42 protein-coding genes and 1 riboswitch (1 of these 43 cut by a window edge) are annotated in these 46611 nt (G+C 72.2%); of the genes, 23 read left to right on the top strand and 19 right to left on the bottom strand.

Going from position 1 to position 46611, the window contains the following annotated elements; all coding sequences use genetic code 11:
- The first annotated feature begins 392 nt into the window (after positions 1-392).
- From ACFY1P_RS13510 to ACFY1P_RS13475, 8 genes are all read left to right on the top strand, one after another.
- A complete protein-coding gene (locus tag ACFY1P_RS13510) occupies positions 393-1211 on the top strand; it encodes an ATP nucleotide 3'-pyrophosphokinase (protein ID WP_361532151.1) in 819 nt (272 codons plus the stop codon).
- Between the two features lie 168 nt (positions 1212-1379).
- Positions 1380-1709, top strand: a complete 330-nt coding sequence (locus ACFY1P_RS13505) for a putative quinol monooxygenase (protein ID WP_361532148.1) — start codon at positions 1380-1382, stop codon at positions 1707-1709.
- A 150-nt stretch (positions 1710-1859) separates the two neighbouring features.
- Complete coding sequence (locus ACFY1P_RS13500; protein ID WP_390750682.1) at positions 1860-2447, top strand: sugar O-acetyltransferase; 588 nt, start codon at positions 1860-1862, stop codon at positions 2445-2447.
- A 310-nt stretch (positions 2448-2757) separates the two neighbouring features.
- The gene (locus ACFY1P_RS13495) at positions 2758-3261 is read left to right on the top strand and encodes a hypothetical protein (RefSeq protein WP_361532142.1); all 504 of its coding nucleotides are present in this window, start codon (positions 2758-2760) and stop codon (positions 3259-3261) included.
- Positions 3262-3378: 117 nt separating this feature from the next.
- The gene (locus ACFY1P_RS13490) at positions 3379-4092 is read left to right on the top strand and encodes a L,D-transpeptidase family protein (protein ID WP_361532139.1); all 714 of its coding nucleotides are present in this window, start codon (positions 3379-3381) and stop codon (positions 4090-4092) included.
- Positions 4093-4245: 153 nt separating this feature from the next.
- Entirely contained in the window at positions 4246-4713 is a 468-nt protein-coding gene (locus ACFY1P_RS13485) for a hypothetical protein (RefSeq protein WP_361532136.1), read from the top strand.
- On the top strand, positions 4710-6671 hold the full coding sequence (locus tag ACFY1P_RS13480) for a GMC family oxidoreductase (RefSeq protein ID WP_390750681.1): 1962 nt from the start codon (positions 4710-4712) through the stop codon (positions 6669-6671). The genes ACFY1P_RS13485 and ACFY1P_RS13480 overlap by 4 nt, the downstream gene beginning before the upstream one ends.
- Positions 6668-7789, top strand: coding sequence for a ferritin-like protein (locus tag ACFY1P_RS13475; protein WP_361532130.1), 1122 nt, complete (start codon positions 6668-6670; stop codon positions 7787-7789). Before ACFY1P_RS13480 ends, ACFY1P_RS13475 begins: the two co-directional genes overlap by 4 nt.
- A gap of 95 nt (positions 7790-7884) precedes the next feature.
- On the opposite strand, the gene ACFY1P_RS13470 is transcribed toward ACFY1P_RS13475, so the two are convergent.
- Positions 7885-8310, bottom strand: a complete 426-nt coding sequence (locus tag ACFY1P_RS13470; protein WP_361532127.1) for a hypothetical protein — start codon at positions 8308-8310, stop codon at positions 7885-7887.
- Between the two features lie 419 nt (positions 8311-8729).
- Between ACFY1P_RS13470 and ACFY1P_RS13465 the strand changes: the two genes are divergently transcribed.
- Positions 8730-10358: a M4 family metallopeptidase gene (locus ACFY1P_RS13465; RefSeq protein WP_390750680.1), complete on the top strand. Its 1629-nt coding sequence runs from the start codon at positions 8730-8732 to the stop codon at positions 10356-10358.
- A gap of 72 nt (positions 10359-10430) precedes the next feature.
- Here the strand turns inward: ACFY1P_RS13465 and ACFY1P_RS13460 are convergent, their stop codons facing one another.
- The 4 genes from ACFY1P_RS13460 to ACFY1P_RS13445 all read right to left on the bottom strand — a co-directional run bounded on the left by ACFY1P_RS13460 (position 10431) and on the right by ACFY1P_RS13445 (position 14055).
- A complete protein-coding gene (locus ACFY1P_RS13460; RefSeq protein WP_390750679.1) occupies positions 10431-11084 on the bottom strand; it encodes a transglycosylase SLT domain-containing protein in 654 nt (217 codons plus the stop codon).
- A 107-nt stretch (positions 11085-11191) separates the two neighbouring features.
- Positions 11192-12766, bottom strand: a complete 1575-nt coding sequence (locus ACFY1P_RS13455) for an LCP family protein (RefSeq protein WP_361532118.1) — start codon at positions 12764-12766, stop codon at positions 11192-11194.
- Positions 12759-13274: a DUF6542 domain-containing protein gene (locus ACFY1P_RS13450; RefSeq protein WP_390750678.1), complete on the bottom strand. Its 516-nt coding sequence runs from the start codon at positions 13272-13274 to the stop codon at positions 12759-12761. The genes ACFY1P_RS13455 and ACFY1P_RS13450 overlap by 8 nt, the downstream gene beginning before the upstream one ends.
- Before the next feature lie 199 nt (positions 13275-13473).
- Positions 13474-14055: a TerD family protein gene (locus ACFY1P_RS13445; RefSeq protein WP_361527550.1), complete on the bottom strand. Its 582-nt coding sequence runs from the start codon at positions 14053-14055 to the stop codon at positions 13474-13476.
- Positions 14056-14351: 296 nt separating this feature from the next.
- On the opposite strand from ACFY1P_RS13445, the gene ACFY1P_RS13440 reads away from it, so the two are divergent.
- Positions 14352-14771, top strand: a complete 420-nt coding sequence (locus ACFY1P_RS13440) for a hypothetical protein (RefSeq protein ID WP_361527548.1) — start codon at positions 14352-14354, stop codon at positions 14769-14771.
- A gap of 134 nt (positions 14772-14905) precedes the next feature.
- Positions 14906-16657: a glycosyl hydrolase family 18 protein gene (locus tag ACFY1P_RS13435; protein ID WP_361527546.1), complete on the top strand. Its 1752-nt coding sequence runs from the start codon at positions 14906-14908 to the stop codon at positions 16655-16657.
- A 14-nt stretch (positions 16658-16671) separates the two neighbouring features.
- Here the strand turns inward: ACFY1P_RS13435 and ACFY1P_RS13430 are convergent, their stop codons facing one another.
- A complete protein-coding gene (locus ACFY1P_RS13430; protein WP_361527544.1) occupies positions 16672-17139 on the bottom strand; it encodes a hemerythrin domain-containing protein in 468 nt (155 codons plus the stop codon).
- A 117-nt stretch (positions 17140-17256) separates the two neighbouring features.
- Positions 17257-17766 (bottom strand): hypothetical protein, encoded by a 510-nt coding sequence (locus ACFY1P_RS13425; RefSeq protein WP_390750677.1) that lies wholly within the window; start codon positions 17764-17766, stop codon positions 17257-17259.
- Positions 17767-17867: 101 nt separating this feature from the next.
- Between ACFY1P_RS13425 and ACFY1P_RS13420 the strand changes: the two genes are divergently transcribed.
- Genes ACFY1P_RS13420 through ACFY1P_RS13410 form a run of 3 tightly spaced genes read left to right on the top strand, consistent with a single transcriptional unit; the run spans position 17868 to position 22214 of the window.
- Complete coding sequence (locus ACFY1P_RS13420) at positions 17868-18611, top strand: HAD family hydrolase (protein ID WP_390750676.1); 744 nt, start codon at positions 17868-17870, stop codon at positions 18609-18611.
- Positions 18608-20989, top strand: coding sequence for a glycosyl hydrolase family 65 protein (locus ACFY1P_RS13415; RefSeq protein ID WP_361527538.1), 2382 nt, complete (start codon positions 18608-18610; stop codon positions 20987-20989). The genes ACFY1P_RS13420 and ACFY1P_RS13415 overlap by 4 nt, the downstream gene beginning before the upstream one ends.
- A 49-nt stretch (positions 20990-21038) precedes the next feature.
- The gene (locus ACFY1P_RS13410; protein WP_390750675.1) at positions 21039-22214 is read left to right on the top strand and encodes a MalY/PatB family protein; all 1176 of its coding nucleotides are present in this window, start codon (positions 21039-21041) and stop codon (positions 22212-22214) included.
- Between the two features lie 54 nt (positions 22215-22268).
- Here the strand turns inward: ACFY1P_RS13410 and ACFY1P_RS13405 are convergent, their stop codons facing one another.
- Together ACFY1P_RS13405 and ACFY1P_RS13400 are read right to left on the bottom strand one after the other, a co-directional pair.
- Positions 22269-22484 (bottom strand): cold-shock protein, encoded by a 216-nt coding sequence (locus tag ACFY1P_RS13405; RefSeq protein WP_361527534.1) that lies wholly within the window; start codon positions 22482-22484, stop codon positions 22269-22271.
- A 314-nt stretch (positions 22485-22798) separates the two neighbouring features.
- The gene (locus ACFY1P_RS13400; RefSeq protein WP_361527532.1) at positions 22799-23335 is read right to left on the bottom strand and encodes a hypothetical protein; all 537 of its coding nucleotides are present in this window, start codon (positions 23333-23335) and stop codon (positions 22799-22801) included.
- A 268-nt stretch (positions 23336-23603) separates the two neighbouring features.
- On the opposite strand from ACFY1P_RS13400, the gene ACFY1P_RS13395 reads away from it, so the two are divergent.
- The 3 genes from ACFY1P_RS13395 (at position 23604) to ACFY1P_RS13385 (ending at position 26307) form a co-directional block, all read left to right on the top strand.
- Positions 23604-24488 carry a LysR family transcriptional regulator gene (locus ACFY1P_RS13395; RefSeq protein ID WP_361527530.1) on the top strand — a complete coding sequence of 295 codons (885 nt, stop codon included), beginning with the start codon at positions 23604-23606 and terminating at the stop codon, positions 24486-24488.
- 104 nt (positions 24489-24592) lie between these two features.
- Positions 24593-25678 (top strand): S-(hydroxymethyl)mycothiol dehydrogenase, encoded by a 1086-nt coding sequence (locus ACFY1P_RS13390; protein ID WP_390750674.1) that lies wholly within the window; start codon positions 24593-24595, stop codon positions 25676-25678.
- Entirely contained in the window at positions 25678-26307 is a 630-nt protein-coding gene (locus ACFY1P_RS13385) for an MBL fold metallo-hydrolase (protein ID WP_390750673.1), read from the top strand. The genes ACFY1P_RS13390 and ACFY1P_RS13385 overlap by 1 nt, the downstream gene beginning before the upstream one ends.
- Before the next feature lie 69 nt (positions 26308-26376).
- Here the strand turns inward: ACFY1P_RS13385 and ACFY1P_RS13380 are convergent, their stop codons facing one another.
- The 4 genes from ACFY1P_RS13380 to ACFY1P_RS13365 form a co-directional block, all read right to left on the bottom strand.
- Positions 26377-27015: a class I SAM-dependent methyltransferase gene (locus ACFY1P_RS13380; RefSeq protein ID WP_361527524.1), complete on the bottom strand. Its 639-nt coding sequence runs from the start codon at positions 27013-27015 to the stop codon at positions 26377-26379.
- A 465-nt stretch (positions 27016-27480) separates the two neighbouring features.
- A complete protein-coding gene (locus tag ACFY1P_RS13375; RefSeq protein WP_390750688.1) occupies positions 27481-28479 on the bottom strand; it encodes a cytochrome c oxidase assembly protein in 999 nt (332 codons plus the stop codon).
- A gap of 88 nt (positions 28480-28567) precedes the next feature.
- Positions 28568-29656 (bottom strand): hypothetical protein, encoded by a 1089-nt coding sequence (locus tag ACFY1P_RS13370; RefSeq protein WP_361527521.1) that lies wholly within the window; start codon positions 29654-29656, stop codon positions 28568-28570.
- 151 nt (positions 29657-29807) lie between these two features.
- Complete coding sequence (locus tag ACFY1P_RS13365; RefSeq protein WP_390750672.1) at positions 29808-32771, bottom strand: BTAD domain-containing putative transcriptional regulator; 2964 nt, start codon at positions 32769-32771, stop codon at positions 29808-29810.
- 177 nt (positions 32772-32948) lie between these two features.
- Here ACFY1P_RS13365 and ACFY1P_RS13360 point away from each other — a divergent pair, with 177 nt between their 5' ends.
- The gene (locus tag ACFY1P_RS13360) at positions 32949-33125 is read left to right on the top strand and encodes a hypothetical protein (protein ID WP_361527517.1); all 177 of its coding nucleotides are present in this window, start codon (positions 32949-32951) and stop codon (positions 33123-33125) included.
- 479 nt (positions 33126-33604) lie between these two features.
- Positions 33605-34642 carry a S1 family peptidase gene (locus ACFY1P_RS13355; protein ID WP_361527515.1) on the top strand — a complete coding sequence of 346 codons (1038 nt, stop codon included), beginning with the start codon at positions 33605-33607 and terminating at the stop codon, positions 34640-34642.
- A gap of 92 nt (positions 34643-34734) precedes the next feature.
- On the opposite strand, the gene ACFY1P_RS13350 is transcribed toward ACFY1P_RS13355, so the two are convergent.
- Positions 34735-35208, bottom strand: coding sequence for a C40 family peptidase (locus tag ACFY1P_RS13350; RefSeq protein WP_361527513.1), 474 nt, complete (start codon positions 35206-35208; stop codon positions 34735-34737).
- A gap of 3 nt (positions 35209-35211) precedes the next feature.
- Positions 35212-35389, bottom strand: a riboswitch (cyclic di-AMP (ydaO/yuaA leader).
- A gap of 330 nt (positions 35390-35719) precedes the next feature.
- On the opposite strand from ACFY1P_RS13350, the gene ACFY1P_RS13345 reads away from it, so the two are divergent.
- On the top strand, positions 35720-36802 hold the full coding sequence (locus tag ACFY1P_RS13345; RefSeq protein ID WP_361527511.1) for a glutamate--cysteine ligase: 1083 nt from the start codon (positions 35720-35722) through the stop codon (positions 36800-36802).
- 37 nt (positions 36803-36839) lie between these two features.
- Here the strand turns inward: ACFY1P_RS13345 and ACFY1P_RS13340 are convergent, their stop codons facing one another.
- Entirely contained in the window at positions 36840-38072 is a 1233-nt protein-coding gene (locus ACFY1P_RS13340) for a hypothetical protein (RefSeq protein ID WP_361527509.1), read from the bottom strand.
- Between the two features lie 646 nt (positions 38073-38718).
- Here ACFY1P_RS13340 and ACFY1P_RS13335 point away from each other — a divergent pair.
- Together ACFY1P_RS13335 and ACFY1P_RS13330 are read left to right on the top strand one after the other, a co-directional pair.
- A complete protein-coding gene (locus ACFY1P_RS13335) occupies positions 38719-39543 on the top strand; it encodes a helix-turn-helix domain-containing protein (RefSeq protein ID WP_361527507.1) in 825 nt (274 codons plus the stop codon).
- Positions 39544-39615: 72 nt separating this feature from the next.
- Positions 39616-40671, top strand: a complete 1056-nt coding sequence (locus tag ACFY1P_RS13330) for a PhlD (protein WP_361527505.1) — start codon at positions 39616-39618, stop codon at positions 40669-40671.
- Between the two features lie 162 nt (positions 40672-40833).
- Here ACFY1P_RS13330 and ACFY1P_RS13325 read toward each other — a convergent pair whose 3' ends face one another.
- The gene (locus ACFY1P_RS13325) at positions 40834-42387 is read right to left on the bottom strand and encodes an MFS transporter (protein WP_361523248.1); all 1554 of its coding nucleotides are present in this window, start codon (positions 42385-42387) and stop codon (positions 40834-40836) included.
- A 201-nt stretch (positions 42388-42588) separates the two neighbouring features.
- On the opposite strand from ACFY1P_RS13325, the gene ACFY1P_RS13320 reads away from it, so the two are divergent.
- Positions 42589-44148 carry an FAD/NAD(P)-binding protein gene (locus ACFY1P_RS13320; RefSeq protein WP_390750671.1) on the top strand — a complete coding sequence of 520 codons (1560 nt, stop codon included), beginning with the start codon at positions 42589-42591 and terminating at the stop codon, positions 44146-44148.
- 13 nt (positions 44149-44161) lie between these two features.
- Here ACFY1P_RS13320 and ACFY1P_RS13315 read toward each other — a convergent pair whose 3' ends face one another.
- The 3 genes from ACFY1P_RS13315 to ACFY1P_RS13305 all read right to left on the bottom strand — a co-directional run.
- Positions 44162-44812 carry a response regulator transcription factor gene (locus ACFY1P_RS13315; RefSeq protein ID WP_361523244.1) on the bottom strand — a complete coding sequence of 217 codons (651 nt, stop codon included), beginning with the start codon at positions 44810-44812 and terminating at the stop codon, positions 44162-44164.
- A 133-nt stretch (positions 44813-44945) separates the two neighbouring features.
- Complete coding sequence (locus tag ACFY1P_RS13310) at positions 44946-46166, bottom strand: sensor histidine kinase (RefSeq protein ID WP_361523241.1); 1221 nt, start codon at positions 46164-46166, stop codon at positions 44946-44948.
- A gap of 63 nt (positions 46167-46229) precedes the next feature.
- Positions 46230-46611, bottom strand: the 3' portion of a protein-coding gene (locus ACFY1P_RS13305) for a polysaccharide deacetylase family protein (RefSeq protein WP_361523238.1). The gene runs 344 nt beyond the window's last position; 382 of the gene's 726 nt are visible here — the last part of the coding sequence; the start codon falls outside the window, past its right edge; its stop codon occupies positions 46230-46232.

Here is a 46611-nt window from a genome sequence, read left to right as displayed (position 1 = left end):
CCACCCGATACACCCCCACCGGCGGCTCCACCGCCACCCCCGCCAACTCACTGAAACCCCCATAGTCATAACCACCCCCACCACCCCCACCCCCATCCCCACCACCCCCCGACACCACACCCGACGGCCCCGGCACCCACACACCACCCACCACAACCACCACCCACTCCCCCCACCGAACAGACCGCCACAACCAGCCCAAGGAACCTAACCGCCCAACAGGTGATTTATCGGACCATCACACTCATCACGCGCCCAAAAACCACCCGTACAGCCCCACTTCCCGGTTACTCGGAAGCGGCTTCGCGCGTTGTACCTCTCGTCGCACACCGTTCGACCCGTGCTTCAGCGAGCGCGGGCGACGCCCGTCGAGAGAAGGACGAAACACGCGTATGACCATCCACCGCACGCTCCATCGCTTCGCGGCCGCGGCCGCGCTGGCCACCGCTCTCGGTGCCGCCTCCGTCTCGGGCGCCTTCGCCCAGGGCGCGGCCGACCGCCCGGGGCCCGCCGGTCAGGTGGTCAAGGCCGGGCGGCAGCTCGACGACGGCGACTGGCACGGTGACGGGCTGTCACTCGACGCCGCGGAGAACAGGAAGGTCGACGACTTCCTCGCCCACGCCCAGCGGGCCGAGCAGTCGATCAGCCCCGAGATGAGGGCGGTCGCGCAGGTCAGCCACGCCACCCTGATCGGCTTCGACCAGCGGCTGAAGTCCGCGGACTCGCTCAAGCGCAAGGTCGCGACATCCCTGAAGGCCACCCCGGGCCAGACGGTCGACGGGGCGCTCGCCAAGATCAACGACTCGATCCGCTACACGCTGGAGTGGCCGGACGGCCGCTACGTCAAGGGGGTGGCCGCGGCCTCCTCGATGCTGTCGAGCTGGGGCAACGACAGCGTCAAATGGTCCAACACCTGGGGCGCCGGGAAGGGCTACAAGGCCATCAACTCGGCCTGGCGCGATCTCGGGTCCGGGCATGTCTTCGAGGTCCAGTTCCACACCCCGTCGAGCAAATGGGCGCAGGAGGTGACGCACAAGCTCTACGAGGAGCAGCGGCTTCCCGGCACCCCGGCCGAGCGCGCCAAGGAACTCCAGGAGCAGCAGGACGCGATCTTCGCGTCGGTGCCGGTGCCCGAGGGGGCGGAGCGTCTCGCGGCCCCGGCCACGCGCCGGCCCGTCGGAGGTCCGCAGACGCTGCCTGCCGCGGCTTAGGGTCTCCCGCTCGGCTCAATTTTCCGGCAGGGCCGGAATCGGGCCCGTGTCCGCTTCGGCAATCGCCGCGGTCTGCCGCACCGTGGACAGCACACGGGCGCTCTCGCCCGCCCATCACCTTCGGCGCCGTATGCACGGCCCTGCCGCCCGAGACCGCAGGAGACATCGATGATCTTCATCGTCGTGAAGATGAACGTACGCCCCGAGTACACCGAGAAGTGGCTGGACATCGTCGGCGATTTCACCCAGGCGACGCGCGACGAGCCGGGCAACCTCTTCTTCGAGTGGTCCACCAGCGTCGACAACCCGAACCAGTTCGTCCTGGTCGAGGGCTTCGCGTCCCGCGAGGCCGGTGACGCGCACGTCAATTCGGCGCACTTCAAGGCCGCCATGGACAAGATGGCCGACGCCATCGCCACCACTCCGCAGATCATCAGCACCGAGGCGCCCGGCAGCGGCTGGTCCGCGATGGCGGAGCTCACCCCCCGCCACCTGTAGCGGACGCGCGGCGTCCGCCGCGACGGGGGCCGGTCGGCGGCGATGTGCTCATCGCCGCCGGCCGGCTCTTCGCCGTGCCGCGGAGGAATCTCCTTGACGTCCTCCCGTGCGTTCCGCAAGCGTGTGCCGATCCGAGGAGAGGACACCCGTGTGGGCGTGAACAAGGAGCGGATGCTGGCCGGGGACTGGTATGTCCCCGACGACGAGGAACTGCGCGAGGATTCCGAGCGCCGGGCCGAGCTGTGCGCGGCGTACAACGCGGCCGTACGGTCCCCGGCGGAGCGCCGGGAAATTCTTGGAGAACTGCTCGGGTCGGTCGGGGAAAGGGTGCGCATCCGCGCTCCCTTCCACTGTGATTTCGGCTCGTACATCAGCATCGGGGCCGATACGTTCGTCAATTTCGGTGCGGTGTTCCTGGACGCGGCGCCCATCACGATCGGCACGGATGTCCAGATCGGCCCGAACGTCCAGCTGGTGACGCCGACTCATGCGCTGGATCCCGAGCTCCGGCGGGCCGGGTGGGAGCGGGGGCTGCCCATCGTGGTGGGGGACAACGTCTGGCTGGGGGCTGGGGTCATCGTCTGCCCAGGGGTGACCATCGGCGAGAACACCGTGGTCGGGGCCGGGGCGGTGGTGACCAGGGATCTTCCGGCCGGTGTGCTGGCCGTCGGGAATCCGGCCCGTGTCGTACGGGCGCTGGACGAGCGTGACGCCATGGTGCCGCCCGGGTCCGGGTGAGCGGGCGCCCGTCCGCGGACCGGTGATTCCGGCCATGTAGCCCGCGTCCGGTGGTCCGGACGGGCCGTCCGCGGGTCTTCCGGCTCGCCCGCGCCGACCGGCTCCGTACAGCGCGGGGAGTCGGTCGGCGCCCTCGCGGAATTGCCGCCACCGCCCCTGGCGGAGAATCGATGACCGTTTTTCCCGGCGCCCCGCCGCGCATTGACAATCATGTCGCGCACCGTGGAATGTGAAGCAGCCGTGAAGGCGGCGGAGATATGTGCGGGAATCAAGGATCTCCGTCGCCTTTCCCGATTCCGCGGAGGAACCCGTGAAAAGACGCTCGTGGTTCGCTGCACTGAGTCTCACCCTCGTGCCCCTGGCCGTGCTCACGGCCGTGCCCGCGGCACAGGCCGTCGGCTCCGGTTCGGGCACCGCCGCCGTGCACGACTCCGGCAACCAGGCATCCCGGCCGCACCCTGAGCTCAACGGCCGGCGCCTCAAGGGCTTCGACAGCCCGGCCATCTATCTCATCCTCGACGGCAAGCGCCGCTGGATCCCCAATCCGAATACGTACAACAACCTGTTCCGCGGCTGGGACGGCGTCCAGTCCGTCGTCGACATCAACAGCATCGACGACGGTGGGCAGTTGTCGGACGGTGCCATCCTCGGCAAGTCGCCCAACGCGCCCGAGGTCTATCTGATCAGCAACGGCGTCAAGCGCTGGATCACCAGTCCGGCCGCGATGGACAAGTACGACTTCGCCTGGAACAAGATCGTCAACCTGTCCCCCGTCGCCATCGGCGCCATCCCCAACGGCGCGCCCATCTCCTGACCCCGCGCGCGGGGGCCCACCCGCACCCCGGGCGGGCCCTCGCGGCCCGCGGGGACTTTTCCGCCCCGTGGGGCAGGGGACCGCAACCCCTCAACTGCCTTCGTTGTCATACTTGTCATGAGTGCAGAAGCGAAGAGGAAAGCAGCCCCGGCCCTCGCGCGCCGACTGGGTGTCGTGCTCGGCGCGGTCGGCCTCGCGGCTCCCCTGACCGTCGCGATCGGCGGCTCGGCACACGCGGCGACGCCGGCCTGTACGACGCGGACGGGCCCGTACCAGAAGGACGTCGAGAAGTTCCTGGGCAGACCGGTCGACGGCCGCCAGTCGGCGGCGGACTGCCGGGCGGTCCAGAGCTATCAGACCCAGCACGGCATCAGCCCCGACATCGGCTACGCGGGCCCGGTGACCTGGGCCGCGATGCAGGCGGAGATCACCCGGCGGGACCCGAACGCGGCGGGGAAGTGCCCCGTGAACAAGGGGCGCGTCGCGTGCGTCGACCTCAGCCGCCAGATCAGCTGGATACAGGACGGCAGGTCCGTCAAGTTCGGCCCCGTGCCGGTGCGGACGGGGCGGAAGGGCTATGTGACGCGGACGGGCGCGAAGAAGATCTACTGGCGCTCGGTCGACCACTGGTCCACGCTCTACAACGTCCGCATGCCCTATGCCCAGTTCTTCGACGGCGGGCAGGCGTTCCACGCGATAGCCGGCAGCGTCTGGTCGCCGCCCGGCTCGCACGGCTGCGTCAACATGCGCACGGGCGACGCGAAGACGTACTGGTCCATGCTCCACAACGGCGACAACGTCTTCGTCTACGGCCGCAAGCCCGGCACCTGAACCCGGCGTTCCGCTCCGGTGGGCCCGACGGCACACGCCGTCGGGCCCACCGTCTGCGAACACCCTTACGGGTGAAGTGAGTTGCTTCTCCTTCTCCGCTTACCGGACCCTCCGCTAGAAAGGTGACAAGTCCTCTCAGACGGGTGGTCGCGGATGACAGCGGAACTCCCAGGATTCGTCGGCCTCTCCGTCCGGCTGACAGGCTTCGACGCCTTCGATCTGTATGCGACCGGAATGGTCCGGCTGTACCACGACACGACGATCGACCAGCTCGGGCGCGAGGCGATCGGCCGCTTCCTCGCGGACTTGGAGGCGGTGGGAGGCGACCCGGACCGGCTCGTGGACGAGACCTCGCGTGACATCGCCCGTGCCGTCACGCACCTGTGGTATCTCGGCGTCTGGCCGCAGCTCGCCCGGTCCGTCCACGCCGCGCTGGGCCGGGAGCAGGCGAACGTCGCCTTCACCGTCTCGCCCGAGGCGTACACGGAGGGCCTGGTGTGGCGGACCTTCCATGGGCACCCCGCGGGCGCCAAGGCACCCGGCTTCGGCACCTGGGCCGATCCGCCGCCGGGCGCCGCGTTGCCCACACCCGCCGACGCGGGCCGGGGCGGCGCCCGGTGACCGCGACAGCACCGCACCCCGGGCGGCATCACGACGTGATCGTGGTCGGCGCCGGGCTGGCCGGCACGCTCGTCGCCAAGGAGCTGGGCGACCGGGGCTGGCGCGTGCTCGTCCTGGAGGCCGGCACCGACACCATGAGCACCTGGCCCGGCCACCTCGACGCGCTCGACACCTTCTACTCCGCCCCGGCCAAGGTCCCCAACTCGCCCTATCGCGCCAACCCCGCCGCCCCCTCCCCCGACGTCCTCGACACCGAGGGTCTGCCCGGCGGCGGCTATCGCACCCATGGTTATCTCCTCCAGGACGGCCCACTGCCGTACGGCAGCGACTATCTCCGGTCCCCGGGCGGCACCACGCTGCACTGGCTCGGCCTGACGCCACGGATGCACCCGGAGGACTTCGGCGTCCGCAGCGCCTTCGGATACGGCAGGGACTGGCCGATCGGATACGCCGACCTGGAACCCCACTACCGCGCGGCCGAGCGGGAGTTGGGCGTCGCGGGCGACGCCGCCGAGCAGGCCGAGGCCATCGGTCTGCCCTTTCCCGAGGGCTATGTCTATCCGATGCGCGAGATCCCCCGCAGCTACCTCGACCGCCTCCTCGCCGCCGAGCTCGACGGGCGCACGGTCAAGGAGTCCGACGACGCCCCGGACACCGTCCTGCGGGTGATCACCACCCCGCACGCCCGCAACAGCACTCCGGACCCGCGGTACGACGGGGGCCGGGGTTACCGCCCCGTCGGCGCGGCCGGGCTGCCCGACTACGGCGAGCGGTGCGTGGGCAACGCCTCGTGCGTGCCGATCTGTCCCGTGCAGGCCAAATACACCCCGCTCAAGACCCGGGCCCGCTGGGACCGCCGGGTCACTCTCGTCACCCAGGCCGTGGTCAGCCGCGTCCTGACCCGGGGCGACGGCCGGGTGTTCGGCGTCGAGTATCTGGCGTACGACGACCCCGCCTCTCCCGCCCACACCACGCTCACCGCCGAGGCCGACGTCGTCGTCCTGGCCGCGCACGCCGTCGAGAACGCCAAGCTGCTCCTGCTCTCCGGGCTCGCCGGCCGCAGCGGGCAGGTGGGCCGCAATCTCATGGATCACCCGGTGCTGCTCACCTGGGGGCTGCTGCCCACGCCGACAGGCCCCTTCCGCGGGCCGGGCTCGACCTCCGGGCTGGAGAGTTTCCGCACGGGCCGCCGCCGGCGTGACCGCGCGCCCTTCCGCATCGAGATCAGCAACTGGGGGTGGAGCTGGCCGACCGGTGCGCCCGCCGGTGATGTGGCCCGGCTGCTCGGCATCACCGGCGACTCGGGGCAGCCGCGTGGCAAGGGGCTGTTCGGGAGCGCGCTGCGCGCCGCCCTGGGCGAGGAGGTCGGCCGCCAGTTCTCCCTCCAGTTCGCGCTGGAGCAGGAAGCCGAGGAGCGCAACAGGGTCACCCTCGCCCCCGGCCCGCGCGACCGGCTCGGCCTCCCCCGGCCGCGTCTCACCTACGACCTGTCGGACCGGGTGAAGCGCGGGATGGCCGCGGCGAAGACCGTATCGGACCGGATCTTCGCCCTGCTCGGCGCCGACGACCGCACCGCGTACGGCCCGGGTCCCTTCGCTTCCGGCTTCTTCCGCTTCGCCGGGCGCGACTGGGACTTCCACGGCGCCGGGCACGGAGCGGGCACGCACCTCATGGGCGACTCGCGCGGCACTTCCGTGGTCGACGCGTGGCAGCGCTGCTGGGACCACCCCAATCTCTATGCCGTGGGCGCCGGCAGCATGCCGTCGGTGGGCACCTCCAATCCGTCGCTCACGCTGGCCGCCCTCGCCCTGCGCAGCAGTGAGCGGATCCACCGCGAACTGACGGAGCTGCACCGGCCGGTGAGCGTGCGGAGCGTTCCGGCAGCCAGGGCGGGGACGGTCCCTGATCCGCGGCAGCGTCCCGCCGCCCGTCGCCGGGGCCCGGAGGTGCCGTCATGACGACCACCGAGGAGGAGCTCGCCGTCGTCGAGGAGCCGCCGTTCCGGGTGCCTCGCGACCGCTCCGATCTGCACGTCTTCCTCCAGGCCGCGCTGACGCTCGAGCACCTCACCATCCCGCCCTATCTCACGGCGATGTACACCCTGCGCCCCGGCACCAATCGCCCCGCCTTCTACGCCGTGCGGGCCGTCGTGGCCGAGGAGATGCTCCACATGACGCTCGTCGCCAATGTGCTCAACGCCGTCGGCGGCAGGCCGCTGGTGGCCCACTCCCGCTTCGTCACCGGCTATCCCGCCCGCCTGCCGTACAGCAAGGACCACGTCCCCGTCGCGCTGCGGCACTTCGGCATCGAGGCGCTGGAGACGTTCCTGCGCATCGAGCGCCCGGAGTACGTGGCCGGGCCGCCCGGCCACCCTTCGGTGGCGGACGACGAGGGGTGGACCTCGATCGGGCAGTTCTACAACACGATCGGGGCGGGCCTGAGGCGGCTGGCGGAGGAGCTGGGCGAGGCGGAGCTCTTCCGGGGCGACCCCGCGCGGCAGGCCGGGCCCGAGCACTTCTACAACTCCGGCGGCGAGGTCTTTCCCGTCACGGACCTGGCCTCCGCGCTGGAGGCCCTGCGGGTCATCACCGAGCAGGGCGAGGGCGTGGACGGGACGGTCTTCGACAGCGACGACCGGATCTTCGGCGAGGCCAGGGAGCCCGCGCACTACTTCCGGTTCGACGAGATCCTCCGGCAGCGGACGTACGGGCCGTACGACACACCCGCCTCCGGGCCGACGGGTCCGGCCCTCGATGTGGACTGGGCGGGGGCGTATCCCATCGATCCGCGGGCCAGGGTGGCGGATTTCCCGGCGGGGAGCGAGGTGCGCCGGGCCGCCGACCGGTTCAACGAGGGATACGCGGGGCTGTTGTGCCTTCTCGAGGACGCCTTCACCGGACGTCCGGAGGCTCTCGGCGGTGCCGTGCCGGGGATGCTGGCGCTGCGGGAGCAGGCCGTGCGGCTCTGCCGCAATCCGCATCCCGACCCGGCGCGGCGCGAGCGGGGCCTGCACGCGAGCGCGACGTACGAGATCACGGACGAGCACTTCGCACGGGCGCGTGCCCGGGGACGGTGAGCCCCGCTGGGCACGCCCGAGCGTGACGCATGTGAGTTCGCGTGAGCGAAGAAAAATAAATCCGCTCCGAAGGATTCCGGAGCGGAGGCGGTGGGTCAGGGGGTGACGGAGGGCAGTTCCTCGTCCAGGAAGCCGTCGTCGAGGAGCGCCCGGCCGGGGGCGTCGGCGTCCTGGGCCCGGCCGTCGGACGGCGCGGGGTGGAGGAGCCTGCCGACGCTGTGGGGTTCGGCGTAGAGGGCGATCAGCCGGCGGACCGTCGCGGGGTCGGCGGAGATGGTCACGGGCGCCTGGTAGCGGTCGCCGTCCTCGGCGTCGTCGTCCGTCTCGGACAGAGTGGCCCACATGTCCTCGGCCGCACTGATGAGCTGGTCGAGCTCGTCGCGCACGCCGTCCCAGGCGCCTTCGCGCACGGCCTGGTCGATACGGGAGACGGTGCCGAGGAGGCTGGCGTAGTCCTCGGCCAGCTGGTCCTCCTGGGGCGACGGCTGAAGCGACACGGCGACTGGCTCGGTGGTGTACACGGCACCTCCACGCAAGGGGAAACGGTCTGGGCTGGGGCCGATCGTCACGAACCCCCACCCGGGAATGGTCGCGCGCCGGGAGGCGGCGGCCGCTGTCCGGCGTCACCGGGTGACGAGATATCACCCGCACGGGCGAGCGAGCTCGCGGTGGAGCACCGGCCGCGCGGCGGAGCGAACACCCGCCCACGCGCGCCACTTTCCGGATATCGGACGCGGAGATTCGCCCATCGGTCAACTCACGGCCAACTTTCCGTCGTGAACCTGCCAAGTTCGCGGATTCGGTGGCACGCTCGCCTCGGTTCGGACAGGCGCACATCGGTGAGCGCCGTTCGCACCCCATGCACCCACGCACCACCCGGCGGCACGCCCGTGCCGCCGCGCAGCGGGCCGCCACCAGCGGCCAGGCACAAGGAGTCCGCGTGAGATCGACCCCCCACTCTTCGCGCCGCGTCAGAAGCAGCGCCACCGTCATCGCCCTCGCCGCCCTCGTGGCCGCGGGCGTCCAGGCAGGAACCGCGGGAGCCGCACCGGCCGCGGACCACGTGGACGCCGCCGGCGCCCACCTCTCCACGACCCAGCGCACCGCCCTCCTGGCCGCCGCCCAGGACGGCAGCGCGGCCACCGCCCGCTCCCTGGGCCTCGGCGCGCAGGAGAAGCTCGTCGTCAAGGACGTCGTGAAGGACGCCGACGGCACCGTGCACACCCGCTACGACCGTACGTACGCCGGACTGCCCGTCCTCGGCGGCGACTTGGTCGTCCACGCCAAGGGCAAGCACCAGAGCGTCACCAAGGCGTCGCGCGCCCGCAGCGTCGCCGTGCCGAGCACCACCCCCAAGGTGCCGGCGGCCACGGCGCAGAAGAGCGCGCTGAGCGCGGCCTCGGACGCCAAGACCGCCAAGCCGACTCCGGTCAACGCCCGGAAGGTGATCTGGGCCGTGACCGGGAAGCCGGTCCTGGCCTGGGAGACGGTCGTCAGCGGCGTCCAGAAGGACGGCACGCCCAGCCAGCTGCACGTCATCACCGACGCCAATACCGGCAAGAAGCTGTACTCCTTCGACGGCATCGAGACCGGCACCGGCACCGGCGAGTACAACGGCAAGGTCACCATCGGGACCACCAGGAGCGGCAGCTCCTACCAGCTGCTCGACAACACGCGCGGCGGCCACCGCACGACCGACCTCAAGCAGGGCACCTCCGGCAGCGGCACGCTCTTCACCAACTCCTCCGACACCTGGGGCAACGGCTCCCAGAGCAACCGGCAGACGGCCGGCGTCGACGCCCACTACGGCGCGCAGGAGACCTGGGACTTCTACAAGCAGACGTTCGGCCGCAGCGGCATCCGCAACGACGGCGTCGCCTCGTCCTCGCGCGTGCACTACGGCAACAACTACGTGAACGCCTTCTGGGACGACTCCTGCTTCTGCATGACGTACGGGGACGGCCAGGGCAACAGCAACCCGCTGACCGCGCTCGACGTGGCGGGCCACGAGATGTCGCACGGCGTCACCTCCGCCACGGCCGGCCTGGAGTACGCGGGCGAGTCCGGTGGTCTCAACGAGGCCACCAGCGACATCATGGGCACCGGCGTCGAGTTCTTCGCCAACAACCCGAAGGTGCCCGCCAACTACCTCATCGGCGAGCAGATCAACATCAACGGCGACGGCAAACCGCTGCGCTACATGGACCAGCCGAGCAAGGACGGCGCCTCGCTCGACTACTGGAGCGCGGACGCGGGCAACGTGGACGTGCACTACTCGTCCGGCATCGCCAACCACTTCTTCTACCTGCTGTCCGAGGGCAGCGGCGCGAAGACGGTCAACGGCTTCTCCTACGACAGCCCGACCTACGACAACTCCACCCTCACGGGCATAGGCCGCGACAAGGCCCTGGCCATCTGGTACAAGGCGCTGACCACGTACTTCACGTCGACGACCGACTACGCGGCGGCCCGCCAGGCCACGCTCCAGGCCGCCGGTGACCTGTACGGCACGAACAGCGGCGAGTACCAGGCGGTCGGTGCCGCCTGGACCGCCGTCAACGTCAACTGACGCACCGGGAACGCCCGGACGGGCAGGAGCCGCCGGATGACTCCGGCGGCTCACCGGCCGTCACTACCGGGACTACCGGGCCAGGGCCTCCCCGGCCTTGGCCCAGTTCTGGTGCAGGCGGTCCAGATAGGACTGTGCTTCCTTGCCGGGCTTGGCACCGCGCACGAAGGCCAGCATGTTGCCCGCGCCTGTGTTGTAGCCGAGGGCGAGCAACTCGTCCTCGCTGTACGTGCCACTGCGTGCGGAGGGCAGCTGCGCGGCGAGGTCGTGGAGGTGCCAGGCGGCGGCCTCGACGGCCAGGCCGGGATCGTCGGGCAGATCCTGCCAGTCGCGGTCGGCGAAGTCCCGGCCGGTCTTCGTCTCGTCGAAGGCGGCCTTGTGCATGTTCGCGATGCCCAGCGCGGAGTCCGGCTTGATGCGCTGCCACGCCCGCTCCAGGGCGGGGTCGTGCGGTTTGTAGGACTCGTTGTAGAGGATCGCCATCAGCAGCCGCGGTTCGATGCCCGCCTTCTTCGCGTAGGTGTCGACCTGCGGGGCCCAGTGGGCGACGTCCTGGTTCCCGGCCGCCGCCGAGGCGCTGGGCCCCGGGGTGCGCGTGGCGGTGGCCGACGGGTCCTTCGCCGGGGTCGCGGCCTGCGGTCCGTGCCCGCCGCACGCCACCGCCGTACCGGCCGCCACCGCGGCCACGGCGGCGAGGCCGATCCGTCGCTTCCAGGGGTGCCGCACGCTTGCTTCCTTCCGTCGGGTGACCGTGTCCGTCCCGGTCCCCTCGATTGTCCCGCGTCGCTCGCGCGTGCGGGAGGCTCCCCCACGGAGCGGCGGCCGGCGGGCCGTCAGTCCACGCAGGGGACGCCGCCCATCTTCACCGCGTCGCCCTGGAACGCGTCCGACGGCACCGGTGACGGCTCGGCCGCGCCCGGCTTCGCGTCACCGGCGGAGGGGCGGGGCGAGGGGGCGGGCGGGGCCGACGACTTCGTGAAGCCGATGCCGAGGGTCACGAGGACGTGTCCGGCCGGGACGCCTGCACCCGGGAGCGCGTTCACCCCGTACGAGGCGGCGATCTTCCGGGCCGCGTCTTCCGCGCCCTTGCCGTAGACGACGGAGGTCGTGTGCGAGGACGGCGCGTTGGCGACCTGGCCCGTGCGGTAGCCCAGGGGGCTCAGGGACCTGGACTCGGCCGCGGCGGCGCCCACGACGCCGGAGGCGTTGTGCACGTCGACGGTGGTCGAGGCCGCGTCGGCGGGGGCGGCGCTGCCGGCGGGGGCCGAGGGCCGCTCGGGCGCGGGCGCCGGACGCCCGATCATCGCCTGAACGAGGGATCTCACCTTCACCGGGTCCACCAGGTTGACGTCCTCCCCCTTACGGGTGGCGAATCCGGCGATCGGCAGGGTGTGGAACTCGGCGTTGCCACCGGTGAGGTTGGGGGCCTGCCGGGCGAAGTCCAGGATGTTCCAGCGGTCGTCGATGACGACGTCCTTCTTGACGACGTCGAACAGCCCCTGGAGCTTGCCGAGGTCGCTCCACACGCCCTGGGACTTGAGCTTGTGCGTGACGGACGAGATGAACGCCTGCTGCCGGTGCGTGCGGTCGAGGTCGCCGCCGGTCAGGCCGTGCCGCTGGCGGACGAAGGCCAGGGCCTGCCGGGCGTTCAGATCCTGTAGGCCGGCGGGGAAGTCGGCACCGGAATACCGGTCGCGCACCGGCTTCTTCAGGCACACCTGGACCGGCTCCACCACCTTGGCGATGTCGTAGAAGCCCAGCAGGTTGACCTCGGCGAAGTGGTCGATCGGCACGCCGAGGAACTGCTGCACGGTGGCCAGGGTGGCCTCCCGCCCGGCCTCCCGGCTGCGGTGTTCGAGGTCGGCGCCCTTGACCCCCTGGGCCCTGAGCTTGTCCTCGGCCTCGGCCTTGGCGATGCCGTACGCCTCCTTGATCTTGTGCTCCCCGCGGCCGCCCGCGATCTCGACGTAGTCGTCGCGCGGGATGGAGAACGCGGTGACCTTGCCGCCGTCCGGCGGGATGTGCATCAGGATCAGCGTGTTGGTGTTGTAACCGCCGATGTCACTGGAGCCCGCGTGCAGTTCCTGCTGGACGAATTCCCTGGGCAGGTCGTTGCCGTCCATGTCCTTGCGGCTGTCCAGGCCGATCAGCAGGAGGTTCACCGAGTCGTCGAGCCTCGGCGGCGCGCCCTTGCGCAGGGCGTCCAGCGCGCTGGAGGTGATGAGGCCGTTGTTCACCCAGTGGTAGGCGAACCAGCCGACGCCGCTGGTCAGCATGACGGCGGCCGAGGTGAGGCAGACCGCGATCCGGGCGGCGGCCGCGGCCCGTGCGGGACGGCCGGCGCGGCTCCGGCCGCGGGGGTCGCGGCGGGCCTGCGCCCGGGCGGCGGAACGGTGTCGGTCAGGCATGGACGGCCCTCCTGTATCGCCTGGACCGTACGGTACGGAAGACGACTACCGCGAGTGCCGAGGTCTCGGCGGCCGCCATGGCCGGGAAGGTGTCGATGGCCCAGTGCAGTGCCGTGGTCATGGAGGTGGCCGCGTTGCCGCCGCCGGCGGACGTGTCCGCGAGGAGCTGGGCGGTCAGGCCCGCCACGGCGATGGCCCACGGCGGCAGGGCGAAGGCCCACCAGGTCTGCGCGCCGGAGCAGGCGAGCGCCGCGAGGGCGGCGGCCAGCGCGGCGGCGAGCGCGAAGACCCAGCCCAGTCCGGTGCCGCGGGCCTCGTCCGCGACGGCGCCCGCCACCAGCAGGGCGCCCGCGCCGAGCAGCAGCGGGCGGCGGGGGCGGGCGGCGCGCGCGACGCCGCGGCCGGATCTCGGGCGGGGCACCCGGACCGACGCGCGGGGCGCTGTGCGCGACCGCGCGCCCTGCCGTCCCGCCGCCTCCCCCAGGGTCTCGGTTCGCCTGGCGGCCATGCGCGCTCCCCATCCGTTCAGGCGGTCACCCGGGGCGACAGCCGCTTTGCTTGCACAGTTGCGCAATATAGCAAGTGTTGGTCAGAGGTCACCCGAGCGTGGCCAGGAGACCCGGGGCCAGGATGGGTGTACCGGAAATGCGGGAGCGGCGCGACGCCGTACGGACGCGTGCCCGTACGGACGCCGGCCGGTCCGTACGTCAGCCGACGTTGACACCGAAGTCGGTCGCGATGCCCCGCAGGCCGGAGGCGTAACCCTGCCCGACGGCACGGAACTTCCACTCGGAAGCGTGGCGGTAGAGCTCGCCGAAAATCATCGCGGTCTCGGTCGAGGCGTCCTCGGTCAGGTCGTAGCGCGCCAGTTCGCGGTCGTCCGCGCGGTTGACCACCCGGATATAGGCACCCCGCACCTGGCCGAATGCCTGCCCGCGGACGTCGGCCTCGTAGATGGAGACCGGGAAGACGATTTTGACGACCTCGGCGGGGACGCGCGAGAGGTCCACATGAATGGTCTCGTCGTCGCTGCTGCCGGTGCCGCCGGTCAATTCGTCACCCGTGTGCTGGACGGAACCGTCGGGGCTGGCGAGATTGTTGAAGAAAACGAAATGCCGGTCGGAAATGACCTTGCCGGACTCACCGCACAGCAGCGCGCTGGCGTCGAGGTCGTAGTCGGCGCCGGTGGTGGTGCGCGCCTGCCAGCCCAGCCCGACCGCGACAGCCGTCAGCCCCGGGGCCTCCTTGCTCAAGGAGACGTTGCCACCCTTGGCCAAGGTCACACCCATGAATTACCTCCACACACTCGGTCGTTCCACCGGCGGCACGGCGTGAGCGGCCGCGCGGTCGGTCATTTCACTTATTGCGCAACTACGAAACTGTAGTCTGCCACACGCCACCGCACCGGGCGGCGGCTCCTGCCGACCCGTAGCGTCTGCGTGACGGCCGGTCCGCGACCGTTACCCGACGGTGACGGAAAGGCCACAACGCCTTCCCGCAACGGACCGTCTTACCGGCCGAGTTCACGGCGGCGCCCCGGAAAGCGGGTCCGGCGTGGAAGGCGAATTACCCGGAGAGGTGGGCCATGGCACTCGACAGGAAACAGCGAATTCCGTATGCCGCCGCGGCCGGATTCCTCGGGGCCGCGCTGCTCCTGCTCACCGCGGCCCCGGCCTTCGCCAAGGGCGCGATGGACATCACCGTACCCACGCATCACGTGCGCGCCGGGCGGCCGGTGCACGTCAGCGGGAAGGGTGACGACGACGCGGGCCGCTTCCTGCGCGCGTGCGTCCAGGAGCGCGGCGGCGACCACGGCGCGTGGCACACCGTGGGGTGCGGCAGGGTGATGACCTCGGGCGCCGGGGCCAGGGTGGAGGCGGACGTCCGCCCCGCGCACGGCGGCGTCCTCCAGCTGCGCGGCGTGCTGTACGGCCTGAGCGACCGGGACGACCCCCACCCGGAGGAGCTGCGGAGCTCGCCCGTCACGTCCGTCTCCGTGCGCTGACCGGCGGGCGTCGCCCCTACGGGCGACGCCGGTCCCGCCCGAACCCTTGACGCAACTCTGGTCCAGTCCAACGATGTTCACCGCGCAACCGGTCCCCCACCTGTCACGCACGACCGGCCCACCGGGAGCATCAGTTGAGACGAATCGGCCCTCTTCACACCCTTCTGACCGCGTTCGCCACCGTGACCGCCGCCGCGGGCCTCGCGCTGGGCGGCGGCACGGCACACGCCGCCGCAGCTCCGGCCCCCCTGCCCGCCCACGTCTTCGCGCCCTACTTCGAGACCTACAGCTCGGAGAGCCCCGCGGCGCTGTCCGCCCAGTCGGGCGCGAAGTACCTGACCATGGCCTTCCTCCAGACCGAGGCGAAGGGCTCCTGCACGCCCTATTGGAACGGCGACACCGGCAAGCCCGTGTCCGCGTCGGTCTTCGGCTCCGACATCACCACCATCCGGAACAACGGCGGCGACGTCATCCCCTCCTTCGGTGGCTACGCCGCCGACAACACCGGCACCGAGATAGCCGACAGCTGCGCGGACGTGTCGAAGATCGCCGCGGCGTACGAGAACGTCATCACCACCTACGGCGTCTCCCGCCTCGACCTCGACATCGAGGACAACTCCCTGACGAACAGCGCGGGCATCGACCGCCGCAACCAGGCCATCAAGCTGGTGCAGGACTGGGCGGCGGGCAACGGACGCACCGTGCAGTTCTCCTACACCCTGCCGACGACGACCCACGGCCTCGCCGACAGCGGGCTCGCCGTCCTGCGCAGTGCCGTGGCCAACGGCGCCCGCGTCGACGTCGTCAACATCATGACGTTCGACTACTACGACGGCGCGACCCACGACATGGCCGCCGACACCACGAGCGCCGCCGAGGGGCTGCACGGGCAACTGGGCGGGCTGTATCCCGCGAAGTCCTCCGCCGAACTCTGGGCCATGACCGGGATCACCGAGATGCCGGGCATCGACGACTACGGGCCCGCGGAGACCTTCGGCACCCAGGACGCCGTCAAGGTCTACGACTGGGCCGTCTCACAGGGCGTCAACACCCTTTCCTTCTGGGCACTCCAGCGCGACAACGGCGGCTGCCCGGGGACCAAGGGCTCCGACTCATGCTCCGGCATCGCGCAGGACACGTGGTACTTCAGCCACACCTTCGCCCCCTTCACCGGCGGCGGCTCCCCCACCTCACCCGACTTCTCGCTCTCCCTCTCCCCCAACTCGGCTGCCGTCCCGCCGGGCGGCTCGGCGGGTTCCACCGTGAACACGGCGGTGGTGGCCGGCTCGGCGCAGCCGGTGAGCCTGTCGGCCGACGGCGCGCCCTCGGGCGTGAGCGTGTCGCTCAGCCCGTCCTCCGTGACGGCGGGCGGCTCCGCGAAGCTGACGGTGAGCACGACCGCCTCGGCCGTGCCCGGCACCTACCCGATCACCGTCCGGGGCTCGGCGCCCTCGGGCGCGCACACCGCCGCGTACACCCTGACCGTCACCGGCTCCGGCAGCACGGGCGCGCTGGTCAACGGTGATTTCGAGACGGGTGCCGCGAGCCCGTGGTCGTGCCAGTCGGGGAGCGGTGTGGTGGGCTCGCCGGTCCACGGCGGCGGGCACGCCCTCCAGGTGGCGCCGGCCGCGGACCGGACCGGCCAGTGCGAGCAGACCGTGACGCTCACGCCCAACTCGGCGCATACGCTGACCGGTTGGGTGCAGGGACCCTACGCGTACATCGGCGTCAGCGGCGGGGCCACGGCGAGCCAGTGGGCCTCGGCGGGGTCGTGGACGCGGCTGTCGGTGCCGTTCACGACCGACGCGTCGGGGAAGGTGACGGTCTACGTCCACGGCTGGTACGGCCAGGGCGCCGTCCACGCCGACGACTTCACCCTCACCTGACGGCGGCGACGGGGTCAGCCCGTCCCGCCCAGCCCGTGCGGCGAGCGGTGTCTGCCCTCCCTGACCTCCTCGCCGAGGCGGCGGAGCAGTTCGAGGGGGCAGACGTGCCGCAGCATGGGGAAGACGTCGCGCTCTTCGTGCCGGACGTGCTGGCCGACCTCGCGTTCCAGGGCGCGGACCCGCGCGTCGAAGCCCGGTTCGTAGACCGTGCTGGATTCGAGGCCCCGGAGCATGGCGGTCAGGCGCTCCTGGTCGCCGTGCTCCTTCTCCACGAAGGTGTCGCCCTCGGCGAGCTGCGCGCGCACCGCCGGATAGAGGTACTCCTCCTCGGCCGCCGAGTGCCGGGCGAGCGCGGTGGCCACCTCTTCCAGGAGGTCCTCACGGCGTACGTCCTCGAGGCGGGTACGGTGGATCGAGTTGAACAGTGCCTCGATCACCCGGTGGTCGCTCTCGAGCTCGGTGAGGATGTCGGTGCGTGCCATCAGGCCGTCCCTTCGCGTCACACGTGCCGCAAAACACCTGCTTTCGCCATGTTCTCACGCACCCGGCGTTCCCGAAATCGCTGACCGGCCGCCGGCGGCCGGGGGCGCGCGTCGCCGTCAGGACCGGCCGGTGCGCCACGCCCCGGTGACCGCCGCCACCACGACCGAGCCGATCACGATCAGCCGGTGCGTCACCGCGTCGAGCTGCTGCCGCTCCGCCGCCGGGATGTGCCACTGCTCCCACCACGTGACCTGTTCCTGGGAGAGGGAGTCCGGCCGCTCCGCCTCCCACGAGGCCCGCAGCCGGTCCGCGAGCGGCACCGCGACGGCGGCCTGGTCCGCGTAGGCGGATATCAGCGCGGTCATGTGGCTCGTGGGCAGGTGCGCGTACCACTGGTCGCGCACGGAGGCGGCGAGCGCGGCGACGTCCTCCAGCCACAGCACGTGCTGGGACACCCAGCCCTGCGGGTCACGGCTCGCGGGCATGCCGGGGAGCAGGCGCGGCTCCAGGGCGTCACGGTGCGTGAGGAACATGCCGCCCATGGCCTGTTCCTCACCAAGCGGGTTCCAGTCGCCCTGGCCCAGGGCGACCGCGGCGGCCTCGACGGCATCAACGGCTCGGGTCATTTGATCACTTTACGGTGCGGATCCGTGTACTCCGTACGGCCCTGCACGGTCGTGCAGCAGGCGCTCCTGCGGTCCCGCCCGGGACGGGGCATCATGGCCGGGTGACGAGCCTCGGACTTCCTTCCGGTATCCGCGCCTGCCTGTTCGACCTCGACGGCGTGCTCACCCGCACGGCGACCGTACACGCGGCCGCCTGGAAAGAGACGTTCGACGCGTTCCTGCGGGCGCGCGACGGGGCGGACTTCCGGCCGTTCGACGCGACCCGGGACTACGACGAGTACGTGGACGGCATGCCGAGAGCCGACGGGGTGCGGACCTTCCTCGCGTCGCGGGGCATCCATCTGCCCGAGGGCACCCCGGACGACCCGCCGGAGCGGGACACCGTGCAGGGGCTCGGGGCGCGGAAGAACGTGCTCGTGCTCCAGAAGATCAAGGAGCTGGGCGTCGAGGCGTACGAGGGCTCCGTCCGCTATGTGCACGCCGTCCGCGAGGCCGGGCTGCGCCGCGCGGTGGTCTCCTCCAGCGCCAACTGCCACGACGTGCTGATCGCCGCGGGCATCGACGACCTCTTCGAGGTCCGCGTCGACGGTCTGGTGGCCGCCGAGCGGCGGCTGCCGGGCAAGCCCCACCCCGACACCTTCCTCGCCGCGGCCCGCGATCTGGGCATGGAGCCGGGGCAGTGCGCGGTCTTCGAGGACGCCCTGGCGGGCATGGACGCGGGGCGGTCGGGGAACTTCGGGTTCGTCGTCGGCGTGGACCGGGTGGGCCAGGCCGAGGCGCTGCGCGAGCACGGCGCGGACGTCGTCGTGCCGGATCTGGACCAGCTGCTGGGAGGCCCCCCGTGATCACCCATCCGGCGTATCTGGTCGAGCCCTGGTGCCTGCGGGAGACCGAGCTCAATCTGGAGGTGCTGCCGCAGAGCGAATCGGTCTTCGCGCTCGCCAACGGTCACATCGGCTGGCGCGGCAACCTGGACGAGGGCGAGCCGCACGGCCTGCCCGGCTCCTATCTCAACGGTGTGCACGAACTGCGGCCGCTGCCCTACGCCGAGGCGGGCTACGGCTATCCGGAGTCCGGCCAGACCGTCATCGACGTCACCAACGGCAAGGTGATCCGCCTCCTCGTCGACGACGAGCCCTTCGACCTGCGCTACGGCCGGCTGGTCCACCACGAGCGGCTGCTCGACTTCCGCGCGGGCGTCCTGCGCCGCACGACCGAATGGACGTCCCCGTCCGGCCGGACGGTGCGGGTGCGCTCGACCCGGCTGGTGTCCTTCACCCAGCGGGCCGTCGCCGCGATCTGCTACGAGGTGGAGGCGGTCGACGAGGAGACGCGCGTGGTCCTCCAGTCGGAGCTGGTCGCCAACGAACAGCTGCCCAAGGCGGACGGCGACCCCCGGGTCGCGGCGGTGCTGGAGTCACCACTGGTCCCCGAGGAGCACGGCGCGGACGGCGGCGCGCTGCGGCTGGTGCACCGGACCGTGCGCAGCGGACTGCGGGTGGCGACGGCGGCGGTCCACTCGGTGGACGGTCCGGACGGCACCCGGATGTATTCGCAGAGCAGCGAGAACCTGGCCCGGTTCACGGTGACGTCGACGCTGCGGCCCGGTGAGCGGCTGCGGCTGGAGAAGACGGTGGCGTACGGCTGGTCGGGCGTGCGGTCGCTGCCCGCGATGCACGACCAGGTGGAGGCGGCGCTGGCGGGTGCGACCAGCACGGGCTGGCAGGGGCTGTGCGACGAACAGCGGGCGTATCTGGACGACTTCTGGGACCGGGCCGACGTCGAGGTGGACGGGGACGCGGAGATCCAGCAGGCGGTGCGGTTCGCACTGTTCCACGTGCTCCAGGCGGGGGCGCGGGCGGAGAGCCGGGCGATCGCGGCGAAGGGTCTGACGGGGCCGGGGTACGACGGGCACAGTTTCTGGGACACCGAGACCTTCGTGCTGCCGGTGCTGATCGGCACGGTGCCGCAGGCGGCGGCCCAGCCGCTGCGGTGGCGGCACGCCACCCTGCCCGCGGCGCTCAACCGCGCGCGGACACTGGGGCTGGAGGGGGCGGCCTTCCCGTGGCGGAGCATCAACGGCGACGAGTGCTCGGCCTATTGGCCCGCGGGGACGGCGGCGTTCCATGTGAACGCGGACATCGCGGACGCCGTGGTGCGCTATCTCGCGGCGACCGGTGACGAGACCTTCGAGCGGGAGGTGGGGCTGGAGCTGCTGGTGCACACGGCCCGGCTGTGGCGTTCGCTGGGGCACCACGACCACCAGGGGCAGTTCCACATCGACGGGGTGACGGGCCCGGACGAGTACAGCGCGATCGCCGACGACAACGTCTACACCAACCTGATGGCCCAGCAGAACCTCCGGGCCGCGGCCGACGTGGCCGAGCGGCACCCGGACCTCGCGGCGGCGTTCGGGGTCGACGACGAGGAGACGGCGGCCTGGCGGGACGCGGCGGCGCGGATGACGCTGCCGTACAACGAGTCGCTAGGGGTCCACGAGCAGTCCGCCGACTTCACCTGCCACCAGCAGTGGGACTTCGCGGGGACGGGACCGGACCAGTATCCGCTGATGCTGCACTTCCCGTACTTCGACATCTACCGCAAGCAGGTGATCAAGCAGGCGGACCTGGTGCTGGCCATGTATCTGCGCGGCGACGCCTTCACGGACGAGCAGAAGGCGCGGAACTTCGCGTACTACGACCCGCTGACCGTGCGCGACTCGTCGCTGTCCTCGTGCGTCCAGGCGGTGATGGCCGCCGAGGTGGGCCATCTGCGGCTGGCGTACGACTATCTCGGCGAGGCCGCGATGATGGACCTGTCCGACCTGGAGAGCAACACCCGCGACGGGGTCCACATCGCGTCGCTGGCGGGCACCTGGATCGCGCTGGTCGCGGGGTTCGGCGGGATGCGGCACTGCGACGGCACGGTCTCCTTCGCGCCGAAGCTGCCGGAGCAGCTGGGACGGCTGGCCTTCACGGTGCACGTGCTGCGCTGCCGGCTGCGCGTCGAGATCACCGCCGAGACCGTCACCTATTCCCTGGCGGAGGGTGAGGAGTTGGAGATCGACCACTACGCGGAGCGGCTGACGGTGACGGGGAAGCGTCCGGTGGTCAGAAAGGTGCCCGCGGCGCCCGACAGGCCCGAGCCCGGCCAGCCGGCCGGGCGGCGTCCGGCGCACCGCGGCTGGGCGGCGACCCGCGTCGAGGGCGACCGGATGGGCTGACCTCCCCTTTTCCGGGAGCGAGTTGGCGATCGTACGCACAATGGTTCCCATGACTATTGATGAGACGAATCCGTTGCGCCGGCTCTCCCTGGACGAACTGCGGCTGCGTACGAGCACGAAGTGGACGGCCTATCCGCCGGACGTCCTGCCCTTGTGGGTCGCCGAGATGGACACCCCGGTCGCCGAGCCCGTGGTGCGCGCGGTGACGCGGGCGATGGAGCGGGGCGATACGGGCTATGCGAGCGGTATGGAGTACGCGCAGGCGCTGGACGCCTTCGCCCGCGAGCGCTGGGACTGGGACGGCGTGGTGGAGGACCGTACGGCGATCATGCCGGACGTGATGCTCGGCATCGTGGAGATCCTCAAGCTGATCACCTCGCCCGGGGACGCCGTCGTGGTCAACCCCCCTGTCTATCCGCCGTTCTACGCCTTCGTGGAGCACATGGACCGACGGATCGTGGAGGCACCGCTGGACGAGGCGGGCCGCATCGACCCGGTGGCGCTGGAGTCGGCGTGCCGGGAGGCCGTGAGGGGCGGGCGGCGGGCCGCGTATCTGCTGTGCAGCCCGCACAACCCGACGGGGACGGTGCACACCGCGGGGGAGCTCGCGGCGGTGGCGGAGCTGACGGCCGGTCACGGTGTGCGGGTCGTCGTGGACGAGATCCACGCGCCGCTCGTGCTGTCCGGCGCGCGGTTCGTGCCGTATCTGTCGGTGCCGGGCGCGGAGAGCGCCTTCTCCCTGATGTCGGCCTCCAAGGCGTGGCACCTGGCCGGGCTCAAGGCGGCGCTGGCGGTGGCGGGTCCGGCGGCGGCCGCCGATCTCGCCCGGCTGCCCTGGGAGGTGAGCCATGGCCCGAGCCACGTCGGTGTCATCGCGCACACGGCGGCCCTGCGGCACGGTGGCGACTGGCTGGACGGCGTGCTGGCGGGCCTGGACGGGAACCGGCGGCTGCTGGCCGACCTGCTGGCGCGGCAGCTGCCGGAGGTGGGGTACGCGCTGCCGGAGGCGACGTACCTGGCGTGGCTGGACTGCCGGCCGCTGGGCCTCGGGTCCACCGCGGCCTCGGTCTTCCTGGAGCACGGCCGGGTGGCGCTCACCTCCGGCACCAACTACGGCCCGGGCGGGGCGGGTCATGTGCGGCTGAATTTCGCGACGTCGCCGGAGGTGCTCACGGAGGCGGTCGGCAGGATGCGGAAGGCGGTGGACGCGACGCTCCAGGAATGACGGGCCGGTCTCCGGCGGACGCCGTCGCGACGCCGCCGGAGAAGCGCGTCCTCGCTATCCGCCGGCCTGGCGGACGACGTTCTCCGCCTGGGGGCCCTTGGGGCCCTGGACGACGTCATACTCCACCGGGTCGCCCTCGAAGAGCTCCTTGTAGCCGCTGGTCTGCTGGATGGCCGAGAAGTGGACGAACACGTCCGCACCCCCGTCGTCCTGCTGGATGAAGCCGAAGCCCTTCTCCGGGTTGAACCACTTCACGACGCCTGTTGCCATGGGTCACTTTCCTTACCTGCTTGCTACCGGCACGACTTCGACGTACCGGTCCCAACCCCGGAACCTTCCCCTGCCGACCGGCAAGAGATGCTCCACGGCACCCGTCGTTCACCCTGTGGAGGGAATCCGAACAGGCCAAAAAGGGACATCGGGCCTGTGCTCGGGGTTCGTCCCCGGTCACACGTGGCCAGGCCCGGCCGGGGTGTTCCCGGCCGAGCCGAACCTTCGGCTGTCGCCGTGCCGGTGGTACGCGACCGCCGCCGCGCTCAGCGAAGCGGCGCGGTCCGATGCCTGATCACTCCTGGGACGGCCGCTCAGTGACCCGCGCGGGCCGTGGGGGTCTTGCACACGACGTCCGTGCCGCCCACGGGGTACATCCCGTCCTTCTTGGCCTGGCCACCCTGGTACTCGTAGTAGAGGTAGGTGTAGAACTCGATCCGCCGCGAGGGCCCGCACGCCGCGTCGGCGGCGATCTGGTAGCTCATCGTGACGGTGCGGGTGGCGTTCGGCAGCACGGGGGCGTTGTAGCTGACCGCACCGCTCTGGTGGGTCGGCACCGTGCAGTTGGTCGTGTCACCGGTGCAGGTGGTGAACGCGTACTTCAGGCCCGGGTCCTGCTGGGTGTTGTACGTCGGCTGTATCGACTGGTACACGAACTGCGCGTTCGTGGTCTGGTCGTTGGTGAACGCCAGCGTGATGTTCACCGTGGAGCCGGGGGTCGCGGACTGCTTGTCCACGGTGATGGTCATGGGCGGGGTCGCGGCGGTGGCAGGCTGGGCCATGCCGAGCAGGGCGACGACGGACGCGAGGGCTGCGGACAGGCTGAGCCGTCCCAAAGTTGTTCTGCGCATGGCGCCGGAGATTAGACAGGGACGCCCCGTCTTGGCTGCACCACCCGAACAGGACCGGCCACCCCCGCCAACCGGAATGTGACCTCCGGAGCAGGTGTGAGCCACGTGACAGTGTTGCGGCGATGTTGCGAGTTGGCCGGGAAGTGTTGGTGATGCCCGTGTGGAGGGGGTGTGGAGGCGGTTCTCCTGCCGCCTCGCGGGGTCTCCGTCGGCCCTCCGCTCCCCTGCTCGGCAGGGGGCGCGCATCCAGCACCTACCATGCTCAATCATGGAACTCAGACACCTCGAGCACTTTGTGGCGGTCGCCGAGGAGCAGCACTTCACGCATGCTGCCGAGCGGCTGCGCGTCGCCCAGTCCGGGGTGTCGGCGTCCGTGCGGGCGCTGGAGCGGGAGCTGGGCGCGGAGCTCTTCATCCGTACCACCCGGCGGGTCGGGCTGACGGACGCCGGGCGGGCGCTGCTCGTCGAGGCGCGGCGGACGCTGGCGTGCGCGGCGGCGGCCCGGGAGGCGGTCGCCGCCGTGCAGGGGCTGACGGGCGGGACGCTCTCGGTCGGTACGGAGCAGTGCATGGGCACGGTCGACGCCGGTGCGCTGCTGGCCTCCTTCCACGCGCTCCATCCGCAGGTGGAGGTGCACATGGAACAGGCGGGTTCCGGGCGGCTGCTGGAGCAGGTGCGCCGGGGCGAGCTCGACCTGGCCTTCGTCGTGCACGACGACGTCCACGACGGCGTGCGGCTCCGCCGGATCGCCGAGGAGCCGCTGATGCTGCTGTGCCGGGCGGACCATCCGCTGGCGGGCGTCGGCGGGCCGGTGCCCGCGGCGCGGCTGGCCGGGGAGGTGTTCGTGGACCTGCACCCCGACTGGGGTGCGCGGCGGGCGGCTGATCTCGCGTTCGCCGAGGCGGGGGTGACGCGGAAGGTGGCGCTCCAGGTCAATGACGTCTATACGCTGCTCGATCTGGTGTCGCGGGGCCTGGGGGCCGCGGTGGTGCCCCGGCCGGTGACACTCAAGGAGCAGGCGCGGGGGCTGAGCGCGGTGCCGCTCGAAGGGCCGGTGCGGTGGAAGGTGGGGGTCGCCGTGCCCGCCGCGGGCCAGCCGACGGCGGCCGCGCGGGCGCTGCTGGCGACGATCGGGCACCGCGGCGGCGATTGAGCAGGATGACTGCTGAATGTGATCGGAACGGGATGTTGGACACGCCGTCACTTCCGGCGCAGAGTGGGGGCAGCTGACTCACCGAGAAAGGCAGGCTGCACCCCATGGCGCAAGAAGTACGCGGTGTCATCGCCCGAGGCAAAGGCGAACCGGTCCGGGTCGAGACGATCGTGGTGCCCGACCCCGGTCCCGGTGAGGCCGTGGTGAAGATCCAGGCGTGCGGGGTGTGCCATACCGATCTGCACTACCGGGAGGGCGGGATCAACGACGAGTTCCCCTTCCTGCTCGGCCATGAGGCCGCCGGTGTGGTCGAGTCGGTCGGTGCCGGGGTGACCGAGGTGGCCCCGGGCGACTTCGTGATCCTCAACTGGCGTGCGGTCTGCGGACAGTGCCGGGCCTGTCTGCGCGGCCGGCCGTGGTACTGCTTCGACACCCACAACGCCAAGCAGAGGATGACGCTCACCGACGGCACCGAGCTCTCCCCCGCCCTGGGCATCGGCGCCTTCGCGGAGAAGACGCTGGTGGCCGCCGGGCAGTGCACCAAGGTCGACCCCGCGGCCTCCCCGGCCGCCGCGGGCCTGCTGGGCTGCGGCGTGATGGCCGGGCTGGGCGCGGCGATCAACACCGGCGCGGTGGGGCGCGGGGACACGGTGGCGGTCATCGGCTGCGGCGGCGTCGGCGGCGCGGCGATCGCGGGAGCCCGGCTGGCCGGTGCCTCGAAGATCATCGCGGTGGACATCGCCGACGCGAAGCTGGAGACGGCGAAGTCGCTGGGCGCCACCCACACCGTCAACTCCCGCTCCGTCGATGGCGTCGAGGCGATCCGCTCGCTGACGGGCGGCTTCGGCGCGGACGTCGTCATCGACGCGGTGGGCCGCCCCGAGACGTACGAGCAGGCGTTCTACGCCCGGGACCTGGCCGGGACCGTGGTCCTGGTGGGCGTGCCGACGCCGGAGATGAAGCTGGAACTGCCGCTGCTGGACGTCTTCGGGCGGGGCGGCTCGCTGAAGTCCTCGTGGTACGGCGACTGCCTGCCCTCCCGCGACTTCCCCATGCTCGTCGACCTCTATCTCCAGGGGCGCCTGGACCTCGACGCGTTCGTCAGCGAGACCATCGCGCTCGACGAGGTGGAGGACGCCTTCCACCGCATGGAGAAGGGCGATGTGCTGCGTTCGGTGGTGATCCTGTGATGGTGGCGCGCATCGAGCACCTGGTGACCTCGGGGACCTTCGCCCTCGACGGCGGGGTCTGGGACGTCGACAACAACGTCTGGCTCGTCGGTGACGACGAGGAGGTCCTCGTCGTCGACGCGTCCCACGACGCCGACGCGATCGAGAAGGCGGTGGCCGGCCGCCGCCTGGTCGCGATCGTGTGCACCCACGCCCACAACGACCACATCGACGCGGCTCCCGCCCTCGCGGAGCGCACGGGCGCGCCGGTCCTGCTGCACCCCGCCGACCGTGAGCTGTGGGACCGCACCCACCCGGGCATCGCACCCGACCAGGAACTGACGGATGGTCAGGTCCTGTCAGTGGCCGGTGCCGAGCTGACGGTGCTGCACACTCCGGGCCACAGCCCCGGTGCCGTCTGCCTCCACGCGCCGGCGCTGGGGACCGTGTTCACCGGCGACACCCTCTTCCAGGGCGGCCCCGGCGCAACGGGGCGGTCCTTCTCGCACTTCCCCACGATCATCGACTCCATCCGGGACCGGCTGCTCCCGCTCCCGCCGGAGACGGTGGTGCGTACGGGCCACGGCGACACGACCACGGTCGGCGCCGAGGCACCGGCCCTCGCCGACTGGATCGCCCGGGGGCACTGAAACCGGGACGGGCGCCCCGCCGTCGGCGGGGCGCCTTCGCGTGGGGTACGCATACCGCCCTCGGGCGGGCTACCGCTTGCGCATCAGCAGATGGCCGCGCCGGAACCGCTCACCTTCCAGGGGCTCTCGCAGCATGCGGCCGATTTCCGCGAAACCGGCCTCGCGGGCCAGCTCGGCAAAGCCGTCGACCGGCCACCGATAGGCCGTGGCCACCTTGTGGTCGAACGGCGTCACCGGGTCGCCCTCGGATTCGAAGAAGGCGAGCAGAAGGTGGCCGCCCGGAGCCAGCACCCGGTGGAACTCCGCGAAATACGAGGGGATTTCGCGCGGCGGGGTGTGGATGACCGAATACCAGGACACAATGCCGCTCAGCGCGGCGTCGCCCTCGTCCAGCGCGTCCATCGAACCGACCTCGAAGCGCAGCTCCGGGAATGCCCGGCGGGCGAGGTCGATCATCACCGGTGACAGATCGACGCCGAAGGCGTCGAGCCCCAGCTCCCGCAGGTGCGCCGTCATGTGCCCCGGCCCGCATCCGAGCTCACCGACAGTCCCGCCGCCCGCGGCCAGCACGGATTCCGCGAAAACGGCGAGCACCGAACGGTCCATCGGAAGCCGGTCGAGGCTGCCGCGGACGAGGTCGGCGTAGAGGACGGCGACGGCGTCATAGGCGTCCGCTGTCGCACTCAGGTAGGAGGAGGTGTCAGTCACAGGGGCCGACATTAACTCCTGGCCTCCGTGGCGGTGCGACCGGGGTGAAGCAGGCACGGCGCCCACGCATACAGGCTGATTTATCGCTCACTCGGGCGACAATGCGCCACACGAAAACGTAGCGCGTGTTCGCTATTCGTCCGCATGGCCGACCATCTGTCCTAAAGGGGAAAACGCACCCTAGGAGTGGAGTCGACATGCGATATCTCGCATCTTCTCTGTGCACCCTGGCGCTCGGTGCCGGTGTGCTGTTCGGAATCGCCGGTAACTCCGCCGCAGCTCAGTCCGCCGTGGCGAAGCAGGACACCGTGACCGCCGCGCAGTGTGTGGGCGGAGGCGGGTTCGTTGATCACGACGATTCGAGCCCGACCGGCCTCCGTTGTCTCGGCGGGCAGTTCGACGGGGTCCCGGTGACGCTCGGGCAGTAGACCCCGGCCGGCCTTGGCCGTGCCGACGGCAGATGAATTACGGGCGGTTGTCCCGGGTCTGCCGGTAGCGCTCGCCGACGACGCCCTGGTCGGTCTCCCACCAGGGGCGCGTCAGCTCGGGAGCGGCGGGTTCGGCGGCTCGTTCCGGTGTGGCGGCGGGAGCCGGGACCGTGGCGAGCTCCTCGTCGAGCCTTCGGTCCAGCTCGGCGGTCCTGACCCGCTCGGCGCGGCGCCACTCGACGAAGACGGCGATCAGGAAGGGCATGCCGACGAGCTCGGCGATCGACAGCATCAGCCCGCCGCCGAGCGCCTGGTCGCGCTCCGGGCTCGGGCCCCAGCCGCGCTGCTGCGATCCGTACCAGCCGCCCGCGATCAGGGTGCCGCTGGTCATCACGACGATGCCGGGGACGGCGTCCACCAGCCCGTCGACGAAGACCAGCAGCGCCCGCACGGGGTGGCTGCACCACGCGGGCAGGAGCTCCTCGCGGGAGAGCATGGGCAGGACGAACAGGCTGCCCGCCGCGAGGAGGTGGAGATACATCAGCCGGTGGATCGCCTCGTTCCGCAGGGCGGCCTCGAAGTACGGCGTGAAGTAGATGCACAGCTCCGTGGCGAGCACGAGCAGGGTGCTGACCAGCGGGAACGTCAGCACCCTCACGACGGGCCCGCGCATCGCGCGGTGCAGCCGCCCGGCGCCGCGTGCGGGCAGCGCGCGGCGGGCGAGGGCCAGGGGGTCGCCGAGGGCCAGGCCGAGCGGTGCGATCAGGTCGAGGAGGATGTTCTGCACCGCGGCGGGCCAGAAGAGGACCCGGTCGTACACCGCGAGGGACGACAGGGTCGCGACGGCGATCGCCCCGAGGCCGAGGGCCACGAACGCGAGCGTACGGACCACGGGCCAGCGCTCCCCCTTCCTCGCCACCCGCAGGACGCCCCAGGCGTAGAGACCGCCGAGGAGGACGATGAGGGCGAGGCCGAAGGGGTCCGCTTGCCAGGTGCCGAAGGCTCGGGCGGGGGTGAGATTGGTCAGTGCCACGATCGTTCAGCGTAGCCCCGGCCGTAGTGGATCTACAGGCAGGTCGGGGGCGGTAAAGCGCAGGTCAAAGGCTTGGAAGCGTTTCCTTTGGTCACAGGAGGGGGCGCGTGTCCGGGTGGGTGGCGAAGTAGTCGCGCAGACCGGAGAGCTGCGGGCGCAGGGGCCACGGCACGGTGGCGACGACCGCCAGCCGGACCTGCGGACAGCGCAGCCGGGCGAGCTCGAAGGACCGTACGAGCAGCCGTGTCGCCTCGGCGGGGTCGTGCAGCCCGCGCGGGGTCGCCCGGGCGGACGGCGGTGCGAAGCCGAATTCCGTCCACCACACCGGTTTGTCCCCGTCGCGGTAGGCGCGCATCGCCTCGGCCACGGCCGGGAAGTTGGTCAGCCGCTCGATGCCCGGTGCCTCCTCCGACCAGGCGTCCGGTGCCCGGCCGTCCAGGCGCGGCCGGAGGGCGAGGACGTCGAAGTGGTCGCGGGCGCCCGCCGCGTAGATGTCGCGGACGAAGCGGTGGTCGGTGTGGCAGGGGCCGCCGAGCACGACGGCGGCGGGGTCGGGGACGGACCGCAGGCCAGTGGCGCAGGCGCGCAGGAGGCCGGCGTAGCGGGCGGTGCGCTCCGCGGGGGCGGCGATGCCGGTCGTGGCGGCCTGGTTGGGTTCGCACCAGACCTCCCATGCGGCGACCCGGTCGCCGTAGGTGGCGGCCAGCCACTGTGCCCAGGGGCGGATGGTGGCGGGGTCGTCGGGGAAGCACGCGTGCGGGCCCCGGGGCAGGGCGCCGTTCCGGGTCCACGGGGGTGACTCGTGCAGGGTGACGAGGACGGCGATGCGGCGTTCCGCCGCCGCGTCGAGCACTCCCGCCAGGCGCTGGTTGTAGGGGTGCCGGGCGCTCGGGGCGTCGCTCCCGGGCTGGCTGCGGTGCCAGGAGACGTCGATCCGGACGAGCCCGACGCCGTACGCGCGCAGCGTGTCGAGGTCGCGGTGCAGGGCGGGGTCCGGCCTGCCGTCGTGCCAGTAGCCGTCCCCCATGCCGGGGAAGGGCACCCCGAGGGCGGGGGGCGCGGTGTCGGCGGCCGTACGGTCCGGTGCGGATGCCGCGGAGGAGGGGGCCTGGGGGGCCGTGGTGGCCGGCGTGGCGAGAGCCGCTCCGGCGGCCGAGACGACGAACGTACGACGGCTCATGGGGTCAGCCTGGCAGCCGCGGGCGGGCGTTCCGGTGCTCCGGCACGGCCGTCACCCGTACAGGTGGCTCGCGGTGGCCCCGGGGTGTGTCCTGTGCGGGTCCGTTCGAAGGGCGTGGCCTCAACGCGCCCGGTTCCAGCGGGCGTTGTGCTCAGGAGGCGGCCGCCGCCGAGGCGTCGAGCAGCGCGCGGACCGCGGCGGCCTCGGGGACGCCGAGGCGGGTGAAGAGGCCGAGGGCCTCGCGCAGGTGGTCCTGGCCGCGGTCCGGGCGGCCGAGGCGCGGGAGGGCCTGGCCGAGTACGGCGTGGGCGAGCCCCTGGCAGTAGCTCTTGCCCAGTTCGCGGGCGATCCGCAGGGACTCCTCGGCGCAGGAGACCGCGTCCTCGTCCCGCTGTTCGTCGAGGCGGCATTCCGCGAGGCGCGCCCAGGCCAGCCCTTCCCAGCCGCGCTGGTGCTGGGCGATGAAGTGGCCGAGCGCGCCGCGCATGCGTTCGGCGGCGAGCGCGGGGTCGCCGGTCCTGCGGAGCACGTAACCGTGCTGGTAGAGCGTCATCGCGATGGTCGGGCCGTTGCCGGTCGCCTCCGCCAGCCGGACGGCCTCCGCGGCGGCGCGGTCGGCCTGCTCGGGCTGGGCGAGGGCGAGGTGCACGCGGGCGGTGTTGGCGAGCACCCGCGCCTCGCTGCCCTTGTCGTCGAGGCCGTCGCACAGGGAGCCGGCGAGCTCCAGCAGCGGGAGGGCCCGGTCGGGGCTGTCGGTGGCGAGGTGGAGGATGCCGAGCGCGTTGGCGGCGAGGTGGCGGCAGAGGTTGTCGCCTGCCTCCTCGGCGAGCCGCAGCGCGGTGGTCAGTTCGCGCTCGGCGGCGTCGTAGACATCGGTGAGGTAGTGGAGGTTGCCGAGGGTGTAGCGGGCCCGGGCCTCGACGCGGGGTTCCCCGCGGGTGTGCGCGGTGTCCGCGGTGAGTTCGCAGAGGCGGCGCAGTTCCTCGCGGTGGGCGGGGCCCTCGATCAGGCCGGACCACGTGAGCAGCAGGTCGCCGGCGGGGCGCAGGGCGTCCGGTGCGCCGGGGACGGCCTGGGCGAGGAGGGAGGCCAGCGGTATGTGCTCGTGGCGCAGCCACTGCCGGGCGTCGGCGGCGTCGGCGAAGGGCACGCCGGGCAGGGTCACGGGGTGCAGGTGACGCTGGAGTGCGTGGTCGGGTTCGAGGGTGCGGGAGGCGTTGCCGACGGTGGCGAGGTGGTGGTCGAGGAGGCGCTGGACGGCCTCGTGGCGCTCCTGCGGGGTGTCGGTCTGTTCGGCCTGGCGACGCGCGTAGAGCCGCAGCAGGTCGTGGAAGCGGTAACGGCCGGTGGCGTACGACTCCAGCATGCCGGCGTCGGCGAGGCCCTCGGCGAGGTCCTCGGCGGTGAACTCGTCGCAGCCGAGGAGCGCGGCGGCCGCCGAGAGCGAGAGGTCGGGGGCGGCGGCGAGGGCCAGCAGGCGGAAGGCCCTGGCCTGGTCGTCGGCGAGGTGGGCGTAGCCGAGCCGGAAGGTGGCCTCCACGGTGAGGTCACCGGCCTGCAGTTCGTCGAGCGTGCGGCGTTCGTCGTCGAGCCGGGTGACGAGGGAGGCGATGGTCCAGCCGGGCCGGGCGGCGAGGCGGGAGGCCACGATGCGGACGGCGAGCGGCAGATGGCCGCAGGCCGCGACGAGCGCGGCGGCCGCCCGGGGGTCGGCGGCGACGCGCTCCTCGCCCACGATGGCGGCGAGGAGCGAGAGGGCCTCGGGTGCGCTGGCGACGCCGACGTGGAAGTGGCGGGCGCCGCCGAGGGTCAGCGCCCGGGACCGGGTCGTGACGAGGACGGCGCAGCCCGCGGTGCCGGGGAGCAGGGGGCGGATCTGGGCGGCGTCGCGGGCGTTGTCCAGGAGGAGCAGGACGCGCCGGTCGGCGAGCACGGAGCGGTAGAGGGCGGCGCGTTGCCCCAGGTCGTCGGGGATGTCGGATTCGGGGACGTCGAGGGCCTGGAGGAAGTGGGAGAGGACGCTGCCGCTGTCGGCCGGGTGCGGCCCCGCGCCCTGGAGGTCGACGTAGAGCTGGCCGTCGGGGAACTCCGACCGGGCGGTGTGGGCGGCGTGCACGGCGAGGGTGGTCTTGCCGACGCCGCCGATGCCGGTGAGCATGGCGATCATCACGGCTGGGCCGGAGGTCTCGGTGAGGGCGGCGCACACGTCGTGCACGAGCTCTTCGCGGCCGGTGAAGTCGGGTATGCCGGCCGGCAGCTGGAAGGGGACGGCCCTGGGGCGCCCGGCGCCGGCCGCGGGCTCGGGGTCCGCGGGCGGGGCGTAGGCCAGTTTGGGGTCGGCGGCGAGCACCCTGGCGTGCAGCTCGGTCAGTTCGGGGCCGGGTTCGACGCCGAGTTCGGCGACGAGCAGGCGCCGGGTGTCGGTAAAGGCGGCGAGGGCGTCGACCTGGCGGCCGCAGCGGTAGAGGGCGAGGATCAGCAGGGCGCGGAGGCGTTCGCGCAGGGGGTGTTCGGCGGCGAGGGAGCTGAGCTCGGGGACGATCTCGGTGTGGCGGCCGAGGGCGAGGGCGCAGTCGAAGAGCCCTTCCTGGGCCACGAGGCGGGCCTCCGAGAGCCGGTAGCGCTGCCGCTCGGCGTACGGGCCGGGCAACCCGGCCAGGGGGGCGCCGTGCCAGAGGTCGAGGGCGGCGGCGTAGCGGCTGTGCGCGGTCTCGGTGTCCCCGGCGTCGCGGGCCTCGGCGGCCTCGGCGAGGCGGCGCTGGAAGACGACGGCGTCGACCTGTTCGGGGGGTATGTGCAGGGCGTAGCCGCCGGCGGAGGAGGCGAGGACCGTGGCCGGGGTCCTGGCCACCCGGCCGGGTTCGAGGAGGTTGCGCAGGCGGGAGGCGTAGGTCCGGATGGTGCCGAGCGCCTGAGGCGGTGCCAGTTCGCCCCACAGGGCGTCGATCAGTTCGTCGCTGGAGACCGTGCGGCCGCCGCGCAGCAGCAGGACGGCGAGCATGGCGCGCTGCTGCCGCGCCCCGAGCTCGACCTGGTGCCCGTCGAGCTGTGCGCGCACGGGGCCGAGCAGCTGGAAGGAGAGCCGTGCTCCCGTTGTTGCTCCGCTGGCGCCCATGTCTCCCCCGACCTCGCCGCGCACACTCCGCCCGGCGACAAGGGGGACAGTATCTCAGGGGTTCGCACGGCAGGCGGTACCCGTGGCGTTACGGGTCAGGGTCCGTTGATCGCCTGTTGATCGGGGTGTCCCATACTTCGGGGAAAGACCGCTCGACCCGTACGACAGGAGTTCCGCATGACCACCGACGCCCCGAAGCCCGCCGAGGCCACGCAGCCCGCCGAGGCCACGCCCAGCGAGCAGGCCATCCTCGCCGGACTGGGCGCGCCCATCGAGCACGCCGAGGGCGCCCCGATCCCGGGGACGGAGCCCAGCGGGCCGATCCGCCCGACGCACACGACGGGCGCGCAGTAGGCGCGACGCCCGGCAGGCACCGGGGACGGGCCTTCGACCGCTCGACGGTCGGGGGCCCGTTGTCATCGGCGCCCCCGGGGCCTGTTAAAGGAACGCAAAGAAACCTTCGCTCCGCCCCTCGAGAGAACGGTATCCGGACAGTCGCGCCCCTTCCTGTCCGCTCACCGCGCCTCAGCCATCCGCGCCCGTCACGGGCGTTCACGAGGGCGGCTCGCGGTACGCGTGTGACGTAGGGGACTTGTCGGCGCACCGCCCGTACGACCGAATGTCGCTCTTGAACGTTCACATGGACGATCCGATACTCCGAGAATTGACATGGACGCGACTAGCGGCTCCCGGTCGGCCCCGGGTGGCGCATCGGCCGTCACGGCCCTGTCATCACGTCACATCCACCCTCCGTGCCCGGACATCGGACTCGTCGGGCACCCCCCACGGGAGGCCACGTGAAACGTCCTCGCATATCCGCACGCCGTTCCGCCATGGCCGGCACGGCAGCCGCCGTCCTCGCGACCGCCGCACTCGCCCTGCCGGCCGCCCACGCCACGTCGGCGCCGTCGGCCGACACCCTCTCCGCCGAGCAGGCGTCCGGCCTCGCCCAGCGGATCGCCGCCGAGCTCCCCGCGAGCACGGCCGGCTCGTACTACGACGCCGCCACCCACCGGCTCGTCGTCGACGTGCTCGACGCGACGACGGCGGCGAAGGTACGGGCCACGGGCGCCGAGGCCAAGCAGGTCCGGCACTCGGCGGCCGAACTCGACTCTGCCAGAGGCATCCTGAAGGACCGGGCGTCCATCCCGGGTACCGCCTGGTCGGTCGACCCGAAGACCAACAAGGTCGTCGTCACCGCCGACAGCACGGTGCGCGGGGCGCGGCTGAGCCGGCTCGACAAGGTCGTCGCGAGCCTGGGCGACAAGGCCACGCTCAGAAGGACGGCCGGCACCTTCCGGCCGCTCATCGCCGGTGGCGACGCCATCTGGGGCAGCGGGGTGCGCTGTTCGCTCGGCTTCAACGTCACCAAGGACGGGCAGCCGTACTTCCTGACGGCCGGACACTGCGGCAACGCCTCGGCCGACTGGTCCGACTCGCAGGGCGGCGCCCAGGCCGGCACGACGGAGAGCTCGACCTTCCCCGGCCACGACTACGCCCTGGTGCGCTACACCGGCTCCTCCGACCACACCAGCGCGGTAGACCTCTACAACGGCGGCCGGCAGAACATCAGCCGGGCCGCCGAGGCGACCGTCGGCGAGCAGGTGCAGCGCAGCGGCAGCACCAGCGGCCTGCACGACGGCCAGGTCACCGGCCTCAACGCGACCGTCAACTACCAGGAGGGCCAGGTCGACGGCCTGATCGACACCAGCGTGTGCGCCGAGCCGGGCGACAGCGGCGGCGCCCTCTTCGACAACGACGCGGCACTGGGCCTCACCTCGGGCGGCAGCGGGGACTGCTCCTCCGGCGGCGAGACCTTCTTCCAGCCGGTTCCCGCGGCCCTGCAGGCCTTCGGGGCGCAGCTGCCCTGATCCTCCACCGCGCAGCTGCACCGCTCACACCGGCACACGGCCCCCGTGCGCGCCTTCCGGCGGCGGGGGCCGTCTCCCGTGGTCCGCGGGGGTCAGTTGACGCGGCCGTACCAGACGCTGCCGCTCCAGATCTTCTCCAGGCGGACGGACGCGCCGGGCTTGGGCGAGTGCCAGATCTTGTTGTCCCCGGCGTAGATGCCCACGTGGTAGACGTTGCTGCCGGAGTGGAAGAAGACGAGGTCGCCGGTCTGGCGGGAGCCGGCGGAGAGGTGCCGGGTCTTGTTGTACTGGTCCTGCGCGGTGCGCGGCAGGTTCTTGCCGACCTTCTTGAACGAGTAGAGCGTCAGGCCCGAGCAGTCGAAGCGGTTGGGGCCCGCGGCGCCGTACTGGTAGGGCGAGCCCTTCTTGGAAGCGGCGACCTTCAGCGCGGCCTGACCCGGGGTCGCCGCCTGGGCGTCGGCCGCCACTCCGGGCAGCAGCATCGAGGCGGTGACGGTGGCGGCGGTGAGGACGGTCGCGGCGCCGGCCCGGGAAACCAGCGTGGATATGCCGGGGAACGCAGACATGTCAAACCCTTCGTCATCCGCCTGCGAAAGATGACCTGTCGGGTTCGGGCTGTCGAAGTTGCCCGGCCACATCCGTGGCTTCACCCCAAGGACCACCGCCATCGTGGTCCGCCGTACCTGGGTCTCCCGCTCCTGCCGATCCAGTCGGTCTGCTCCGCACCCGGAACGGCGGCAGGACTCGGCGTCCGCCCGGGGTGCCCGTCTCGGTGACGGGATCTTGTGTTCGAGTGACGATCCTGCATCACGAAGTCCCGGAAACCGGAGCCAGAACGGCTTTCTGTGAACTTCTTCACTTCACGGCATTCGTGGAACCGGGGTGCTTTTCCGGCGCACGGAAATCAGGCAACTCCTTTTCGTTCTTGGGAGTTGAGGTAATCCGGCGACTGAAATCCGGTCACCCGGATCCGTTCCGCTGCCGGTACGCGCGGGAGGGCGGACGTCTTTGCGTCAGAAACACGCGACCGCGGGGAGCGCACGGTTCGCCGTGACAGCGCGAGGGTAGCCCTACGGCATGCTCACCCTAGGGATCGAGGAGGAGTATCTTCTGCTCGACCCGGCCACCGCACTGCCCGTTGCCAAGGCGGAGCAGGTCTGCGCCGCGGTGGACCTGGAGCCGGTCGTGCACGAGCGGGAGATTCAGGCGGAGTTGTTGCAGGCCCAGGTGGAAGTGGCCACTCCGGTCTGCGCGGACCTCGCGGAGGCGAGCGGGCATCTGCTGCGGCTGCGCCACGCGGTGAGCTCCGCCGCCAAGCGGAACGGCTGCCGGATCGCGGCGTCCGGCACGTCACCCCGCGCGGGCCTGGTGCCCGTACCCGTCACCCGGCATCCGCGCTATCTGGCGATGCGCAGCCGGGCTGCCCAACTGGTCGACGAGCAACTGGTCAACGGGATGCATGTGCATATCGCCATCCCCGACCGGGAGATGGGCGTCGCCGTCCTCAACCGCGTCCGCCCCTGGCTGCCCGTGCTGGTGGCCATGGCGGCCAACTCACCGATGTGGCACGGCCACGACACCGGCTTCGCCAGCTGGCGCACCGTGGTCTACAGCCGCTGGCCCGTCAGCGGCCCGCCTCCGCACTTCACCGATCTCGCCGACTACGAGGAGCGTATCCAGGCGCTCTTCGTCGCCGGGGCGATCAGCGACCGGGGGCAGCTGTACTGGCAGGCCAGGCTGTCCGACCGCTATCCCACGATCGAGGTGCGCTGTCTGGACGTCCAGCTGCGCGCCGACGACGCCGTGATGTTCGCCGGGATAGTGCGCGGCATGGTGGCGACCGCCATCCGCGACGAGAAGAGCGGCCGCCGGGCGGCGTACTGCCCGCCGGAGCTGCTCGGCGCCGCGAACTGGCACGCCGCCCGGCACGGCCTGGAAGGCGTGCTCGTCGACCCCGAGGGCAAGCGCCGCGGTGCCGAGGACGTCGTGCAGACCCTGCTCGGGCACATCGGGCAGGCGCTGGAGGAGGCCGGTGACCTCCAGCAGGTGAGCTCGCTGGTGCACCGCCTGCTGCGGCGGGGCACCCCGGCGGACCGGCAGCGCCGGGTGCTGGCGGCGGACGGCATCAAGGCCCTCACCGATCTCATCACCGAACCGTGACCGGCGGCCACGGCCTGCCGGGCCGAGCGCCGCCGCGTCAGTAGTGCGGGTCACCCTCGATGCGCCCGCCCAGCGCACGGGCCGTGGCGGGCAGCTGACGGACGCGGGTGGCCAGCAGCACGACGGCGAGGCCCAGATACACATAGGTCATGAGGAGCCGGGCGGACTCGCCCGGCAGGGCGAACTGCACCGCGAAGAGGACGAAGAGACCGGCTGCCTGGAGGCGCACGAACCGCAGGTCGAGCAGGACCACCACGGCGAGGACGGTCTGGGCCGCGGTCAGGGCGACCTCGTCGACCTGGCGGGTCACCAGCGGCAGGGCCGCTCCCCCGCCGCCCAGCGCGTGGGCCAGCGGCAGGCAACCGACCAGCAGCGTCCACTGGTTGACCTTGCTGGACAGCAGCGCGCCGAGTCCGTCGCTCGCCCGCAGCCGCCACGCGAAGACCACGGCGACGATGAGCTCCGGGGCCTCCGAGGCCAGCGGGGCGAGCCACTGGACCAGGACGAAACGGTCGATGCCGAGCGAGGCTCCCGCCTCCACCAGGCCGTTGGCGAAGGGTTCCGCACAGGCGAAGACCACGGCCGCGGCGGCGGCGAACAGCGTCGCGGTGGTGGCGCGGCGCGCGCCCGGGGCCAGCGTGGCGAGCCGTGCGGGGACCCCGACGAGCTCCTCCATCTCCCCCGAGCCGCACTTGCCGATCCGGTAGAGGTAGTAGCCGTACCAGGGGACGATCACCGCCGGGACGTACCAGCCGATCTCCCGGGTCAGCGGCATCACGAAGGCGAACACGGCGGCCACCGCGAGGAACGCGACGTCGATGCGGCGGTGCGGCTCCAGCACGATCCCGGCGTCCGGCAGGGACCTGCGGCGCAGCGCGAGCGCCGAGGCGAGCGCGACCAGCGGCCAGCCGACCCCCACGAGCAGCCGGTTGGCGCCGGTCATGTTGGCCGCGGCGTAGGCGGCGTACGAGGGGTCGGAGCCGGCCGCGTAGGCGAAGTAGAGGTCGACGGCGTATTCGGGCAGCACCGCGATGAAGGCCAGCAGGGCGAGCGCGAGCGCGCCGGCCATGTCGGCGCGGGCGGTCTCGGCCGCCCACATCAGCAGCAGCGCCGAGCACAGCACGCCCAGACCGAAGACGGCCACGGCCCAGCCGGGCGCGAGCTCGGCCCCGCTCAGACGCAACACGGCCGCGGGGACCGCGCCCGCGCAGGTGACACCGATCCGCGCGGCACTCGCCGCGCCGGAGGGAACCCCCCGGGTCTCGCGCATGACGGGCTCCTTCGCGTCGCGCCTGTACCCGCCGCTCTATCAGCAGACACGGGTGACACGGCGCGGACGGCCCGGCGCGGGGGCGGGCGACGCCCGTTCGGAGCAGGCGGGGGTGGCCCCGTGTACTGCGTCCCGATCCCCGGCAGCACTTCGTGGTCCCCGCGTACGTGGGGGTTGCCCCATCGAGGTGGAGGCGATCCCGCAGAGTTCGTACCGGGCCCCGGCGCAGTGAGTGTCAAAGCACTGGATGCGTGGCGCATTCAAGCAGCCGTCAGTTTTCTCCCAGATTTCTCCCAAGCCGCGCAGCCGTGAGGCGTGGTGCCGGCCGCCGATCGCGTGCCTTGACCACCGCTCTCCGCACAGGTCACGAGCGAGGCGGAAGGACGGCGCGGTGCGCCGATAACGCCGCTCGTGGAAGCTGTGGGCGGATGTTCCCGGCCCACTGCTGTCCCTGCCGGCCATCTCCTAAGCGCACGTCGCCCCCTGGAAGTCTCCAGGTCAGCGGCACCCCCGTGGCTGCTGACCCGTGGGTTGATCATGCATCAGGGATGCGATCATTTCTGCGGAGAGCTTTTTGCAGGAAAAAGTTACCCAACAAATCGGCTTCCCCTTGCGGCGCCGTTCGTGATATTGGGGGAGATTTCCGTTGGACAAGGAAGCCCTACAGGCATTGCTCCGCGAACGCCGGGGGCGGATCGCTCCGGAGGACCACGGGCTCGTCCGCCCGTCACGACAGGGCAGACGGGCCCCGGGACTGACTCAGAGTCAGATCGACCAGCTGCTGCACCGCACCCACGGCACGTTCAACCGGCTGGAGACGGGCGCGTACCCCCATCCGCCGGAGGACCTGCTGCGCGACGTCGCGCGGCTGCTCGCGTTCACCGAGCACGAGTGGACGTCCCTGTGGCTCTACGCCGTGCACCGCGACCCGCCCTACCCGCTGCACCAGCGCTCAGGCACGGAGGTGCCCCGGGCCTGGCAGGACGTCGTCGAGGGCCAGTCGCACATGGCCTACATCAACGACCAGTCCTGGCGGGTGCTCGCGCACAACGAGGCGTTCACCGAGATGTTCCCGCGCCGCGAGGTCCCGGAGAACACGATGCGGTGGATGACGCTCCACCCGGAGGCCCGCACGATCCTCACCGGCTGGCGGGAGCACTGGGTGCCGATGATCCTGCCGCAGATGCGCGCGGCCGTGGCGGCCCTGCCGCACGACGAGACGCTCGCCGAGCTGGAGGCGGACATCCTCGCCGACCCGGTGGTGGGGCCGCTCTACGAGGCGGGCGGCCGGGCGTACGTCCACCCCGACGGCGACGAACGGCCGTTGTCGCACCCGCTGCGGGGCCCCGGCTGGGTGTCGCTGTGCAGCGCGGAGCCTCTCGCGTCACCGCGTGCCCGGCTTATGGTGCTGGTCTTCCGTCCCGGTGAACGGAACGGACCGACCCGCCGGCCCATGCTGCACGCAGGCTGACCGCGCGGGGCGGCCCGCGCCGGGCACCGCCCCCGACCCAGGCCGGCCGCCGCCCCGACCCGTGGAGGTCCCGTGACATCGCACGTCTCGCTCCCCGCCATAGCCCTCCCCCGTCACCGCGTGACGACCGAGGAGATCTGTGACGACATCCGTGAGCACCATGCCGACCACCCGCGGCTGGATTCGGTCCTGCGCGTCGTCCGCGCCACCGGGGTCCGCACCCGGCGGTTCACCCAGCCGCTGGACTCCCCCACGGTCTCCGGCACCGCGTCGGTGGAGGAGCGCAACCGGGTGGCGTTCGCCGACTCCGCCGAACTGGCCACGCGGGCGGCACGGACCGCGCTCGCGGACACCGGCCTCGAGCCGTCGGACATCGACTGCATCGTCACCAGCCACTCCACCTCGTGGGCCGTGCCGGGTCTGGACATCCATCTCATCGGCGCGCTCGGGCTGCGCGCGGACGTGCGCCGGATCCCCATGACGTCGCTGGGCTGCGTGGGCGGGGCCCAGGCCCTCGTCCGCGCCACCGACCAGGTGCGGGCGCGCCCCGGGAGCCGGGTCCTGGTGGTCGTCGCGGAGACCATCAGCACGATCTACAACCACCGCAACACCGCCTTCGAATCGATGATCTACAAGGCGCTGTTCGGGGACGGCGCCGGTGCGTGTGTCGTCACCGACACCCCGCTCGGGCCCGGCCTGCACGTCGAGGACACCTGGGAGTACCTGCTGCCCGACAGCGGCAACCGCTACTGGGGGCGGCTGGACGGGGCCGGTCTGCACTTCGACTCCACCCGGGCGGCCGCCGAGGCCACGGCCGAGGTGATGCCCGCCGTGGGCGCCTGGCTGGAATCCGTGCAGGCGCCGCCCGCCGAACCGCAGTGGGCGGTCGTCCACCCCGGCGGGCCACGGGTCCTCGACGACACGGCGCGGGGGCTCGGCGTCGACACGAAGATGCTGCGGCACTCCTGGGACAGCCTGGCGGAGAACGGGAACCTGGGCGGTGTCGCCGTGCTCGACGTCCTCGCCCGCACACACGAGGACCCGCCGTGCGACGGGGAGCGGGGGTTGCTGCTGGCGTTCGGGCCGGGGTTCCTGGCGGCGGCGTGCGGCGGGCGATGGCGGGGGTGACGGGTACGAGCCGTAACCAGCACACTCAGCCCGTCCGGCGCTTGAGGACACCGAGCGAAACACGGTCAGGAGTCTGGGGCGAAGCCCCCCACGCGGCGGAGCCGCACATCAGACGCAGCCGGGAAGGGGCGGGGTAGGGGAAAAGCCCCCGCCCCACCAGCATCAGTGCGCCGAATCCGCGCGGAATCCCTTCGGGACCAGCACCGCCGCCAGGACCACCGCCACCGCGACGATGCCCACGCACACCAGCGCGGTCGTGGCCAGCGCGTCGTTGAACGCCGAGCGCGCCGCCGCCCGCACGGCCCGGCCCACCGCGCTGCCGGTGCCGAACGCGCGGGCCACCTCGTCCGCGCCGCCCACCGACTCCCGCGCGGTCGCCAGGTCCGCGCCCCTCACCTCGGCCGGAAGGCCCGTCATCCGGGAGCGGAAGAGCGTGGTGTGGATGCTGCCGAGCAGGGCCACGCCGAAGCCGATGCCCAGTTCGTAGGCGCTCTCGGAGACCGCGCCCGCCTGGCCCGCGCGCTCGGGGCGCACGGCCGAGACCATCACCGCCGCGGAGGCGGTGATGGCCATGCCGTCGCCGATGCCGAAGGTGACCAGGGCGGCCGCCACCACGCCGTAGGCCGGCGGTCGCGGGGCCGCGGCCAGCAGGGCGAAGCCGCACAGCAGCGCGGCCAGACCCACCGTCAGCACGGTCCGCACCCCGATGCGGCGCAGCAGCCAGGGCGTCGCCAGCGACGAGGCGAGGAGGGCGAGCGCGACGGGCAGCGTCCGCAGCCCGGCCGCGAGGGCGTCGTAGCCGTGGACGTACTGCAGCCAGAGCGAGATCAGATAGAGGGCGGCACCGATCGCCATCATCGCCGTCAGCGTGGCGAGCGCGGCGGCCAGGAACGGGCGGCTCGCGAAGAGCCGGACGTCCAGCAGCGGGTCCGCGGCGACCAGTTGACGGCGTACGAACCAGGTGAGCGCCGCCAGGCCGACCAGCAGCGCGGCCAGGTCGGCGGGCCGGAAGCCGCCCGCGAGGTGCTTGATGCCCCAGGCGGTGGCGACGACGCCGGCCACGGACAGCACGGCGGACCACAGGTCGAGGGCGTGGTGCGAGGGGCTGCGGTATTCGGGGAGCAGCCGGACGGCCGCGACGACGGTGATCACCACGACGGGCACGTTCACCCAGAACGCCGCCGACCAGGAGAAGGCGTTCACCAGCACACCGCCGACCAGGGGGCCGATCGCGGCTCCCGCGCCCGCGACGGCGGCCCAGATCCCGATCGCCAGGGTGCGCTCGTGGGCGTCGGTGAAGATGGTGCGGATGAGGGAGAGCGTGGAGGGCATCACCATGGCCCCGCCGATGGCGAGCAGCACCCGGCCGGCGATCAGCTGAAGGACGCTCTCGGTGATCCCGGCGGTGGCGGCGAGCACCGAGGCCGCCCCGAAGACGGAGAACCCGGCGACGAAGAGCAGCTTCCGGCCCACCCGGTCGCCCACGGCACCGGCGGTGACGAGCAGTCCGCCCAGCACCAGGCCGTAGACGTCGATGATCCACAACTGTTGCAGGGCGTCCGGCCGCATCTCCTTGATGAGGGACGGCAGGGCCACGTTGAGGATCGTGGCGTCCATGGCCACCAGGAGCAGGCTGGCACACAGGACCGCGAGCATCGCCCAGCGGGCGGGGTCGGCCGCCTCCGGGCCGGGGGATGTGGCAGGGCCATGGTCCACGCGATGTCCCGTCCCTCCGGGGACCACCTGCCCCACCGGTGCGATGACGGGGCGGCGGGCGTGCGGTGTGTGCCGCCCCGCAACGGAACCTAACCCCTCGCCACACGGGCCGCATCCCGGGGCTTTTCCGTCGCTGTCGCCGGCGGTGGGTTCCGCCGGGCGGCCGGCTGGGCAGGGTGCTCTACGGAAAGGGAGGTGCCCGTGGGACGCATCGCCGAGTCCGCCTCCGGGCGGGACGCCGGGCCCGACGGTGACCGGGAGGAGGGACCCGGTGGCGGGCGCCCGGGGCGCACCGTGGCGGTCGTCGGTGGCGGGGTCGCCGGGACCAGCGTCGTCCTCCACCTGGTGCGTGCGCTCCTCGACTCCTCCGGTGGGGCCCGGCCAAGTCCCGTCGGCACCGTTCTCCTCATCGACCCCCAGCCCGCGGGGTGGGGGCTCGCCTTCGGGGACACCGACCCGCTGCTGTTGTGCAATACGGCGGTCGACATCAACTCCCTGCTCGCGGACCGGCCTTACGACTTCGTCACCCACCTCCGGCAGCACGGCTGGACGGGCGGCGAGAAGGACTGCGTCCCCCGCGCCCGGATGGCCGAGTACTGCCACGACCGCTACACCTGGGCCCGGGAGCGGGCGGCGGCCCTCGGCGTCGCCGTCCGGCAGGTGCGCGGCACGGCCGCGTCGGTCGAGCCACGGGGCGCGGAGGGGCCGCTGATCCGGCTGGCCGACGGGCGGGCGGTGCGGGCCGACGGCGTCGTCGTGTGCACCGGCGTCCACCGGCCCCGCACCCCCGACGGCTTCGCCGCCTTCACCGGCCACCCCCGCTATCTGGACAGCCCCTACCCTGCCGCCCGGATCCGCACGCTGCGCCCGGCCTCGCGGGTGCTGGTGACGGGCAGTCACCAGTCCGCGGTCGACGCCTCGTTGCTGCTGTGCCGGGACGGGCACCGCACCACAATGACCTCGCCGTCGGGTCTGCTGCCCGCCGTACGGGTGTCGCTGGCCGCGCCCGTACGGGACTTCCCGCCGCTGGACCGGATCGCCCGGCTCGACCCCGCCGACCCCCTGCTGGAGGAGCGGCTGGTCCGCTGCGTGGTGGAGGCCGTCCGGCTGCTCTGTCCGCTGCCGTTGCGCCGGCAGACCTCGCGGGCGGCCGACCCCGTGCGGCGGCTGCGGGAGGAGACGGCGCTGATGGAGGAGGGGGCCTGCGGGTGGGCCGGGGTGATGGTGCCCCTGATCGAGGCCGTGATCGCCCTCGCTCCGGCGCTGCCGCCCGCTCGGCGCGGGGCGCTGGCGGCGCGCTTCGGCTGGTTCACCGGGCGCTACGCCACCGCCGTGACGGCGGTCAACGCCCGCCGTCTGCTGGCCTGTTTCGACTCGGGTGCGCTGCGGATGGCACCGTCCTACCCGTCCGCCGTGGCCTTCGCCGAGGGTGCCTGGCGGGTGGAGGCGCCGGACGGCCGGGTGGAGCGGTTCGACTACGTCGTCAACGCCACCGGCTATCACCCGCCGGTGCTTCACTGGGACCGTGCGGGCTCGGCGCTGCACCTGGGTGATCCGCCCGCGCGGGGCACGGCAGTCGGCCACCTGGAGGGCGACCTGCGGGTGCGCCGCGCGGCCGGGGCGGCGCCGGAGCGGGTCTGGGTGGTGGGGGTGGGGGTGGGGACGCACGTCCGTATCCCGTTCGCCAATCACCTGCGCAATGTGGTGCGACAGGCACAACAGGTCGCCCGGGAGCTGGCCGGCGCGGAGGTGGCCGTCTGACGGGACGGGCGCGCTATTCCAGCAGGCCGCGCCGCATCGCCTCGGCGACGGCGGCGGCCCGGTCGGACACCCCGAGCTTCTCGTACAGCCGCTGGGTGTGGGTCTTGACGGTGCTCGCGCCCAGATAGAGCTCCGCCGCCACCTGGGGGATGCTCTTGCCTTCGGCGAAGCCGTGCAGCACCTGCCGTTCGCGCTCGGAGAGGAGGGTGGTGTCCCGGTCCGCCCGCAGCCGGATCTCGTCGACGAGCCCTCCGGCGAGGTCCTCCGAGACCACCTGCTTGCCGCTCGCGACCTTCAGGACGGCGTCGACGATCTCGGACCGCCTGGCGTCCTTGGCGAGATAGCCCGCGGCTCCCTCCTCCACGGCGCGGTAGACCACGGCGGCGTCCGTCGTGGCCGACAGCAGGATGGCGCGGGTCGGCACCCCGTCGCGGACGAGCGCGCGCACGACGGCGATGCCGTCCATGGTGGGGACGCGGTAGTCGATCAGGGCGACCTGGGGCTCCAGCTCCCGGATCACGCGGAGCGTCTCCGCGCCGTCCCCCGTCTCCGCCACCACCTCGATCCGGCCGCTCAGCCGCAGGCCGCGGGCGATGCCCTCGCGGTAGACGGGGTGGTCGTCTGCGACGACCACCGTCACCGGCGCACCGGCATCGGACTCCATACGACCGCCCTCCCGCACGCGTGCCGCCTCGCCCGGCGACTTCATCCCTCTCGCACCACAATAGGACGGTTTCGTCCGTGACGGCCGGGCGCTGCCCCGCCAACAGCCGGGCCGGGGCGTACCGGCACCTTCCTCACATCGGTCCGTCGCGCCCCGGGGGCGGGCCCGCAGGCAGTCTGACCTCGATCGTCGTGGCGCTGCCGGGGGCGCTGTCCACCGTGAACCGGCCGCCCGCGCTCTCGACGCGGACGTAGTGGCTGGCCAGTCCGATGTGCCCCTCCTTCAGCCGCCGGGCGACGATCCCGGGGTCGAAACCGACGCCGTCGTCGCGCACGGTCAGCACTGTCTCGTCGCCCTCCACGGCGAGCCGCACCCACACCGTGGCCGCCCGGGCGTGCTTGACGGCGTTGCTCAGCAGCTCGCGGGCGGCCGAGTAGAGCAGTGCCTCGTGGGCGACGCGGCCCGGCAGGTCCAGGTCGTAGTGGACGGTGAAGCCGCCGCGGCGGGCGAAGCGGCCGCCCGCGGCCTCCAGGGCGGCGGGCAGGCCCGCGGTGGCGAGGATCTGCGGATGCAGATCGAAGATGATCTCGCGCATCTCCTTGACGGTCCCCCGCACGCCCGCCTGGGCGCGGGCCAGGGCCTCGGCCCCTGGCTCCGCGTGCGCGGTCTCGGCCTCCTCCAGGTCGTGCAGGGCGGCGAGCAGCGTCTGCACGGCTCCGTCGTGCAGCGCGTCCGCGAGGTCCGAGCGCTCGCGGGTCTCGGCGGCGAGGGCGTCGTCGAGCAGCAGCTCGCGGGTGTCCAGCAGTTCGGAGACCCGCTGGGTGCGCCGCTGGAGAAGCACGCTGATGAGCGTGCACACGCCCGTGATCCACAGGACGTACGTCTCGTCCACGACGACGGCCCACGCCGCCGCGGAGCGCAGGGTGAGCAGCTGCCGCAGGGACATCAGGGCGTAGGCCGTCATGCCGGCGAGGCAGAGGGCGGCGGTCACGCGCGGCATCTGCCACAGGACGGTGGCCAGGGGCCAGATGAAGAAGGCGTAGCGCACCGGTGAGTCGGCGCCGCCGGAGAGCGCCGCCAGGGCGGTGATCAGCACCAGGTCGACGGCGAGGACGAGGACGGCGCCGCGTACGCCGGTGACGGGGCGGCGGTGGGCCTGTGCCAGGCGGAGGAACGACCAGGCGACGTACGCGGCGAGGAGTCCGTCGAACCAGGAGCGGTAGAAGAAGTCCGCCTCCGGGTGCTGCCCGGCCAGGAAGAGCGGGATGAGGAAGGGGACCCGGATCCAGGCGACGTAGCGGGACGACTGGGCGATCATCTCGCCGGTCTGCGCCTCGCGCCAGCGGGTGGTCATCGCGCTTCGTCCTCGGTCTCCGGTGGGCCCGGACGGCGTCCGGCCGCCGGTGCGTTCAGCAGTTCAGCAGTTCAGCGGAGCGGGGATGTCCCGCGAGGTGGGTCCGGTGTCGCGGCACAGCTGGTAGCCCTCGTCCCGGAGGTCGTCGATGATCCCCGGCACGGCGTCGGGGAAGTGCGTGAAGAGGTGCCCGAGGATCACTCCGCCGCGCTTGTCCGCGGCGGGTGCCTGGCGGACGCGCGCCCGGAGGGTGTCCGCGCCGGGAAAGCTCCCCGCGCTGTCGTCCCAGTCGAGCGTGTCCACGGTCCAGGTGCAGATGCGGTAGCCGAGTCCGGTGGCGATGCGGGTCTCCCGGTCACCGTAGTCGCCGAAGGGGGGCCGCAGCAGCGTGCTGTCCAGGCCGTCGCGGATCTCGGCGCGGGCGTCCGCCTCGGAGAGGTCCGGC

It is taken from the genome of Streptomyces sp. NPDC001407, from assembly GCF_042895325.1.
Lineage (GTDB): Bacteria > Actinomycetota > Actinomycetes > Streptomycetales > Streptomycetaceae > Streptomyces.
The sequence above is the reverse complement of the archived record's forward strand: the minus strand, read 5'-3'. Positions and strand labels throughout refer to the sequence as shown.

Bases quoted from the DNA above. Each gene is read 5' to 3' on its own strand.
- ACFY1P_RS13510 (WP_361532151.1), top strand. From the start codon at position 393: ATGACCATCCACCGCACGCTCCATCGCTTCGCGGCCGCGGCCGCGCTG.
- ACFY1P_RS13505 (WP_361532148.1), top strand. From the start codon at position 1,380: ATGATCTTCATCGTCGTGAAGATGAACGTACGCCCCGAGTACACCGAG.
- ACFY1P_RS13490 (WP_361532139.1), top strand. From the start codon at position 3,379: ATGAGTGCAGAAGCGAAGAGGAAAGCAGCCCCGGCCCTCGCGCGCCGA.
- ACFY1P_RS13485 (WP_361532136.1), top strand. From the start codon at position 4,246: ATGACAGCGGAACTCCCAGGATTCGTCGGCCTCTCCGTCCGGCTGACA.
- ACFY1P_RS13475 (WP_361532130.1), top strand. From the start codon at position 6,668: ATGACGACCACCGAGGAGGAGCTCGCCGTCGTCGAGGAGCCGCCGTTC.
- ACFY1P_RS13455 (WP_361532118.1), bottom strand. From the start codon at position 12,766: ATGCCTGACCGACACCGTTCCGCCGCCCGGGCGCAGGCCCGCCGCGAC.
- ACFY1P_RS13450 (WP_390750678.1), bottom strand. From the start codon at position 13,274: ATGGCCGCCAGGCGAACCGAGACCCTGGGGGAGGCGGCGGGACGGCAG.
- ACFY1P_RS13445 (WP_361527550.1), bottom strand. From the start codon at position 14,055: ATGGGTGTGACCTTGGCCAAGGGTGGCAACGTCTCCTTGAGCAAGGAG.
- ACFY1P_RS13440 (WP_361527548.1), top strand. From the start codon at position 14,352: ATGGCACTCGACAGGAAACAGCGAATTCCGTATGCCGCCGCGGCCGGA.
- ACFY1P_RS13430 (WP_361527544.1), bottom strand. From the start codon at position 17,139: ATGGCACGCACCGACATCCTCACCGAGCTCGAGAGCGACCACCGGGTG.
- ACFY1P_RS13425 (WP_390750677.1), bottom strand. From the start codon at position 17,766: ATGACCCGAGCCGTTGATGCCGTCGAGGCCGCCGCGGTCGCCCTGGGC.
- ACFY1P_RS13410 (WP_390750675.1), top strand. From the start codon at position 21,039: ATGACTATTGATGAGACGAATCCGTTGCGCCGGCTCTCCCTGGACGAA.
- ACFY1P_RS13405 (WP_361527534.1), bottom strand. From the start codon at position 22,484: ATGGCAACAGGCGTCGTGAAGTGGTTCAACCCGGAGAAGGGCTTCGGC.
- ACFY1P_RS13400 (WP_361527532.1), bottom strand. From the start codon at position 23,335: ATGCGCAGAACAACTTTGGGACGGCTCAGCCTGTCCGCAGCCCTCGCG.
- ACFY1P_RS13395 (WP_361527530.1), top strand. From the start codon at position 23,604: ATGGAACTCAGACACCTCGAGCACTTTGTGGCGGTCGCCGAGGAGCAG.
- ACFY1P_RS13390 (WP_390750674.1), top strand. From the start codon at position 24,593: ATGGCGCAAGAAGTACGCGGTGTCATCGCCCGAGGCAAAGGCGAACCG.
- ACFY1P_RS13385 (WP_390750673.1), top strand. From the start codon at position 25,678: ATGGTGGCGCGCATCGAGCACCTGGTGACCTCGGGGACCTTCGCCCTC.
- ACFY1P_RS13370 (WP_361527521.1), bottom strand. From the start codon at position 29,656: ATGAGCCGTCGTACGTTCGTCGTCTCGGCCGCCGGAGCGGCTCTCGCC.
- ACFY1P_RS13365 (WP_390750672.1), bottom strand. From the start codon at position 32,771: ATGGGCGCCAGCGGAGCAACAACGGGAGCACGGCTCTCCTTCCAGCTG.
- ACFY1P_RS13360 (WP_361527517.1), top strand. From the start codon at position 32,949: ATGACCACCGACGCCCCGAAGCCCGCCGAGGCCACGCAGCCCGCCGAG.
- ACFY1P_RS13355 (WP_361527515.1), top strand. From the start codon at position 33,605: ATGGCCGGCACGGCAGCCGCCGTCCTCGCGACCGCCGCACTCGCCCTG.
- ACFY1P_RS13350 (WP_361527513.1), bottom strand. From the start codon at position 35,208: ATGTCTGCGTTCCCCGGCATATCCACGCTGGTTTCCCGGGCCGGCGCC.
- ACFY1P_RS13345 (WP_361527511.1), top strand. From the start codon at position 35,720: ATGCTCACCCTAGGGATCGAGGAGGAGTATCTTCTGCTCGACCCGGCC.
- ACFY1P_RS13340 (WP_361527509.1), bottom strand. From the start codon at position 38,072: ATGCGCGAGACCCGGGGGGTTCCCTCCGGCGCGGCGAGTGCCGCGCGG.
- ACFY1P_RS13315 (WP_361523244.1), bottom strand. From the start codon at position 44,812: ATGGAGTCCGATGCCGGTGCGCCGGTGACGGTGGTCGTCGCAGACGAC.
- ACFY1P_RS13310 (WP_361523241.1), bottom strand. From the start codon at position 46,166: ATGACCACCCGCTGGCGCGAGGCGCAGACCGGCGAGATGATCGCCCAG.